The organism is Mesorhizobium sp. 2RAF45, assembly GCF_052115225.1.
In the GTDB taxonomy this organism is placed as follows: domain Bacteria; phylum Pseudomonadota; class Alphaproteobacteria; order Rhizobiales; family Rhizobiaceae; genus Mesorhizobium; species Mesorhizobium jarvisii.
This window is the reverse complement of record NZ_JBFRGG010000016.1, coordinates 57,233-113,950: the sequence shown is the minus strand read 5'-3', so window position 1 is coordinate 113,950 and position 56,718 is coordinate 57,233. Positions and strand designations below refer to the sequence as shown.

The window sequence follows — 56,718 nt, the reverse complement described above, 5'->3', positions numbered from 1 at the left end:
GAAGCTCTTCGATTTGGCTGCCTGACGCATCCCGATGCCAGCCTCGCTGCGGCGATCTCCGGTTATTTCCCCGGCGTCGTCCGAGAGCACAAGGGCGGCGTCTTCGCACGTGGTGGTCAGAAAAAGGGAAGGCAGGCCGTCGGCCTGTCCCCGCTCTCAACTGTTACACCAGAGAGACGACGGATGTGCTCTCCTTCGCCAGTCCTTATTCGGCATTCCGGTCCGAAAACTCTCCCAGGGGACCCTGCCGATCGGTTCACTTATTCGGTAGCGGGTTGAGACACTCCGATTGCTGGCACATCCAGCCCCTCAATTTCCTGCATCACTTTTCCAGCGATGCCCTGCAGGTCACCGTACATGCCGACGGTCGACTCGATGACCCCTTGGATCTGCGCCTCGCGCTTGGCCCACAGACGTGTTGTGGCCTTGCGTTCCTTGGCGAGGTCCTCCTGCATATCCGAGAATTTTTCCACGATCGCCTCGACGCGATGTCGGAACCGCGGACCGGTCAGATAGCCATAGACCTGCTCCATTTTGGTGGCTTGGCCGTCCTGGGCGAGGCGCGAGTTGGCCAGCTCGATCAGGGATTGCCGGAGCAAAATGGCGATCGGGATCGCACATTTTGGGTGGGCGACATAGACTCCGTCCAAAAGATCGAAAGTTTCCACTCCGGGAGGCAACGCTTCCGAGACCATCAACGCAATATCCGCTCTCGCAGCTCGTTGATCGCCTCTGAGCTTACCCAGCCAGCCCTGGCTCCAGTTCTTCGTGCGTTTCGATTCCCACAAAATGGCGCCGCACGGCTGGCCGGCCGGTCCGACCACGCGGTGCAAGACGTCTCCACCGAACTCGCCCTTGGCGACCGGTTCGATGACGTCCATCGGGAAACGGCTGGCAATGAGGGATTCCAGCTCGAGCTCGAGGACCTCGCCTTGCAACTGCTGGGAGCCCTGTTCGGCACGACGCTTCAGCTCCTCGATCTGACGCTGCATGCCGGCAATTTGTTCCTCTTTCTCCGCAACCTTCATTTTGAGGCCATCTTCGGCTTCGGACCTCGCCTTGATGCGAACGGCCTCCAGCCCTTCCTGGATCTTTCTTTCGATGGTGAGCGCCATCTCGCGCTTCTCATCATCGAGCGCACGTTGCTGTTTCAGGAATTCCGCCTGCTGCTGTTGAGCCTCGGCGAGTTTCTCGTCTCGCGCCTTGAGCGTCGCCTCTACCTCGGCAAGCTTCTTGTCCCGGTCTTCGAGATCGACCAAGAGCAGCAGCCTGGCCTTGCGAGCCTCCTCGGCCGCGATAGCCACACGCTCGAGCTTGATTTTTGCGGCCACCTGGTTGTCGATGTCCGCCTGGGCGGCATCAATCGCGGCTTGATTGCGTTGAAGCTCTTCCTCTCGGGCTGCGATGGAGGCGTTGCTCTGCGCCAGACGCCGCTCATAGTCCTCGCGGGTGGCGGCAATCAGGGGAGCCGCAAGCGACTCGTTCAGCTTGATGTCGGCCTTGCAGCTTGGACAGCTGATTGTCGGTTCGTTGAGAATCCTGGGCTGAACTGTCATTCGCAGTGACTCGCTTACGAATCTGGATGAAGGAGGCGCCAGACTATATCTTAGGATCCGCTTTTGGAAAAGAACAAAGAGCGAACAAGGGTAGTTATCCCCCGCGCAAGGGCCGGCGAAACTTCGCTGCATAATTGCAGATTGTTGGAAGCAAAGCGCGCATCCGCCGAGGCGGGGAACTCAGGTGTATTCGGAGCCAGCCGCCACATCTGCTGGCCACCCCGTCAGCCTCGGTCGGCAAACGCTGATCCACCAGCTCATGGATTAATCCGATAGGCTGAAGGCACTCGGGCAGGCTCGAAAGTACCGAAATCTGCAAGCCGAAATTATGGATCCGCTGCGCTGTCCACAGCGCATGACACGATTGCCGCAGTTGCCGGCGCTGGCGCGCGGCCGTGAGAGGCAGAGGGGGGAGGGGAGGGTTCCTGACGGGCTTGGAGGTTCGGGGAGAGGCCCCGGGCCGCCCGTCATGGAGAACCTGACCATGGCAAAGGCCATTCAGAAGATCGCTATGAACCCATCGGAAAACATTCCTTACGACAAGCTCGTGCTGTCGCAGAAGAATGTTCGGAGGGTAAAGGACGGCATTTCCATCGAGCAGCTGGCCGAAGACATCGGACGGCGCATGCTGCTCCAAAGCCTGAACGTCCGTCCCGTCCTCGGCGAAAACGGGGAGGAGACCGGCACGTTCGAAGTGCCCGCCGGCGGCCGCCGCTATGTCGCGCTCGGCATGCTCATCAAGCAGAAGCGGCTGGCAAAGAACGAGCCGATCCCCTGCATCGTCAATCGCAGTACGGCGACATCGGCGGAAGAGGACTCTCTGGCCGAGAACTTCCACCGCGAGGATCTTCATCCTCTCGACCAGTTCCGGGCGTTCAAGACACTGAGCGACCAGGGACTCGATCACGAAGAAATCGCCGCGCGCTTCTTCGTCTCGGCGGCGACCGTCAAGCAGCGCCTGAGGCTCGCAACGGTCTCGCCAAAACTGCTCGATCTCTATGAGAAGGATAAAGTCCGCCTCGAGCAGATCATGGCGTTCTCGATTTCGGACGACCATGCCCGCCAGGAGCAGGTCTGGGAGCGCATCAATAACAACCAGCATATGCAGGAGCCCTACTACATCAGGCGCCTCCTGACGGAGACGACGGTGCGTGCCGACGATCGCCGGGCGGTCTATGTCGGCGCCGAGGCCTATGAGGCCGCCGGCGGCGTCATACTGCGCGACCTGTTTGAGCAGGATTCTGGTGGCTGGTTCCAGGATGCAGCTCTCCTCGAGCAGCTGGTCTTCGACAAACTGAAGGTAGATGCCGAGACCGTTCGCGCCGACGGCTGGAAGTGGGTCGAGGCGGCGATCAGCTTCCCGTACGGCCACACCTCCGGCATGCGGCGGGTTTATGCCGAGCCGGCGGAGTTGAGCACCGAAGAGATCGCCCGGTACGACGCGGTGAAGGCCGAGTATGATGCGCTCGATGCCAAATATGCCGAGATGGAGGACGCCGACCAGGAGATCGAGGACAAGCTCGATCAGCTCGGCGCCGAACTCGACGCGTTCAGCGATCGCCCCCACGTCTATGACCCGGCGCAAAAAGCTATCGCCGGAGCGTTTGTGGCGCTCGGCGCCAACGGCCAACTGCAGATCGAAGCCGGCTTTGTCCGCCCGGAGGACGAACCACGGGTCGAGATGGGCGATGACGATGAAGAAGCCGAGGGCGGGGATCGCGACCCGTCGCAGTCCGACGATGACGGCGCCAATCACGTCGTCGTCAACGGCCGGTCGGTGAACGGCGCATCCGACTCGGCCGAAGAGCCCGAGGATGAAGGAATCAAGCCGCTGCCCGATCGCCTCGTCTTTGATCTCACCGCACAGAAGACGCTTGCGCTGCGCAACGCGTTGGCAAGCAACCTCGACATCGCCTTCGTCACGGTTCTCCATGCACTCGTGCTGCAGGTGTTCTATCGGTTCGCCAAGGACAGCTGCCTCGAAATCAACATGGTGAGCAACAGTTTTGGCCAGGTCCAGGGTCTGGCCGAGACGACTTGGGCGAAGGAGATCGCCGATCGCCACGAGGCCTGGGACAGGGATATGCCCGACAGCAACAATCTCTGGGAGTTCCTGCTTGGTCTCGACGAAGCGAGCCGCAAGGCGCTGTTCGCGCACTGCGCGTCACTCTCGCTCAACGCCGTCGTCGAGCCCTGGAACAGGCGGTCAGGCGCCCTTGCCCATGCCGATGCACTCGCCGCCACGCTTCAGTTCGACATGGTGGAGGCTGGCTGGTCGCCCACGGTGGACAACTATCTCGGCCGCGTCACCAAGGCCCGGATCGTTCAAGCCGTGCGGGAGGGACGCGGCGAGGATTCCGCACAGCTGATCGACCACATGAAGAAGGATTTGATGGCACGCGAGGCTGCTCGCCTTCTCGAAGGGTCGAACTGGCTGCCTGAGCCGCTGCGCCTTGATGGCAACGACGCGGTTGGTGAAGCCGTCACCGACGACGTGACGGACGAGACGGCTCTCGACAGCGATGCCGCCGAGCTTCCGGCCTTCCTCGCCGACGATACCGGCACGTCCTCCGATGAACCGCTGACCGACGCCGGCGAGGAACCCGACCACCTCCAGGCCGCCGAGTAATCGGCCTCCCACCGGGCCCGGCATCTCCGCCGGGCCCTATTTCCGACATGGAGAAAAAACGCATGTCCGCACATACAATTTACGATTGCGCCTCTCTGGGAAGCGTTCTCCGTTATTCCGACGGCACAGCCAGGCCGCCGGCCCGCTTCAGAAAGAAGCTGTCCGCCTGGGAAAGACGGAACGGCACCGGCAGACTTGTCAAGAAGGAGCCGCCGCGAACGCGCGCGACCTATAGCTCGCCAGCCTGTTTCACGTTGCATGAAGGCGATTTCGGCCAAGGGGGCACCGTCGTTACCTCTGTCCGACGCACCTGGTCCGTCGAGAGCGATCTGCGTTTCGAGATCGTCGAGCGCCCGTCGATCGGCATGGTCCGCGTCCTGCAGGACATCGGTGAAAGCCCGGAACTCCTGCATCTTGCCAGGGATCGCGAGGCCGCCGAACGCTGGCTCACCAACAATCCGTACAGCCGGGCCTATCTCGAGGAGGTCTCCGCCGATGAGGTCGGCGCCGACGTCATCGAGGGCGGCACGGCTGCCTGACTTCCTCAACGTATAAACCATTCCACGACCTGCCCGGCGGTCGCGCAATCGATCGCCGGGCATGTTCCGTTTCATGGAGATCGACATGTTCGACTGCAAGCTGCTCCTACAACGAGCAGCAGAAAAGGCGTTTTCACACGACCGCCCGTTCGCGGTTGAAGAAACTTGCCGCCGAGTTGGCGCTGACGCCGGGCAGCTTCGAAATCCGCTCGAACAGGGCGGGCATCGCCGTATCCGGTGAAATCATCCTGCATCATGACCGCGCCTATATCCAGGTCGGCCAGTTTGGGCTGTCGTCGGGCCACGGCATCCTGATCCGCACCTGCAAGAGCCGCAAGGACTATACCGGCGGGGCAAACCACTTCGTCGCACTCGGCATGCTCGACGACATTCCGGCACTCGCCGATGCGGTCCGCGCCATTACGGGCGTCGGACGCGATGCCGCACCCTCCGCGGGTCGCCGCGCGGCCTGAACCAGCCCACCGATCCCGACACCGGCCGACAATCACCCGCCGCGGCGCTGCTGTGGCGGGTGACCGGCTATTTCCGGAGAGCAGCCATGTCCACCCATCCCCCGTTCCGAAAGGTGTTCGACGGCGTCGCCACGCGCGAGGAGATGTTCCGGCTCTTCAACCGGCACAAAGACACTCCGGGTAAGCATCGTCCGTCCCTCCCAAGCAGGGCCACAATCGCGCTGTGACGTGCTTATGGCAAGGACGCCGCTGGCGGGCTTTCCTGCGGCAGGCTAAGTTGGGTGCCTCAACCGGAGGATTTCAGATGACGCGCGCACTGTCGGACATGCTCGCCACGCTCAACGCGGCTTTCGCGGTCCTCGTCACGCTCGGCGGTGGTGTTGCGGGCTGGCGGCATATGCATGAGCAAGGCACTTGGCATGGCATTGTGGGAATCATTCTGGGCCTTCTGCTCGGCTTCGTCATTGCCGCTGCTGTCTGCGGCACGCTGGCGACGCTCATCCTGATCGAGAACCATCTGCGCCATATGGCGGCCGAGGCGGCCGAGACGAGGCGCATCCGAAAGGCATGATCGGCAGATAGGTCGCAACACTTGCGTTAACCAGGCCCGCGCAAGCCTCACCTTCCGATAAAGGAAGGCTTCACTGAAATTAGATGTGGGCTTAGCAGCCCGGTTGATAAGGATGGGGAACGATGGCCAAGGATAAGTTCACCGTCGACGATCTCGAATAGGAGCTGCGGCGCCGTAGCAGAGCGGCGAAAGCCTCACTTCCAAAGAGCGGGCCGACCAAGCGAGATTATCCCAACGCCGATCGCTACGGAGAGAACGGCCGTCACCTTTACAGTGCCTACGACGCCGCCGGATTGACCCGACGACCTGGGCGCCAAGTGTGGGCGAAGCGTATACGGCTCGCCGCGATCGTCGTCGCTATGATCGCGGCCCTGCTAGTTCTCATCGTCATGAGCGTATTACCGAATTAGCCAGCGAAGGGGTGGACGATGGCCAATCCTACGCCGACCCCAAGGCCGGTGGCGAGGCTTTCAGCCAGGCGCAACGCAATCGCGCCGTAGCGGTCCCGCAAACGCGCTGGCGGGGCTCTCAGAGCTTATCTTTCGCCGAGCCTTGTTTTTTGAGACTCGCCACTTTGGACGGTTACGTCGTGTTGATATGTCCGACCAACCAACATCATGACGCAGCCCAATAAGAACGCGAGCGCGCCGGCCGCTTGGACGAGTAACGGGCCGCTGATCTGAGGATATCCGTTCGAAAGTTCATTCATCAGCCAAGCATAACCAAGGCCGCTGGCAATCGGTCCGCATATGAAAAGGAAAGCGCCTACGCGCCCTTCGTATGTGAATTCCTGCTGGCTCTGAATTTGCACATTGGTCATGGCCGTCCCCTCGTTTGCGGGCAAACCATCGCGCAACAGTTGAAGGCACGCAAGCGGGCCCCCGAACTGAGCGGCTTGACGAAGCCGGGCGAGTAAAGCTGCCACGGCGGCGTAGGACAGGGCGAAGAGCGTGCGCTGGCGGGGCTCGCAGGGCGGCAGCGATGTCGTCGAAGCCCCGTTCCATAGATCGGAACGGCGAATCTTCCCCTACGATTTGATGCTGCTTGTAGGCGGCATCTCGCGTGCCAGTAAGGTCAGTTTGTCGACCGTCGCGACGATAGCGCCAAGGTGATCGCTCCGGCGAATTTCTCCCTGGTGGAAAAGCCTGATTGCAAGATTGATTTGATTTGAAGCCGCCTCTTTGCGTGTCATTCGCAAAAGTCTGCCCAAGGATGGGGCGCGATTCTGTGTTTTTTTGGCAGACGACATCTGCTTGTTGCCCCCAACGTTGCCCGAAACGAACCCTCCTCGCAAATGAGGGAAGTGAATATTCAGCCAAGTGCTTGGAAATGCTCCCCGGGCTGAACGAAACTGCGAACTATGTGCTGCCGATCCCCCTCAAAACTGCGCCAGAGCCCTCCGTCAGGATGCGGAAGCGTGATCGCGACCGCGCCGAGCGGATCCGGCTTGCTGGTGGTCCGAAGCTGACATTGAGGGAACGCGCCGTTTCGCTCGCCATCGAGAAGGGCGAAGTCCGGACAAAAGACCTGACCGACATCGGCGTTCCTCGCTGCGGGCTATGGGCGCTACCGTGCGGCAGTTCCCAAAGCGGCTTGATGGCACGATACGAACGGTTCTTGAGGAAGCAAGACGCCGACGAGATTAGGTAGGCTGGCATAGAAGAAGGCGCGGCTTGTGCTCACCAGCTAGGATGGACGCAACGGTGTCGAATGATCGTATCTAACCCAATTGGTGCCGACCACATGGCCTGTCGACTGTTTCCCCAAACTTGATAAATTTCTTCCCAACAATTGGGCAATATTTTCCCAGAAATGACAGCCGTTTTCCCATAAGGGTTGATTGCATTCCTTCCCATAATTGTCAGTTTGTCAGCATTCAACTTGTGGCACTGGCATATCGGCCGCTGCCGCTTTCAAAGGGGAAAGCCAATGACCAAGCTTTCAGCTCATGCGCAGCGGCGAAGCCGGCAGCGCGGCATAAGGACCGATAGACTTTATGCCGTCCTGGAAAATGCCGATGTGGAACGGCCGCTCGGCGGCAACTGCTGGCTGCTGAAGGTCAGCAGCCGCACCGCAAGAACGATCCGCGGGTACGACGGCCTCGCCAAACACGCCGTGATTTACAGTGACAGCACGGGCGAGGTCGTGTCGATATTGCATGCCGCCTCTTCCCGTCGCGGACGTCGCTACCGCAGGGGTAGATGAGGGGAATCCAATGACTGACGTCGACAACGTAGTGCCGTTTCGGAAGCTGCTGGCAACGAAGGTGCCAGTAAGCCCTGCCGACAGAATCGAGCAGGAAATCAGTCGGGAGGAGACGCGATCCGAAACCGTCAGAAATATTCGAGGAGCGGCGGAAAACCCCAACGCTCCGTTCAGTGGTCGGGACGATGAGATTTGGCCGGCGCAGGCGGTGGACCGCTTGCTGGCACAAGCAAAATCCCGAGGAATCACTCAACGCCGTATCCAGGAACGCCTGGCGGAGAAAGAGAGGCCGCAGCGTCATCTCGAACGGCTCCGCGCCGACCATACCGTTGCGCCGGCCGAGGCGAAGAAAAAAGCAGGTGCCCAGAACCTGATACGGAAGATAGAGCCCTACGTGGCCGTCCTCGACGTGCTCGCGGAGGCGCTCAATCTGACGCCGGACGAGGTCGTCCTCGATGCCTTCCGGGGGACAGCTTTCTGGCAGTCCGTCACGTTCGCAATCGACGACCCGGCGGTGCGCCTGAACTGGCGGCTCCATCAGATGGTCGACTGGATCATCCGGTCCACGCGCCTGCATTCTTATTTCGAGGAAGTCCGGCGCCTCCGTGCGGGCTATGACCCAATTACTGACGAAATCGTGTTCCGAGGGGCTGGCCCTGATCCGCGTCCAACTCGTGAAGGGCTTGGGAGCGCCGATTTTCGGCCGGGCGACCTGGGGTACGAAGATTACCTAGATGTCTCCGTGCCCCCTTATCCCGCTATCCCGGTAATCCCGCTGCTGCGTGTTTGGCGCGTTACGCTCCGCGGGCCGATTGAGGTCGAAAAGGCGGCCCTCGCACCGAACGAATGTCCGCGCTCCGAGGTCGCCGCCCTATGCGCATTAAGGGATCGAAGAGGGGCCGACCGGATGGGGTCGACCGAAACGCTTCCTGCGCGACTGGATGTCTTCACCGACATTTGCCTGGGGATCGGACCGAGGACCCGCAGGGACGACCTTGGGCCGATGTTCGAAATCCGCTCCCATGTCGAACTTTCGGTCCAGGAACAGGCCTGCCAAACCACCACGTTTGATTGGTCTTCCATGCCGTTCTGCGCGCGGGACGACGTTCCGAGCGGTGACGACGGGCCGTATGCAGAAATCGCAGAGTTCGCGGGTACAGTTGCCGCTCAGATGCCTGACGGGTGGCGGCGCGTCGGCCGCTTCGGAAAATATGGCTTGAAGACCTCAGGCAACCATTACGGCATTGATTCCCTATTCGGTTTCTCGTTCGACGGTGGGATCCAGTTCGAGCCGCTGATGGGTGAATGTTCTATCGAAGCCGCCTTCTGGTTGCTCCCGGTGAATTCAGGGACAGTAGAGCGGTTCGCGAGCGTGCTTTCAGGGCTTCGTGCGAAATCGCCGTGGGCGAGCCTGCCCGGCAGCCCTGAAAAATCGCGGTGGCTATGCCGCCTGGAGGGGCCGCACGGAAAACCTGCGGAGTTCCACTTCGCCAGTCCGGCCTGCCAGGAGTTCGAAACGGCGCTCTATTCCGGCGCTATCGAAGAGGCGCTCGCAGCGGAATGCCATCGACTCCAAAGGAAATTAGACGAATGCAAAGACAGAACGGAAGCGGCACTCAGACGCCAAGATGATGTCCTGATGGCCCGCTGGCGGGAAACGCAATGAACCAATCCGGCCGGAAATCTGGGAAGGAGACGACCAAAATGAAGAACTCGTGCGACATTTCGTGGTTTATCGAGCGGGACATCGACATCTGGCTTAGTGAGGAACTGCGCGTAAATCCAGCCTTTGCCCGCTGGTTTGCCGCACGCGCGGGGCTTCCGGAGCAGGCGCTTTTTCCGGCGACCCGAACCCAGCCGTCTGTTGTGGACGAAACTGGCGAAACCGATGTCGAGGCGATTTTCGGTTCGCAGGGCAACGCGACCTTCGCGCTCCTGGTCGAGAACAAGATCACTGCGGGCTTTCAGCGGGACCAAATCGCGCGATACATCCGCCGTGGCGAGATTGGCGTTGAACGCGGGAAATGGACCGAATTCGCCGTCACCGTATTCGCTCCAAGACAATACGCAACGACGGGTCTGCCAGAGAACGTGCGGGCTATCTCATTCGAGGATGCCGCGGAATTCCTCAGGACAAAGGGCGGCGATCTCCGGACCGTGTACAGAGCAGATTTCCTCGAGCGCGCGGCCCGCGGCAAGATATTTGCCGTGGAGGACTACGATCCATTTCGCATTGAGTGGTGGAATGCGGTCGATGACATGGTGAGGCGCGAGTTCGGCGACTTCTTCCTGATCGCTCGCCGCGACTTTCCCAAATCGACGTACATCAATCCCAAATGCCCCGGCATGCCGTCCTATTTGCGGGTGGACCTGAAGGGACACCTTGGTCATGTGGATCTGTCCTTCAGGAACGTGCCACTCGATGCGCTGGCTTCCGCGGTCGCTGATACAGAGGGGCCGGAATTCAAGCTGATTGAAAACAGCAAATCGTCCGCAGTCCGCATCGCTGGTCTTCAGCCGTTTCTCGTCGGTGATGGCCTCGGGATCATCGAAAGTCGGGTTCGAAGCGCCTACGAGGCGGCATTCAAGCTACTCGGCTTCTGGAAGGCCAACCGGGACATCTTTGATCGGCTGGCCTCGGAGGCAAATCGCGTACTCGCCCCAGGTGCCTCGCAGTAGGCCGATACAACCTTCGAGACCTACAACTCCCGAGCGTCTGCCAAAGTATCGATAAGCGGCTTGGCCTGCTGCCGGTTTTTCGGACACGAGGTTAAGCTAACATAGCTTGTTCCTCGAACTCCACGGGGCTCAGATGGCCAAGCGTCGAGTGCCTCCGCCGAGGGTTGTAGAAGCGCTCGATGTACTCGAACACATCCGCCCTGGCGGCATCTCTGGTCCTGTAGACCTTGCGGGCTGTGCGTTCGGTTTTCAACGACGAGAAGAAGCTCTCCATCGCAGCATTGTCCCAGACGTTGCCCGACCGGCTCATCGAACACGTGATGCCGTGGTCGGTCATCAGGCGCTGGAACTGCTCGCTCGTGTATTGCGATCCCCCGTCGGAATGATGCAGCAGGCCGTCGGGCTTGCCTCGGCGCCAGATCGCCATGATCAAGGCGTCGGTGACGAGCTGGGCTGTCATCTCGGCCTTCATCGCTCAGCCGACGACCCGCCGGGAGAACAGGTCGACCACGGCGGCAACGTAGAGCCATCCTTCTGCGGCCCAGATATACGTGAAGTCGGCGATCCATTTCTGGTTCGGGGCCGATGCCTCGAAGGCGCGGTCGAGGGAGGTTGCCCGACACTGCCGCTCGCTCGCCCGTATCCTTCGGCAGTCGGCGGCGCCGAGGCCGGGCCCGCAACCGTTCTCCCGCATCAGACGTTCGATACGATGCAGGCCGCAGGAAAGCCCCCTCGGCCAGCACGTCGTGCCACACGCGACGAGAACCATAGGTGCGGTCGCTGCTCTTGAAGCTGCGGTCGATCCTGGAAACGAGGATCTCGTCATGGCGGGAGCGCTGGGGCTGCGGTTGAGCCAGGCATGGAAGCCTGAGCGGGACACATCCAGCGCACTGCACAGCCATGCCACCGCCCAGATATTCCGGCGCGTCGCGATGAAAGCGAACCTCATGTCACTTCCCTCGCGAAGTAGGCTGCGGCCTTTTTTAGGATGTCGCGCTCCGCCTTCAGCTTCGCCACTTCCTTGCGCAGCCGGTCAATCTCCTGCTGCTCCGGCTTCATCTGCCCATGACCGGGAAACGCATGCTGCGGATCGGTCGACAGCTCGCGCACCCATTTGCGCAGCATATTCTCGTGGAGATCGAGGTCGCGGGCAGCCTGGGCCACCGCAACGCCTCGATCCTTGATCAATCTCACCGCCTCAAGCTTGAACTCGCGCTGAATTTCCTTCTCTGCATTCCCACTCTCCGGTTCCGTTAAACACCTTATCTCGGTGTCCACGAAACCGGCAGCAGGCCAGAGTTCCACAGCGTCTGCTGAGAAAACCAAAGCCTCGGGCTTGATGGCTTGCGCCTCATCAACGGTGTTTGGCAACCTTCTTAGAAAAGCGTCTTCCGGCAACATGGTCGTTGCTCCCATTGCCAACGCGTGGCTATAACGCCGGAGTGGTGCCGGCGGGATACACCGTGCGTGCTAGAGTGCAGTGCCGCGCCGGCACGGAGGTTGAGGCGTCTAGGTTTCTCAATTCAATCGGGATCGTCGGGGAACCATGCTTCACTCTCATCGGGAGGCGGGGTTAGCTCATCTCTAGACTGTGGACCATCTCTGTAAAAATCTTCCAGTAACAAAAACGCCTTTCCGAGTTCATTGACAGTCATCTCAAATTTGTGAAGGTCAATTTCGCCTGCAACGTTTTCGACAGCATCCGAATACGAAACGTCACCCCATGGAAAAATGAAATCCAGAGCATCCTCGATCGATGCTCTCGCCATGTAAAAGGGGATTCGATACTCCGCTTCTGCATATGGATCGTCGAAAGAGATCTCGGCGCCGCGAATGTTCAGGCTTTTGTTTATCCACTCCTCAATGGTGAGAAAGGCAACCTCACCACCACCGGCAACGCGACGAATAAGATCTACGTCGAGGGCCATCCTTTGGCGTCTAGTGTTCTCGGGATCAGACTTAGGCAAATTCTCCAAAATGCTCTGAGCAGAATTCTCCGTTAACCTGGAATAGGAGGAGATTTCAATCGTCCATGATCCGTCGGGTAAGATTGTGGCCTTGTGCCTTTCCACCTTTGTCCAAACGGTTTCATTCGTTTCCGGATTGTGCAGCACCAAGAGCAGCGGGATCGACAGCCGTTCCCAATAGGCGAGGTGGCGCGCAGTCCCACGATAGACGTAGCTGCTACCCCTTTTCCTGGTGAAGTAAGATGGTCCAGATTTGATCTGGATGCCGATGATCTGCCCTGTTGCCTCGCCATCGACTACTGGCTCGGCTTGTGCGTCGACCCCGATGTCACTTTCGAGCTGTCGTCGAAAGTACCAGTTCATAGAGAGAATAATTCTCTCTGTCTCATTTACTCCAATCTGAGCTGTGTTTTCGGTATTCCCCATGGCGCGCTCTCGTCGGGCAGAAAAGGTTCACGGCTTCAGCCGATTTCTTCGAAGTTGCCTCCTCTGCAACGGCGTCTTGATTGAGCGCGCGTGTTTGCTTAGTCGCTTGCGTTTGACGACAGCCTTCGCAACTTCCTTGTCGAGTTCGTCATCGATGGTGCTTTCCATTGGAACGACTGAAAATGTCTTCCATGCCAGCCGAGATCGGAAAACGGCGACCCCAGGACGAAGTGATGAAACCAGCTGCCGGATACCTGCGAGCGGCAACTGGCAAAGCGGTCCTAGGATTACTTCCTTGAGTGTCAGGTCGTCGCCGAATGGTTTGAAATAGAGATTGCCTTCCTTCTGCGATTTTGCCAGAGGAAATATGATTCTGGCCTCGCTTTCATATTCCCAGTGCGTGGATTTCGTGCGGGAGAGCTTTTTCCTCAGAGCAATTGAAACGTCGTCGATCTCAGGGAGATCCTGCAGGCTATCAGGAACTCTATCGTTTTCATAAACGACGTTTAGAACTGTTGAGCGCGACAGGTCGAAACCGAGACAAATGCCTCGGTGCGTCGCCGCGTAGTGACTCCACATTGGCGGCGACATCCAATCCTTGCAAAAGCAAATCAAGCCGCTTTCTTTGTCGTACTTCTCGCGAAGCACTTGGCTGAGATCACGGGCCTTCGATCTGTTCGATTTCAGGGCTAGCAATTCAAATGGGTCATTGAGATCGGAAAATCTGGAAACTTTCAACCGACCAAGAGCGATGTTGCTGATCGCGTATTCGGCCGACGTGAAATAGTATGCTCGAAACTTACCGGCTGGTGGAGGTGTAACGACCGCGGCGCTGCCCGCGGTATCTGTGTAGCCGGCGCCTTTCCAAAGTTGGCGATATTCCTTGTGCAACGGCAATGGATGCCCCTTCCTAATTAGCCCTCTGATTTGTCGGCCGGAATATCCGTGTCGTCGAATTCCTTGAACTCGATCTTTGCCGTGATTTCAGTCATTGCGTAGTGGACAAACTGCGTTCCGAGATCCGTTAATTCATAGGGATCTGTCTCATCGAAAGCCGACTTTGCGGTTCGAGACGCTTGGCCAGGCGCTGAGCGCTTCGCGGTTGGCTTGCGGAGGAAGTTGCCGGCGTAGTCCGTCTGTCGGTGCTGGCGGATAACGCTTCCAAGCGTCAAGTCGCGAACCAGCATCTTGAAGAGGTCAGCATCGGCCGAATCCTCTGTGACCTGCGGCCTTCCTAAATTGTCCCAAATTCCCCCGCGGCTAATGCCGCGATTTCTATAGATCTCGCCTATAACCTCGAAGTGAAAATCGGAATACAGGTTGATCCATTCGATAAAAAGTCTGACGACATCGTCGGATGCGGTCTTGGCGGCTGCGGCATTCGTCAGGATATTGCGGATGCGTTGGCGCTTATATTCTGTATCGATCGACGACCAATTGCGAAAAGCCTTCTTCAGGAGGCTCTGGTATTCTGGAGATTCGATACGTTCCTTCAGTTCCTCGTCCCCCATGTCGAGCCGGGCGACGATCTCGGCGATTGTTTTTCCCTTCTCCCTTAATTCGTCCTCGAGCATTTGAAGCCATTGCCTGAGGACGTTCGTAACTTCCTCCTGCTCCTTTTCTGACCAATATCCGGCTCCGGCTGATATCAGCCCGCCAACGAAAGGGATTGCGCCGGCTACCGCATTAATTGCAGCCCGAGCTGCCCGCTTCTTGGCATCGGGCTCAAGCTCATCCTTGTCGATCTTGTCTATTTCCATCTGAGTTGACCGGCATGTTCCACCGATCAACCGCGGCTCAAGGAGATGCTTCCGGTCGGGCTGGTGTACCGCTTCAGTGCCGAATATGCGAAGGTGTCGCGCTGGGGCTTCCCGCTCGGGTCCGTCCATTCGCAGAGCGCCTCGCCGAATTGGCTCTCGCCGATGTAGATCATCATGATCTTCCCAGTCTTATGCTGGACTTCGTCGCCTTCCTTGAGATCATGATCAGCCATTTCTCGCCTCCCAAGATGATTGTTGTTGCTACTTCGCGGCCAGCGATTGCATCGTCCGAACGACGATCGTCGCCACAAGGGAAATTGCCGCAATGTAAAGGGCTAGCACGCCAATCCATGACGTGATTATCTCGCCTTTCGGCCACACGGTGTCTGTAGCGCCAGTGTAATCGGCAATCAAAAGGCTGCATGTTATTTGAGGATTTTTGGCGACGTAGTCGGCCGCCTGAGGCAGATAGGTCCAGCCAACAGACATGCGGCCATCTACAAAGGGGCAACTGAATTGTGCTGCGGCTATAAAGTAGCCAACGATTACAATAATGCCCACGGCGATAAGGCCAAACGTAGGTCGCGCTACAGGCTTCCCAGCCATCGTGCTACAGAAACCTGCAGCAACGACGAGCGTCGCGACATAGGAAAGAAATACGGGCTGAGATCCCGCGTCACGCCATAGGGTAGGAGGACTGGTGACCAATTGTGAAATCACCCCAACCACAATGACTGTCACCGCTGACACCGCAGCCCACACCGCCTTGAATTTAACGCTGACCTCTTCGGCTGTCATCTTAGGGCACCAGGCAAACTATTTCAGGTCCCTGACCCAGAATGCCAATACTAACTTCCTGACGTTGAACGACTTGTCCATTCAACATTGCCGTCATTTCGTAGCGGCCAGGAGGAAGCTTGCCTACGCTTGGGCTAGTGGGATTGTTGAACCTAAACAGGGAGTCGCTACCAGCCAAATGGCGCGGGCTAAATCCAATGAGGTACCCATTTACTTCTGTGCTGCCATGAACCGTCCTAATTGAGATGTCCACTTCGCTGTAAGCTGCAGCAGTGGCGCCCGCGATGGTCGTGCTTACATCCATGATATGTTCAGCTTTTGCCGATAGATCCTCCGCAACGTCTCCCACGACCGTTGCGGAGACCGGGTCGTCGGGCATCTCTCCAGCCGTGGCCAGCAGCGCTTGATTCTGCGCCATGCTCCGTTGATAGTCCTCAGTAGGAACGCCAACTTTCTCGAAATTATCTGTGATGAAACTCCAGTCGTGGGAAATTTGGTCGATTGATTTCGCAATTGTCGGAAGATGGCTTTTTCTTAAGCTGGCAATTGCCTCTTCGGGATAACTCATGGATTGCAAGTCTTGAGAGTTGGATTTGCCCGCGAGCAGACTGCAAACGATGAGTGTCAAGCTGATAGCTAAGCGCCGCATTGAATTACCCCCCAACAGAGTTGGACGCTATCGCGAAGGGAACTGGAAAACCACGAAAAATTTTGTCGAGCTCGACTCTGCGCAAGCCGGGAGTGGTTTCTGGCGGACGGCCACGCTCAGGGTATGCTCCGGATGCTGTGCCCGGTCGTGATGTGACCGTGCCCAGATATGGACTGCTTCGCGGTCACAGTTTTCGACTCGCTTTGTGACGCATGTGGGTAGCTAGACCCTATGGTCAACGTGTCCCGCAGAGTCAGCTCGGTTGCGGTGAAATAGAGTGTCCATTCCCACGGTACTTGATCGAGGCCAATCTTTTTGCCGTCTGCATCGACCTCTTGGAGGGACCACTCGAAGAGGTTCTTGTTTTCGCTTTCCGGACAAAGAATGATCCGCCGATCGATATGGTTTTCCAAGGAAGCCTCCTTCCGCTGGTGCGAAGAACAGGCTACGACCTCCTCGTTTCGGGAAAGCTAATGCAACGGCATCGGACCCAGGGCAAGCCTTATAGACTGTGCACAGCGCCTTCACGGGACGCACGACGGCGGCTCCGGGGATCAGGCTTGAAATCCAGATGCCCGCGTCAGTGCAGTAGCAGCCCTTGCCGTGTCTGTGATCCGCAGGCTCGGCCGCAAGAGCAAGACGAGCTTTAAGTTCAGCAAAACGTGATTTTCGATGCATGGCCAAAGTCCTCTATCGGTCTGGCCATGGCGTCGAGGCCGCTGCGGGGTCTCAATAGCGAAGCTGGTTGTCGCGGCGGCAGCTGTACCGCGGCAGCTTTGCTGAGCTCGGGGGAGGTGGACATGGCGGGGTTTTTCAAGGGACTGTTTGGTGGCAAGCCCAAGGTCGATCCACCTGCGGCCATAACCTTCGAACAAATCGAACATGCCAGCCTCGCGGAATTGTCGCCGCTGCTGAACAGCCTGCCGAGCAGCGTTACGCTGTCCAGCCTATCGGCGATCGTCCGGCGCCTCTACCATATCGCGCTTTTCAACCATCACGTTGACCAGGATGCCCGGAACAAAGCGTTTGCGCTGGCTGAAGCTCTTTTCAACGACTGCCAGGGGGCATTCCAAGCGGACAAGCCTCAAATACAAGCCCTTCAGAATGCCCGGTCGGCGACTCTAGAAATGGCACGGCAAGGTGGGGTCGGCTCGCTGATCTGGAAACTGCAAGAGTTTGCCATTTCAGCGGCGGATACCATCCCTTATGTGATGAAGCCGGAGCATCGGCATCTTGTGCCGGACATGCTTTCGACTATGCCGCCGGAAAAGCTCCAGCAGGGTCGGCACCATTACATCCGCCAAATGGTGGTCCAGAACGACTACGGCGTTCAGAACGCGGTCCTCATCCTTCATGGCCTTACAGCAAAGGCCGATCCTGCCGCCAAAGTCCTGTTTTCCGTTTCTGAACACTTGGCCTTATTGGACGTTCCGAAGGACTACAACGCCGGCAGGCATGTGCTTGTCGCGCTCGGATTGCTTCCGCAGGCAAGCACTGCCAGGCCCTTCGAGGCTCCTGCACGGGCGAAGGAATTCATAGCCACGATGTTCCTCGAGAGAGAGCGCAAGGCTGTCGAGAATCCCCGCCTGAAGAGCCTGAATGAACACGAGCGGCTGGCTCTGTTGGTCAGCCTCTCGTTTTTGCGTTTCAGCCTGGCATACAGCCAGCTTCGGCAGATTTTCGGCCCGGAAGCCGGGGATGACGTGTTCAACATTGTCAGGACCGAGATCATTCAGGACCATCTTGATTGGTACGAGCGTCTGGAGAGCGTTGTCGCCGAAGAGACGACCAAGCAGGGGCGCCGAATTCCGATCGATTTGGCGTTGCTGGATTGCGTCCAGCAACTGGACGGTCAACATCCTCAATCGGAAGAAGGCTGGAACAAGAGCCAACCCTACCGCGAGATGGCCGTAACCTGGCTCAATTCCGAGAGAGTGCAATTCCAAAGCCACTTGCGCTCGAGGCTGCGGGCTCAGGCGTCCGAAGGATGGCGAGCCGAACATTGGCTGGAGCAGGAGGATTGGCTAGCTGAACTAGCCTGATTCCCCCCGAACGGGACGAATGTGTCGCGATCTTGGATGTGCGGTGCGTGCGCAGCAAGACTTACACAACCAACATGTCAGCGATCTGCGCCCACTACGCCTACGGCCGCGACCGCACACCGTCACTGATCGGGGGATCTGGCGGCTCTGGATCTGCCGAGAACCAGCCCCTCCGTAAATCAACACGTTCCAATGGCCATGCCGCGAAAAGGCATCCATTGCTGTCCTGCGGAGACACGACGGTGTAAGCGTTATTTGGCCCGCCTGCCCAGGTGGTCGAGCTTCTACTTTTTCTGGACTAAGAGCGAGGAAAGGAAATCATCCGGCAGGTTCAGATTCGAAGGCCGCCGCTGCAACTTGTTGACACGCGTCTCATCCACCTGAAGCAGCAACTCGAGCGCCTCGCTGGCTAGCTTGTGGGCGGTTGCACCTCTCCATCGGTGGCGGCCAAATTTGCGAGATCTCGAATTAGATCGCTAAGCTTGTCGGCCATTGGCGATAGTCGATCTGCTCCGAGGCGTATAGGCGGTTTCACCTTTTTCATCTGTTGCTCCCCATGTCGCCCGGATCCACCAATTGTCGCAGGAAAGGTTTGGCGCAGCAATTGGCTGGGGCTTCGATGTTTCGGCCTTTGTCCTTAACCAACCAGTGCGCGTCCAACCGCTATTCCAATTTCGATGGCAACGCCGGTCGCTAACTAAGCTACCGGCGAGTTGAAGCGCCCAAGCCGTAGCGGCGGCCCGAAATTCCATCCGGTCTGCCTGTCGTTGCAGGCCCGATCAGCTCGTCAAAAGCGGGTTCCATGGCGATTTCTCTCCTTCGGGCTATTCCCGTGTAGATCGGCGCCAAGCGAAGTCGAGTTGTGTAGATATGCTGTAGATCAGCCGTTTTTCGACCGACTTGGGAAACTCTGGATGCCTTGGAATTGTTGGCTCCCCGGGCCGGATTCGAAGCAGCGACCAACCGATTTACAGCCGGGGAGCGACGAACCCGCCCTTCAAAGGACGATCAGGTCACCTCGCGCAGCACTTTTGGCAACCGTCTTTTCCAGCGCTGGCCTCTTGGCAGTTTCGGCTCGTCGGCTCGCCTGATACGCCTTCGATCCGGCCGCAACGGTTTCTTGACCTCATTTTCAATGTCGGCTTTCGCACCGTTGTGCCCGCCCTCAGATCCACCGACATCGTCAACGATCTCGGCTCTTTCAACCACAGCCTCTGGACTTCCAGTGCTTATGGGATCCGGTGTCTCCGATGACATCCGATCGGAAGCAAGGGTGTTCGATTGACTGAGTTGCGCAGGCTCCCTCATCGGCTCGTCAGCCACAGCCGAAAAAACGATGTCTCCCCAGATCGAACGCGGCTTTGAAATGGTGCCGCGCTTCTTTTTCACTTCCACGACAAACGGTCGGACCGGCCGCTTCATGCAGACCTCGTTGTTGCTGAGGATCGGTTTGAAGAATCAGCCAACGGTTTAGTGCCGTCAGGCCCTCCCGTCCATCCTCCTGATTCAACCCCATTCAACCCGGCCTTGTTCTGAAGGGGACATCTCCAGGCGCAAGAATCGCGCGGTGCGCCGCCATCGGCGGCAAAGGCTGGAGGCAGAGCGGGGCCAGAAGGAGGTGGTCAGGCCTGGGCAGAGAGAGCGTGCCGGGCCGGCTCGGCTCCTTCCGCTCTCGACAGGATTTTCCATGAACATCATCACGACCGCGCTGGCGGCCTCCAGGGCCGCCGCGTCCAATGCCACTCCTTCTCGGACCGATTCCGCTGAAGCGATCTTTCGTGCCGCGGGCTTCCTTCTCGCCTCCCTCGAAAATGGTGAGGCCATCACCACCAGGGCGCTCGGCACAGTCATGACGGAATGCTTTGGCGGAACGGATGCCGAAGGCTTCTGGGTTTGGAAGGACGCCTATGAGGCGCTTGAATCTGCCCAGGTCCTGTTCATCCGCAGATTCGGACCGGCGATCTTGTCCCGGTCGGCCTCGCCCGAGGCAACGCTGGCGATGATGAGGCGGATCGCCGATCTCGTTCCCACCCACACACGGCGCTCCGACGAGAGCCAGGCCATGCAGCAGCTGTCGACGCCGCTGCCGCTCGCCTTCGTCACCGCTCAAGCGGCCGCGATCTCCTCTTCGGATGTCGTTCTCGAGCCTTCGGCCGGCACCGGCCTGCTCGCAGTCCATGCCGAGATTGCCCGAGCCTCGCTCGCCCTCAACGAGCTTGCCATGACCCGCGCGGATCTGCTCGGCCTGCTGTTCCCGCGCGCTCCCGTTTCCCGGCACGACGCCGCCCATATCGACGATCATCTCGACGCGGCTATGAAGCCGTCTGTCGTGCTTATGAATCCACCCTTCAGCGTCGGCGCCTATGTCGACGGCCATGTCTCCGATGCGGCATGGCGGCACCTGTCCTCCGCATTCGCCCGGCTGCGCGCCGGCGGGCGACTTGTCGCCATCACCGGCACCGGGCTTTCCCCTGAAAACCCCAAATGGCGAGCCGCCTTTGAACGGTTGCAGCGGCAGGGCACCATCGTCTTCACTGCGGCAATCGACGGCCGGGTCTATTCCCGCCACGGCACGACCGCCGAAACCCGCCTCACGATCATCGACAAGGTGCAGGCAGCCGATCCGTCGCGTTTCGTCGCATCGCCGGGCAAGGCTTTGGACGTCGAAACGCTGCTCGCCTGGATATCCGACCTGCCGCCCCGCACGCCGGGCGGCTTCCCGGACTCGATCGGCGCCCTCTCGAACCAGACCCTGCGCAATGCCGCGGCTCAAATGGCCGCGCGAAATGCGACGAAAGCCGCACCCATCGCAGCATCTGCAGCTGCCGCGAAGACTATCCGCCAAACCCACCCGGCTGCCCGGATGAAGCCCATCCTCCCGGTCGTGACAGGCACCACGCCTGCCGTTCCCCTGGCCTACGAGCTGCGCGACTGGATGCCGGAGGAGGGCGGCAGGCTGACAGACACGATCTACGAGCCTTACGCGCTCCAGTCGATCCACGTTCCCCGCGCCAAGCCGCATCCGACGCCTCTGGTCCAGTCGGCCGCAATGGCCGCCGTCGCGCCGCCGAAGCCTTCCTATCGGCCTCCCCTGCCGGATGCGATCATCGACGAAGGCCTGCTGTCCGACGCCCAGATCGAAAGTGTGATCTATGCCGGTGAGGCACATTCCGGCCATCTCGCCGGCGCCTGGACGGTCGACGAAACCTGCGATGTCGTCTCCGCCGCCTCCGGAGGCGCCGAGACTGCGTTCCGCTTCCGCCGCGGATGGTTCCTGGGTGACGGGACCGGTTGCGGCAAGGGCCGGCAGGTCGCCGGCATCATCCTGGACAACTGGCTGCAGGGTCGACGGCGCGCGATCTGGATCTCGAGATCCGACAAACTGCTTGAAGACGCCCAGCGCGACTGGGCAGCGCTCGGCCAGGAAAAATTGCTCGTCCAGCCTCTTTCCCGCTTCCGACAAGGCACGCCAATCCGCCTTGCCGAAGGCATCCTCTTTACGACATACGCCACCCTGCGCTCCCAGGAGCGCGAGGGCAGGAAGTCGCGCATCGCCCAGATCGTCGAATGGGTCGGAAAGGATTTTGATGGCGTCATCGTGTTTGACGAAGCCCACGCGATGGCCAATGCCGCCGGTGGCAAAGGCGAGCGCGGTGACGTCGCGCCTTCGCAGCAGGGCAGGGCGGGGCTGCGTCTGCAGCACGCGCTGCCCGACGCCCGTATCGTCTATGTTTCGGCCACCGGGGCGACGGCGGTCGAGCACCTCGCCTATGCACAGCGCCTCGGCATCTGGGGCAGCGAGGATTTTCCGTTCGCCAACCGGGCCGAGTTCGTCGCGGCCATCGAGGATGGCGGCGTCGCGGCCATGGAAGTGCTCGCCCGCGATCTCAGGTCGCTCGGCCTCTATACGGCGCGTTCGCTCTCCTATGACGGTGTCGAATACGACCTGCTCGAGCACGCGCTGACCGAGGAGCAGATACGCATCTACAACGCCTATGCCGATGCGTTCCAGGTCATCCACAACAACCTGACAGCCGCGCTTGAGGCGGCCAACATCACCAGCGACGCCGGGACGCTGAACCGCAACGCCAAGGCGGCAGCGCGCTCGGCGTTCGAGAGCACCAAACAGCGCTTCTTCAGTCATCTCATCACATCGATGATGACGCCGACCCTGATCAGCGCCATCAGGCAGGACCTCGCCGACGGCCACGCGGCCGTCGTGCAGATCGTCTCGACCGGCGAGGCGCTGATGGAACGCCGGCTTGCAGAGATCCCGACGGAGGAATGGTCGGATCTGCATGTCGACGTGACGCCGCGCGAGTATGTCGGTGGGTATTTGATGCATTCCTTCCCGACCCAGCTGTTCGAGGAATATTCGGACGCCGAGGGCAACGTCTATTCGCGCCCTGTGCATGACGTGGACGGCAACCCTGTTCAGTGCCGGGAAGCGGTTCGAAGGCGCGACGAGATCATGGAAAGGCTGGCCTCGCTGCCGTCGGTCGGCAGCGCCCTCGACCAGATCATCCACCACTTCGGCACAGACACAGTCGCCGAGGTGACCGGCCGCTCGCGCCGCATCGTGAAGAAGAGCGGCCGCGATGGCATCGACCGGCTGGCCGTCGAAAACCGTCCGGGCTCGGCCAACCTCGCCGAGACCCAGAGTTTCATGGATGACGACAAGCGCGTCCTGATCTTTTCGGACGCCGGCGGCACCGGTCGCTCCTACCACGCCGATCTCGGGGCGCGAAACCAGAGGCTGCGCAAGCACTATCTGCTCGAAGCCGGCTGGCGCGCCGACAACGCCATCCAGGGTCTCGGACGGACCCACCGCACAAATCAGAAGCAACCACCGTTGTTCCGGCCGATGGCCGCCAATGTGAAGGCGGGCAAAAGGTTCCTGTCGACGATTGCACGCCGGCTCGACACACTCGGCGCGATCACGCGCGGCCAGCGGCAGACTGGCGGTGCAGGGCTGTTCCGGTCCGAGGACAATCTGGAAAGCTCCTATGCCCGCGCCGCCCTGCGGCAATTCTACATGCTGCTGCACCAGGGCAAGATCGAAGGTTGTTCGCTCACGACCTTCGAGACCGTGACCGGGCTGTCGCTGACGACGGATGAAGGTGGTTTGCGGGACGAGCTGCCGCCAATCACGACCTGGCTCAATCGCCTGCTGGCGTTGCGCATCGAAACCCAGGACCTGTTGTTCGAGGTGTTCGAGCAGCTGATGGCGGCCAAGATCGAAGGCGCGATCGCTGCCGGCTCCTATGACAAGGGCCTGGAGACCATCACGGCGGAGAGCATTGTTATTACCGATCGCCGCACGGTCTACACTCATCCGGTCTCGGGCGCGCAGTCGCATGTGCTCACCGTTGCTCGCAAGGATCGCATCCGGCCGCTCGGTCTGGTCGATGCGCTGGCCATCGCCCGCGCCGAACCGCAATCGGTCCTGCTGGTGAACGCCCGTTCCAGCCGTGCGGCGATCCGGCTGCCAACGGCGAGCCTGATGCTCGACGACGGGACAGTCGAGCACCGAGTGCGCTTGCTGCGGCCGACCGACGAGGTGCGCTTGGGTCTCGACGCCCTTGCCGAAACCCACTGGCAGCCCGCCGACCGAAAACTGTTCTGCGACCTGTGGCAGGCAGAAGTCGCCGCCGTTCCGGAGTTCACCACCAGCACTTTCCACATCGTCACCGGCCTGCTGTTGCCGATCTGGCGTCGGCTGCCGGACCATGATTGTCAGGTCTACCGTATCCAGACCGATGCCGGCGAACGCATCATCGGGCGTTACATCGCGCCGACCCTTGTCACGGCCATGTTCCGCAATCTGGGTCTCGATCATCTGCCGACGCTCTCACCGGAAGGTGCCTGGACCGGGCTTGTCGACGGACGGATCGGACTGCAACTCGCCGATGGCCTGATTCTGCGCCGCAGCCGGGTCATGAACGACTACCGTGTCGAGCTAATCGGCTTCACGGACGCGATGGTCCCCCGGCTGAAGGCGCTGGGGCTGATATCCGAGATCATCTCCTGGAAGCTCCGGCTGTTCATCCCCACGTCCGCGCACGGGTCGGCAATCCTCGCCGCGCTCCTCGACCGCCATACCCTGGTCGGGGTCACCGACCGTACGTCGGCGGCTTGAGGGGAGGCGATCATGACCGGCTCGGCCTCCGAGCTGGCGCGCCGTCTCGGCGAGCATGCCGAGGAGGTGTGCCGCGAATATCTCTCCAACGGCCATCGCTCCGGCAACCACTGGATCGTCGGCGATGTCCGCAACACGCGCGGCCGCTCCATGCACGTGCGGCTGAAAGCAAATGCCAAAGGACCGGCAGGCAAGTGGGTCGATGAGGCGTCGTCCGAATTCGGCGATCTGCTCGATGTGATCCGCGAAAGCTGCGGCCTCGTCGAATTCCGCGATGTCGCCGATGAAGCGCGTCGGTTCCTCGCCATGCCGCGACCGCAGTGGTCGACCTCCAACGCGCAGCGTCAGCCTGCGGCGATACGCGGCTCTCCCGACGCGGCGCGTCGCCTGTTCGTCATGTCGCAGCCAATCGCCGGTACGTTGGCCGATCGTTATCTCGCCAGCCGCGGCATTCTCTTGAGCGCGCGCGAGCGCGCCCTGCGCTTCCATCCCGGCTGCTATTACCGGAATCTCGTGACGGGCGAGACGCAGACCCTGCCCGCATTGATCGCTGCCGTGACCAGTCTCGACGGCCGCATCACGGGTCTCCAGCGTACCTGGCTGGACCCCGCAGGCAGCGGCAAGGCCCAACTTGGCGATCCGCGCCGCTCGCTCGGGAATCTTCTAGGCAACGGCATCTGGCTCGGCCTGGAGCCTGGCGCACCCATTCCGGTCATGGCCGCCGGCGAGGGCTTCGAGACGATGGCCTCGCTGCGCACAGTGATGCCGGCACTGCCGGTCGCCGCCGCCACCTCGGCCAATCACCTCGCCGGCCTGACCTTCCCGCCTGGCTGCCGTCGCCTCTACATCGCCGCCGATGCGGACGCCGCTGGGCGGCATGGCATCGAGCGTCTCAGCCGGCGCGCAGGTGAGGTCGGTATTCTCTCCATGGTGCTTCGCCCGCAGCTTGGCGACTTCAATGACGATCTACTTCATCTCGGCCCGGCCCATCTCGCGGCATGGCTCAGCGATCAGCTCCTCCCGGAGGATGCCCGTCTGTTCCTGCCGCCCGGATGACCGGGTCGGGCCGGCAGGCGGGGCCGGCGCGACGTCGCCGGATAGCCTGCAGGCATGGCGGCGGTCCGCCGGAGAGGCCGCGCCCGCGGCCTGCCCGAGAGGCGACCCCTGCCACCCCCCATTCACGGCCGCAACGGCTGCGCCGTCCTCCGCTCGCGCTCCGGCCTTCGGTGCGGCCGCGCCCGGGGCGCGGCCGGGATGCGCTGTCAGGCCGCGATAGGCGCGGTCACAACCGACGGAGACCCGCCATGACCTACGACCTTCCTTTCGACGACGCCCACGAGCCCTACCACGCCTCTTCGCCGACCGACCGTGTCATCCTCGAACTGCAGATGTACGGCCATCGCCCTCATCAGGACGAACCTGATCCTCGGCCACTTCCCGACGACGAGGTGATCCGGGCCGGCCTCGCCGGAATCGTCGAGACCTTCGCCGGCATGCTTGGCGACACCAGGCTCGAACCCGATCTCGACGACCTGCTCTGGTCCTTCGCAAACGTCTTCCACCGTGCCGCCGAGCGCGTCGCCCGCAGCCTCGATCGCAATGAGGAGGCCCAGCGTTCTAGCCAGCAGGAGCAGGACGGTTCCGAGGTGAAGTCGGTCGAGCTGGAACGGCTCACTGCCGAGGGCATCACCTATATCGAGCGCCGCAACGTGCTCGAAATCATGCGCGACGAGGCCGCCGACCTCTACGAGGCACAAACAGGATCGGCATGGCGGCCGCGCACCGGCTCCAAGGTCTCCCACCAGGCAATGACCGCAGCCATGATCGACTCCAGAGACTTCCTCGCCGCCCGCCGCCACGCCGAAACCGAGGTGCTCGTCCCGGCCGGCACCAAGATTGCCTTCGCCGGTGGTCTCGACTGCAACGATCACGACCGGATCTGGGACGCGCTCGACAAGGCCCACGAGAAGCATCCCGACATGGTCCTGCTCCACGGCGGCAGCCCGCGCGGCGCCGAACGTATCGCCGCCTGCTGGGCCGAGAACCGGAAGGTCACCCAGATCGCCTTCAAGCCGGATTGGAGCCGGCACGCCAAGGCAGCTCCGTTCCGCCGCAACGACCAGCTTCTCTCGGTGGTCCCCTACGGACTGATCGTCTTTCCCGGCTCCGGGATCACCGACAACCTTGCCGACAAGGCCCGTCGGCTGGGCATCCCCGTCTGGCGGTTCGCGGAGGGCGGCGCGTGAAGCGCCGCTTTCCTCGCAACCGCACTATCCAACCCGACCGAGCGCGGTCGGGTTCAGGTCCGCGCGAAGCGCACCAAAGCCGCGCGCGAAGCACGGCACGCTGCGCTTCCAAAGATCGTATCGACGCGGTGGAGCGTTCCGCCAGGCAACGTGTATTGCGCTCCGCGTTACATAGACGTATATACGTCCGCAGCACAGGAGCGCGCCATGGCCACCACAGCGACGAGGAAGGAAACACCCGTCTCAATGCGGTTTCGCGACGATGATCTCACCATCATCGACCGCGGCGCGGAGCTGCTCGGCCTGTCGCGCACGGAGTTCATGCGACGCGCAGCACTCCACGAGGCGCAGGCGGCCATCCTCAACGAAACCGTCATCCGCGTGTCCCCGGAAGCCTATGACGCCTTCATGCAGGCGATCTCAGCCCCCGCCGCCGCGCCCCCGCCGAAGGCGGCCGAGCGACTGCGTCGGTCCCCGCCCTGGGACCGTTAGGTGGCGCTTTCAGGCATCGAACTCCTCGACGACGCGCACCGCCTCGACAGCTTCGATTGCGGCAAGCCGGCGCTCAACGCTTGGCTGGCCGGCTTCGCGCGAACGAACCAGGCCCGCGGGTTCACCCGCGTCCTGATCGTTCACGACGAGGGGACAGTCGTCGGCTATTACGGCCTCGCGCCGGGCGTGATCCAGCCAAACAGCGCGCCGCGCGCCATCCGCACCGGACGCCCGCCCGACCCGATCCCCTGCCTGCTGATCGGACAACTCGCCGTCGACCACCGCTATGCCGGACAAGGCATCGGCAGCGGCCTGGTCAAGGACGCGCTGCATCGCTGCGTCGCCGGCGCCGACATCGTCGGCGGCCGCGCGGTGGTTGTGCGGGCGATCGACGGCGAGGCCGAGCGGTACTGGCAGAGCTGGGGCTTCATTCCCGCGCGGGACAATCCGTCGGTGCTCATGCGCTCGATCCAGGACGTGAGCCTCTGGCTGGCCGACCAAGGCCACTAGCTCCACGCGCGTAGCGCCTCCGGCAGCGGCAGGGTCCGGGCGCGCCGGCCTGCGGCCGGCCGGGCTCTAGTCGCGGCGTCCCGCCGCTCCCCGCGCCGGCTTCGCCGTCTCGGCCTTCGGGTGACGATCCCTCGCGCAGGGCCAGAGGGAGAGGGCGGCCGGTGCTGGGCGGGGGACGCTGGAGAGAAAGGAAAGTCACGATGTCGATGATATTCATAGGTGGATCACGCGAGATATTCGAGCTGCCGGAACCTGCCATCACTCGCATCGGCGCAATCGTTGCTGCCGAGCACGGCGTGCTGATTGGCGACGCGTCGGGAGCCGATGCCGAGGCGCAGGGCCTGCTCGCGGGCTACAAGTACGAGCATGTCGGCGTGTTCCATGCCGGCAAGGAACCCCGCAACAATCTGGGCGACTGGGCCGCCTACCATGTTCCTTCTCCCGAGGGCGCCGAAGGATACTGGGTCCACGCCGCCAAAGACCGGGAGATGGCGCGGCGCGCCGACTTTGGCATGATGGTCTGGGACGGCGCATCACCCGGCACGGCCGTCAACGTGCTTCGGCTCGCCATCGCCAACAAGCCGTGCGTCATTTACGATCTGGCTAGGGGCAGCATGGCGACTACCTACAATGTGGAAGACTGGTGCGCCATGCTCCGCCATGCCGGTCCGGACATTCGCCAGCAAGCCGAAGCCCGCATGATGCCGGACGAGCGTCTGGCCTTGCCAGGATGATGCACGCGCGGTCCCGCCGACAGCCCGGCGGGTCCCATCCGATATGCTTGATCCGGCCCCGCGTCCCCACCTCCACGTGTATGAACGGCCGCAGCCGGCCCTTTCGAACCCGGCCCACGCGCAGAGCCCCAGGGCGTTGTGCGGATGATCATCTCGACACCCTCTCGCCTCTGAAGCGGGTGCAAGCGTGCCGAACCTGGCTTGCGCGGTCATCCATCCTGGCCGCGAGGCATCGCCACCGAGGGGTGTGAAGTTCGCTGCCAGCCGGCTCCGATCTCGAAACCGCTGTGTCGCCATACCGAACGCGCAAGGCGGTTCACGCGCCATGCTGCTGAGGTATTGACGACGCAGGCGACATGACCCGAGAGGCTGGCGGGGTAAGGCTGTTCCTGCGATCCGGCAGCGTTGCGTAGGCGGTCAAGCGATGGCGGCCTGAGTTCTTTCCATCTGCCGCATCCGGGGCAATTCCCGTTTCATGTCGCCTTTGTAGACGACCGCCTGCTTTGTGCGGTCAACCCCCGTTGGGGGTACACTCGGCGAATATTCAGGAAAATTCGATTTCTGTTTTTGTCTGCGGACAGGCGAAGGGCCTGCCCGCTGTTTTTCGGCAAATAGAATTTTCCAGAATTTTCGCCGAGATGACCGCAGCAGGACGGCCCTCTCCTTTGGCGCCATCGGGAATGGTCCCGATGCAACCGAAGGAGAACTACCATGGCCACCACGATCGCAAACCTCACCACCAAGGCCGACGGCTCGATGGAAGGCGTCTTCGCCACGCTCCGGGTCAACGCCCCGATCACCCTGATCCCGAACACCAACAAGTCGCGCGAGGACGCGCCCGACTACCGGATCGTCAACAAGCGCACGGGTTTCGAGATCGGAGCCGGCTGGCACCGCATCTCCCAGCGTTCGGGCGAGGAATACCTCTCGGTCAAGCTGGAAGCCCCCGAGATCGGCGTGATCTTCGGAAATCTCGCTCCCGCCCCCGGCGGCGAGGAAAACAAGAAGGTCATCCTCTGGAACAACCCCCAGTGAGGCATCGGTGGCCGGCCCCGTAAGGGGCCGGCTCCCCACCGGCAAAAGGAGGTTGCAATGAGCCGCTACACCATCACTGTCACTGGCACCGTCACCGGACAGGGCCGCTCGGACCCAGACGCTGTCATCGGCTACGACCCGCCACTTCGAACCTACTTCCTGCAAGCGTTCCCGCACGAAGAAACCGACGAGCCCGGTCTTTGGCTCGGCACCCACGATCGCGCGTTCGAAACGCTTGAGGATCTTCACCGCGCAGCCATCTCACACGGCTACGACTTCAAGCCGCTGTCGCCCAAACTGGCCGCAAAGCTGGTCGACGACAAGGCGGCAGCCAGCGGGCGTCCGGAGCGCGACGGCATCCTCGGGGAACTGCTGAAACACCTCAACCAACCCAAGTAGGCAAACACATCTCAGGGCCCGCGACGGAGCAGTCCGTCGCGGGCCTCTTTTTTGCGCGGCGCAAAAGAGCGACGAACATCACCCATCGCAACATGCGATAGCGATTCCAGACCGCCAATTATTCCTTCGGCAGTTTGTGCTTATGAATGCGGATATAATCCTGCACGGCCTTTCGCAGCAATTCGGTCATGCTGTGCCCGTTGCTGATCGCCAACAACTTGAACTGGCGCTGCTCCACGGCTGTCAGGTAGTAGCCGCAGCGAACCATCTCCTCCTCGCGAATCTTCTTTCCGGCGATGGGGTCCTTTTTCTGACCCTGCCGCAGCAGCTTGCGAAAATCGGGTCCGACTGCCGGGGGCGGCTTTGTCGGTACCTGCACCTGTGGCGAAGCTTGCTCCTTGGTCCCTGACGTCTCGACCTTCGGTGTGATGAACATGCTCGGCAGCGCCGGCGGCTGCGTGGAAATCGCCTTCATCATGCGGGCTTTCTTGTCGTCACCGGGTTTCGGCGCGGTTTCTTCACTCATGCCGCATTCCTTGTGGCTTCGATGAAAGTTTGCAGAAGGTCGTCGAAGACCCCTTCGCTCTCGGCAACCGCCTTCGCATCGGGCACCGCGGGGCTGTAAAGGGTCTGCCCGGTCTGTAGGTCGCGATAGGCGACGCGATTATGCAGGACGTGTTCTGCAATCGGCGTGCCGTTGGCCTGGATGATGGCGCGCAGTTCGCCCAGGGCTCGCGCCCTGCCATCGATGATGGTCTGCTTGGTCAGCACGAATATCGCAGGCAGCGGTCTACCCCGGCTCTCGACCGCCAGCGGAATGTAGTGGTCGGTGATCTGGATGGCGGCGGTCACATCGTCGAGGGCAAAATAGACCGGCACGATGACAATATCGGCCGCGAAGAGCCCTGCCATGAGGTTGTCATTCGTGGTGCCTTCCGTATCGATCAAGACGACGGAGCGCTCACCGTTGTGAGTGGCTGCGGCGTCGAGGATTTCCTGCGGGGTCATCGCGCTTACCAGCTGGAGCCTGTCAGGACGATTGCCAGCTTCGCCCAGCATCTGGAACCAGCGGTTCATGTTCTGCCGCCGGTCGCCGTCGATAAGAGTGACCGAATAGCCGCGATGCAGGGCGACGGATGCGAGGGTGCGCAGCAGCGTCGATTTGCCAGTGCCCCCCTTTGGGATCGCAGCGGAGATGATCATGGGGGCCTCCTTCCGGCGTTGGCTCATTGTTTCCATGTTAACATGGAAACAAGTCATCATGGACACATGGAACAATGTCACGGTCGAAACATGGTGACATAGTCAACGGGGCAGGGCGGTTTGGCAACCCAGGCGCGCACCAATAAAGGCTCGATCGCAAGCGCAAAGATTACGGAAGGCTATCTTCAGTTAGGAACGGATCCGGTGGACAATCCGGCCTGCGAACCGCTCGGTTGTTTCCTTGTTAACATGGAAACAAGTCCTCAACGCTCCATGGACACATCACAACAAATCACCAGGGAAACATCTCGACGGTGTGCCGCGGTCTGGAGTTGAACTGGGCTAGGCTGCGAGAGAGGAACGTCCGCTTTTTTTTTGCGGGGCTCCTTCCTTTGGCTTATATTGGCGGGGCTCCTTCCTTTGGCTTATATTGGCAGGATAGCCTATTTTGTGATACACACAAAATAGGCGGCGCGGCCCTAGCGGGCCTTAGCGCCCGCAAGCGGGCTTGAGAGATGGATGCAGACGCCCAGAGAGCAGCGGTGAAGAGCGCGTCACGACGCTATGGCGAGGTGACGCACATCCGGTTTTCGGCTGACGAACTGGCCAGCCTCAAAGCCATTGCGGAGCGGGACAGCGTTACCGTCAGCGAGGTCGTCCGGCGTCTCGTGCGGGCAGAGGTCGGGCATCTGCCTATCGCGTCAGAGGCGTTGCGGCCGGCGATCGTGGACATGACTGATCAGCTGCGGCGCGTCGGCATCATTTTCAATCAGGCCGTGCGCGCCATGAACGACGGCCGTGTTGCCCAGGATGAGGATCTTGAGCAGGCGTTGATCGCCGTTGGCGACCTGGTGCGGCAGTTCCGCGACGAACTGAAGGCGATGACTGGCGGGTCCCGCAAAGCGAGGGAGGCCAGGCCATGAGCGGTCGTCTTGCTGGCTACGCGGCCGAAATCGAACGCTATCTGCGGGGCCAGTCCGGCGTGAAGCGCGAGGACCTGGACGCCGACAAGTCACTGACAGGCGCCCGGCGCGAGGCCGGTGAATTCCAGGCGATGAAGAGTTATGAGCGGACCGGTGGCGGCGGACGCCTGGGGCACGGACAAGCCGGATCGACGCTAGGTGGCGGCAGAAACGCCGCTCGTTCTTCGCCGGGAGGGACCGGAGTGGCGGGGAGCTCCGGCTCCGGCAAGACTCCGAAGTCCGCGGTGGCTGCGACCTCCCCCAATGCCGCTAGCGCGCCGATCATGGTCTATGGCGCTACGCTCGCCGGTTTCCGGCCGGAAGAGGAGGAGGACGACTGGAAGCGGCGCGGCGGCGGCGGCCGTGGCGCGGGTCGCGCGAGCGGTACAGGCCGAGCGGCGCGGGTCGCCTATCAGGCGCGGGCCGTGGCGGCACGGGCAGGCTATGCGGCGGGTGCGCAGCCTGCTGTGTTCAAGGTCATGCACAATCCGCCATCGACCAAGGAAGCCGCCGCTCGGCTGCTCAATTACATCGGGAAGCGCGAGGACGAAAAGGGCGAGAAACACGACATCGAGATTTTCGACGAGAATGGGCAGGTCCTTGCGACAGGCGCGGCACGAAAGGCGTTCCTGGAGACGTTTTGCGAAACGTTCAAACCGCCCTTGGAAAATACCAATTTTATCGAGGTTCGTTTCGAGCTCGCCGGCGAGGTCACCGATGCCGCCTTGAGCGAGGCCTTGAACAAGGCCTTCGGTGCAAAACCGTTCATCTATGCGCAGGACGGACAGACAGTGCAGGTTTACGCACACACCGATGAGCGGGCCGGACCGCTTGCGAGAGTCCTGGCCGGCGGTCGGGAAAATTCGCGCAGCAAGGCGCTCCACAAGATCGAGGCGCGTTTGTCTGAAGCTATGGGCGCGGCGGGGGTGGTCGCCAAGGCAGAGGTAACCGCGGCCGTGAGCCGTGAACCCAAGGCGAAATATTTTCTGCAGAAGTTCATCCGCACCCACAACCAGGTCCGCAACGCAAATGGCGAGCCTGTGCCTGGGGCGAAGAATGCCACCAAGGCGGCGGCTTCTGTCTATGAACAATGGCGCCCGCAGTTTTCGGGGCGTGAGCGCCGCAATGCCTATCACCTGCTTTTCTCGGCAAGAGCCGGCACCGATGCAAACGCCGTGATGGCCGCGGCGCGCGCCGTGCTTGAGGAGCGAGCGCCAGGATACAAGTTCGTCCTGGCGCATCACAAGGACACCAAGCACGTCCATATCCATGCGATGGTGCAGGCGCGGTCGGCCGACGGCGAGCGCCTGAAATTCTACAAGCCAGATCTGGTCGCCTGGCGCGAGACTTTTGCAGAGAAGGCACGGGAGAACGGCATTGCGATGGTGGCGACGCGGCGCATGGATCATGCGATGACGCGGCCATTCACGAAGGAGCATGCCGGAGCCTACAGCCGCGCCCAGAGCGATCCGCGTTATCAGGTTAGCGCCAGGACGGTCGAGCGAGTGGAGGCCAAGCGGCAACGCCGTTTGGATGGACAATCCCTTGTCGTGAACGGCGATGCAATCGCTGCCGCATGGCAAAAGACTGTGTCGACAATGCGTACCGCGGGCGTAGTCGGTCAGGCTCTCACGGCAGCGGAGTCGATCGGAAACAATTTTCTGCAGTTCCGTCGCGATCGAGCAGGGGAGGGGCAGGCAGGTCCTGCCGCGGGTCGCGGAGCTGATCAATTGGGGCAGAAGTCTTTCCTGTCTCACCCCGGTATGAGAGAATTGAACGCACTGATAGGAGATTTGGACATGGCGCAAACCCCCTTGGAAATGCGGCGTCAGATGGCCCGCGTCAATCAGGCTCTCGACAACATGCGCGAGACGCTCCCGCCGGCGCATCAAGGACAGTTCGAAGAGTATCGTGAAGAGGTGAACGACAAGATGCACGATCGTCTCGCGCGGCTGCAATTCGAGCGGCAGCAGCAGCGTCGTGGTGGTGGAGGTGGCGAGCCGACCCCCGAGCGCGAGGCGCGAGGGCGAGACCTTCCAACTCGGGACGATCCCCGCCAGCCGGAGCAGCCGCGCACCGGCACCGAGCAGAGAGCCAAGCAGAAGGATGCCAAAAAGCAGAAGGCTCAGCAGGCTGAAGAGCAGGACCGTAAAACCCAGCGCTCAAACGATAACGATTACGAGCGCTGAGCAAGGGCCAACCTAGCGTCCTCGCGCGGTGAGCTATCAAAACGACACATTCGTCACAGAATGATCAGGCTGTACGGCAGTAATGCGCCGGTGGGTTCAACCGGTCGTCGCAACACCTTTAATCTGAGAGGATGGGAGGTGTCGCATGGTGACGTCGCGGATCTGGTTTACGTCAGAACAGAAGGCCGAGCTCTGGGATCGATGGAAGCAAGGCCAGAGCATTTCGTCTATCTCGCGCGCACTTGAGCGCCGGAACAAGGGTGGCGTTCAGCGGATCGTATCCTTACACGGCGGCATTGCTCCGTCAGCAAGGCGTAGAGCGGCCTCGGCGCTCGAGCTGGGGGAGCGCGAAGAGATCTCTCGCGGGATTGCGGCAGGTCTTGCCATCCGCGTTATTGCACGGAGTCTGGGGCGATCCCCATCAACGATATGTCGGGAGATCTCTCGCAACGGCGGTGCACAAACGTATCGTGCAACTCGGGCCGACAAGCAGGCTTGGCAGCGAGCGCTTCGACCGAAGCAGTGTCGCCTGGCATGCTCTGGGCGGCTACGGTGGCGGGTGGCGCAAAAGCTGGCGCTGCAATGGTCGCCGGAGCAGATAGCGGGCTGGCTGAGGCGAGCGTACCCAGGCGATCCAAGCATGCGGATATCTCATGAAGCGATCTATCGCAGCCTGTTCATCCAGTCGCGAGGGGTGCTCAAGAAGGAGCTGACAGCGCATCTGCGCACCAAACGACAGATGCGCCTCGCCAAAGGCGCGCTTACCCGGACGGGGCAAGGACAAATCCTCGATATGGTCTCCATCCGCGAGCGCCCCGCCGAGGCTGAGGATCGTGCCATTCCAGGTCATTGGGAGGGTGATCTGCTCACCGGTGCTAACGACACGAACATCGCCACCCTCGTCGAGCGACACAGCCGGTTCACGATGCTTGTAAAGTTGGCCAGGAGGGACTCGGCGACCGTCGTGGCGGCCCTCGCCGAGAAGATCGGCACGTTGCCCGAAGAGTTGCGGCGCTCGTTGACATGGGACCAGGGCAAGGAGATGGCTCGTCACAAGAGCTTCACCGTGGCAACCGACCTACAGGTCTACTTCTGCGACCCGCGCAGTCCCTGGCAACGCGGCAGCAACGAAAACACCAACGGCCTGCTCAGGCAGTACTTCCCGAGAGCAACAAACTTCTCCCATGTCTCGCAGGCCCAACTCGACGACGTCGCCCTACGGCTCAATCAACGGCCCCGAAAAACCTTGGACTTCGAAACGCCGGCCGATAGGCTGCAGAAAGTGTTGCAATGACCGGTTGAACCCACCGCCCAATATCGGCCGTTGAACAGTCCATAGCCACTGCCTTAAAGCGAACGTCGTCGATGCTAAGCGGCTCATATTCATCGTCAGCTTAGAATTTTCGCCTTGAGCCAGATCGCCGATGGGCCGCTGCAATATTGTCGCGCCGCCTGGAAACCATCCCCGTTAGCCAGGTCTTGTCCAGCATGGAAAATGGCCTTGGCTTCGCCGGCAGAACTCTCTGAACTGGAGACGCCCGCCAGGCCTATCATTCCGGCTTGGTGTGGCTGAAGGAGATGAGCGGTTAGCTCGGCTTCATGCACAACAGTATTCGGACGTAAGATCCAGCCGGAATGTACCAAGCCCTGCAGAAGAGCTGATGCTCATCCTTGATGTTCCGCCAATCGGCATCCAACGAAGGGCATCACCTATCAAAATCGTCAAAATTGATCGGCATGGAGAATCCGACCTTCACGCGGTCCATGATGACCATCGTCTTGAAGCCCTTAATGTCCGGGTTCTCGTAGAAGAATTTCCGCGTGAAGGCCTCGTAGTCTTCCATGCTTCGGGATGTCACTATGAGGACGAAATCCGATTCCCCGGTCACATAGTAGCCGTTCATCACTTCAGGCGTCTGGCGTATGGATTGCTTGAAACGGTCGACAATGTCAGCCCGTTCGCGCTCGAGCGAAACCAGCACGAACATCGCAACAGGGCGGCCGACCATTTTAGGTTTGATGATCGAGACGTCAGCTTCGATCACACCCCCGTCACGAAGCCGCTTGAGACGACGCTGGACGGCAGTCGCCGAGAGACCGATCATTTGCCCAAGCTCTTCCGTGCTGGAGCGGTTGTGGGTTTGCAGGATGTTCAGCAAGCGAGAATCCAGCCGATCAAGCTTGAGAGATGTTCGCATGTTTTCCTCGCATTGACTTCAAACAAGCAGCATTTCTGCGAATTTTGGATTGAATAAGCCGAAAATCTTTGTCTCATGTCAATAGCCTTTGCTTATGAAGGCAATCGTCGGGAACGGAAAACGAAATACGGCAACAAAGGCGCAGCCAGGGCTCGCCCGGTTCAATGTCCGAGGCTTCTGCGCTCGCACTTGTTCATCGGCGCAGTCTGGAAGAATGCACCCGAAAAAATGGGGAACGTCGATCCGGCGATGGAACGGGAAATCTCCCGGGACGCGATCAGTAACGGATTTGACCTGGACGCCGCAGTCGCTGCGGCCAAGCGGCGAAAGGGTTTCAACACCCTTGGCATTTCATGGACCTGAAGGCCGCTTGAGGATCCGAGGATGACAACTACTGCCGATATCGCTGAAATGGACCGCCGTTCGGTTCTGCATCCCTTCACTTATTTGAAAGATTTTGCTTCGGGCACCAATGAGCCGACGATCATGGAAACCGGCAAAGGGGTCCGCATCCGGGACGCCAGCGGGCGGGAATATATCGATGGCTTTGCGGGACTGTATTGCGTGAACATCGGCTACGGCCGTACCGAAGTCGCGGAAGCGATTGCACGCCAGGCCTATAAGCTGGCTTACTATCATTCTTATGCTGCACACACGACTGAAGAACTCGCCCGCCTGTCGGATCGGCTTGTCAGAATGGCGCCGGGCAAGATGTCGAAAGTCTTCTACGGGCTTTCTGGCTCCGACGCCAACGAGACACAGGCCAAGATCGTTTGGTATTTCAACAATCTGCGCGGTAGGCCGAAGAAGAAGAAGATCATAGCCCGCGAGCGCGGCTATCACGGCTGCTCGGTGGTGTCCGGCTCGATGACGGGAATGAGTTTTTATCACGATCATATGGATCTGCCTGTTTCCGGCATCCTCCGCACGGGTGTGCCGCATTTCTATCGCGGCGCCCTCCCGGGCGAAACGGAGGAAGCGTTCTCGCAGCGCCGCGCGGATGAGTTGGAGGCGCTGATCGTTGCCGAAGGGCCCGACACCGTTGCCGCTTTCATAGCCGAGCCGGTGCTCGGGACTGGCGGGCTCACGCCCCCACCGGCGGGCTATTGGGCCAAGATACAGGTCGTATTGAAGAAATACGACGTGCTTCTGATCGCCGACGAGGTGATTTGCGGTTTTGGCCGAACCGGGGCCATGTTCGGCTCGGACCTCTACGGGATGGAACCGGATCTGGTTACCGTCGCCAAGGGGCTGACTTCCGCCTACGCGCCGCTGTCGGCGTCGATCATCTCCGAGGAAATCTACCAAGTCATGGAGGAGGCGACGCCCAGGGTCGGCCCCTTCTCGCATGGCTATACCTATTCGGGGCATCCGATCGGGGCGGCGGCGGCGAATGCCGTACTCGACATTGTCGAGCGTGAGGATCTCCCCGGGCAGGCCGCAAGCAGGGGCGCCTACCTTCTCAAGAGCCTTAAGGCGGCTTTCGAGCAGAATCCGATTGTTGGGGAAGTGCGCGGCGTCGGCATGATGGCCGCTGTCGAGTTCGTCGCGGACCGCGAGACCAAAGAGGCATTCGACCCAGCCCTGAAGGTCGGGGCCCGCATCTCTCAGGCCGCGCGCGACCGCAATCTCATTGCCCGTGCCATGCCGCATGGAGACATTCTAGGGTTTGCGCCGCCCCTTGTTATGACGGAATCCGAAATCGATGAGATGGTCTCGATCGCCAGGGCGGCCGTGAACGAGATCGCCCAAACGATCGAAGGTTGAAGCGGCGGAGCAACGGTGGAGTGGATGGAAACGGCGTGGCCCCTGTTCTGAAAGTTCACGAACTTCGCAAAGCCTTCGGCTCAACCAGCGTTCTAAACGGGGTGAGCTTCCAGATGCGGCAGGGCGAGGTCATTTCCCTCGTTGGCTCTTCCGGCTCGGGAAAGAGCACCGCGCTCCGATGCATTAATTTCCTTGAAACCCCGAGCTCGGGCGAGATCGAGGTGATGGGCGACGCGATTTCAGTCGTCCAGAACGAACGCGAGACGGAAATCGTCAACGCGGCCAATATCAGGGTTTTTCGCCGCCGCATCGGCATGGTGTTTCAGAGCTTCAATTTGTGGCCGCATCGGACCGTGCTCGGGAATGTGACCGAAGCACTGATCTACGTGCTGCGGAAGGACAAGCGGGAAGCGGAAGAAACAGCGCTCTCCGCGCTCTCGAAGGTAGGCATGGCCGACTTCCGCCAGCGATACCCAAGCCAGCTTTCCGGCGGCCAGCAGCAGCGTGTGGCAATCGCGCGTGTCCTGGCGATGCGGCCCAAACTGATGCTTTTTGATGAACCAACCTCCGCGCTTGATCCCGAGCTGGTCGGCGAGGTCTTGAAGGTCATCAGAACGCTCGCCAGCGAGGGGGCGACCATTCTCCTCGTCACGCATGAAATGAGGTTCGCCCGGGAGGTGTCGAACCGAATGATATTCCTGCACAAAGGTACCGTTGAGCAGGATGCCGTGCCGGAAGAACTGTTTTGCAGTCCCGCATCAGAGGCGGTGAAGCGGTTTCTTTCCAGCGTTATTTCAACCGCCGCTTGATAGCGGCAACCAAAAAGCAAAAAAAGGGGAAATTACATGCTCGCAAAGAACCTATTTAGCTCGGTCTTCGCATCCTGCCTTATCCTGACGACTACAATGGGAATCGCACGGTCCGAGGACGGCGTTTTGCGTGTCGGCACCGAGGGCGATGCACCGCAATTCAGCATGGCAGATGCCAACGGCAACGTCACCGGGTTCGACGCCGATATCGCCAACGGCATCTGCGCCGAACTTAAGGTCAAGTGCAAATTCGTGGTGCAGACGTTCAGTTCGCTGGTGCCGTCGATGGACAAGGATCGCTTCGACGTCATCATCTCGGGTCTCGGCATCACCGACGAGAGAATGAAGAAGATCGACTACTCCATTCCATACGCAACCACGCCCCAGTATTTTGTGGTTCCCAAGGACTCTCCTCTCGTGGGGCTGAAGAGCCTTGCGGACATCGAAAAGGCGCTGGCCGGAAAGACCATAGGTGTAGTGAACGGCACCACCTATGCACAGTTCATCAAGAAACATATTCCGACGGCAGACTTGAAGACCTACGATGCCACGACCCAGCAGAATTCCGATCTGGCGACAGGCCGGCTCGACGCCGCCTTTGGCGATTCCCCGACCTGGGTCGACTTTCTCGGCTCGCCGGACGGAGCCAACTTTGCCCGCATCGACGTCAAGGTCACCGGAGCGGACGATCACGAAACGCTGGGTTATGGCATGGGCGTCGGCCTGCGCAAGGGCAACACCGAGCTTAAAGCCAAGCTGGACGCTGCGCTCTGTGACATGATCAACAACGGCGCGGTAAAGGCGACCTCGGAAAACTGGTTCAAGGACGACTACACCATCCCGTGCAAGAAGTGATCGTCCGCCAATCAACAGACCGTCGCGGCTTTGCCGCGACGGTTTCGGGATGTTTTTCATGTTGAACGAGATTTGGGTGCTGATGGTGGACAAGGGCTGGGCCCTTGCACTGCTGCGCGGCGCCGGCACTACGATTCTGATTGGTTTTCTCGGCGTGGTCCTGGGGCTGGCGGCGGCAATACCGCTTGCCATCCTCCGTTGGCGCCGGCTGCCAGTCCTGTCTCAAGTTGTCGACGCCTACAGCATCGTGATTCGCGGCGTTCCCGGACTGCTTGTCATCTATCTCCTGTTTTTCGGCTCGGTCGATTGGGTACAGAAAATAGCCTCCGCGTTCGGCTATGCGAACAGTGCCGAAAACGCCTATCCGCTCATTGTCGGTATCATCGCAATCGCCGCCATCTCATGCGCCTACTCGATTGAAGTCATACGAGGCGCACTGCAGGCCGTACCCGTTGGCCTGCTGGAAGCGGCTCGATCGCTTTCGTTGACGCCACGCTTGACCTTTTTTCGCGTGACGCTGCCGCTAGCCCTCAGACTTGCTCTGGGCGGGATTAACAACGTATGGCAGATGACCATCAAGGATACGTCGCTCGTATCCGTCGTCGGCATGCAGGAGCTGATGCGCACAGCAGCGGTCGCCGCCGGCATCACCCGTTCGCCGCTTCTGTTCTATTGCCTTGCGGCCGCGATGTTTTTTGCCATGACCGCGGTGAGCCAGGTTCTGTTCAACCGCGCCGAAAAATACTTCAATCGCGGCTTCGATAGAGGGTAAAATGGATCTCGGTATCATCACCTATGCGGTTCCATTTCTCCTCGTTGGCGCCAAGACAACTCTGCTGATTGCAATTTTCGGGATCGGCATTGGGTTGCCGTTCGGCATTCTCTTGGCAACAGCCCGTACATCTCAAGTCGGCACGATCCGGAGATGCGCCGATTTCTATTGCGCGGTCTTCAGGGGCACGCCGATGCTCGTGCAGATATTCGTCATTTACTACGGCCTCGCCCAGATCGGTTTCATACGCCACAATACGATCATCTGGTGGCTGATCGGCGACAGTCTGCATGCCGCCATCCTCGCTGTCATTCTCAACACGGGTGCCTACACGGCGGAAATTTTCCGCACCGCCCTCCTCTCGCTGCCGCGTGGGCTGATCGAAGCGGCGGAGGCCTGCGGCATGTCCCCGTGGGTGATCTTCCAGCGCATCAAATTCCCCCTGGCGCTGCGGCAGGCCTTGCCTTCCTACAGCACTGAGGTCGCCGTTATCGTCAAGGAATCGAGCCTTGCTTCCACCATAACGGTCCTTGAAATCACCGGCTATGCAAAGCGGCTGATGAGCGAGACATTCGCTATCATGGAAATCTTCGTCATCACCGCCGTCTTTTATCTCGTGATCAACGTCGTCTGTCTGACTGCGCTGAATGTCATCGAAAGGCGCCTGTCTTTCGAGACGCGCTCCGCACGCTGAAAGGTGCCCCATGTCAAAGCTTACCTTCGTCGACCATAACAATCTCCCCGAACCCAGGAGAGGGGAACCGCTGCAGGAACGACGCGTGGAAGGCGATCCGCGTTTTCTGACTTGGGATATCGCGCAAACCGCCGATGGTCAGGTGCAGGCCGGCGTATGCCCGTCAAGGGCGAGACCTTCGAGTTCTGCTACATCCTTTCGGGGGTCTCGGAACTCATCGAGGACGGGTTCGAGCCACGTCGAATCGCGGCGGGCGACGCCTTCGTGATGCATCCCGGGTTCACGGGGGTCTGGCGGGTGATCGAAACGACACGGAAGCTATGGGTCTCCCGCGATTGAGCGGAACACCTGTGAGCTGATTGGATCAAGATGCACGCCATGGATATCGAAGATTCCACACGCCCCTTCAAGTCCGTGCCGTATTGGTGGGACGATTGCACTTTTTCTCCCCTGCCGGTGCGGCCGGTAGTCCCTCGATGCGACGTTGCCATCGTCGGCGGCGGTTATGCTGGGCTGGCGGCGGCCATTGAACTTGCAAGGGCCGGCCGCAGCGTTCAGCTTTTCGACCGGCAACCGATAGGGCAAGCCGCATCCAGCCGCAACGGCGGTATGGCGAGCGGAAGCATAAGGCCGAACCGCAGACAGTTGATTAGGCGGTTTGGAGAAGATCGCGCCAACGGCATCTTGATGGAGGGAAAGTCCGCGCGAGATGATCTTCGGGCTTTTCTTGAAGAGGAGAAGGTGGAGTGCGAATTTTTCCTGTCGGGCCTTTTCGATGGAGCGATAAATCAACACGATTGCGATGAATTGAGCCGCTACGCCGAGCTATTGCAACGTTTTCTCGGGATTGAGGCATATTCAGTCGCCCGCGCGGACGTATCGCGTTACATCGGAACTGACTTCTACGCCGGTGGCTTCGTGCGCATGGATATTGGCGGGCTTCACCCCGCCAAGCTGCTTTCCGGCATACTGCGAGTCGCCCAGGCGACAGATGCGGTCATCCATGAGAACACCGCGGTTCTGGGGACGAGTGCGGAGGTGGGTGGCGTGCGCGTGGCCACATCGCGCGGCGAGGTGTTTGCGAAGAAGGTGCTGGTGTGCACCAATGCCTATACTGATGGCTTCGATCCCTGGCTTCGCCGTCGACTCGTGCCGGTACGAAGCCGCATCGTCGCCACTGAGCCCCTGGGTGACGGCGTTATGGAGCGCCTGATGCCGAAGCGGATGATGTACGGCGACACGAGGCAGCTCAGCTATTACTACCGTCCATCGCCAGACGGCTCACGCATTCTCTTTGGCGGGCGCGACGGCACGACGGAAGGGGACCCGCTCGCCCCCACCACACACCTGCGCTCCGAACTTGGCCGCATATTCGCCGAACTGGCGGGTGTTGGTCTTACGCATAGTTGGTTCGGCCAGGTCGCAATGAACCGTGACATGGTTCCACGCATGTTTACCGTGGGAGACACCGTTTACGCCACCGGCTTCTGCGGCTCAGGCGTGGTTTGGGCGCGCTGGCTCGGTAAGAAAGCAGCCTTCAAACTTCTTGGCGAGACGGAGAAGGCCCGATCGGCTTTTGACTTCGATCCGCCGCCGAAGGCAGTGCCATTCTACCGAGGCAAGCCATGGTTCATTCCGTTCGTCTATTCACTCTACGAATGGAAGGACAAACGCGCCATGTTCCGACGGAATGGAAGGCAAGGGCGGATATGACCGTTCTTTACCCTGTGATCACACGAGCGGGGATTTTCGGCCTGATTTCGACACAAGCCGGGTTACCCAGACCGACACTGAGCACCCGAAGACGAGGCATTCGCCACTCCCGCAACACGATCTGAATTAGATCGGGCTTGCTCGCGGAGGGCAGCTTCTGCAAAGAAGCTACCCTATAAGATGCCAGTCCGCTTGCGGCCAAAAGCTGGCTGTCTGGAAGGCGCCCTCATGCCGAGCATTCGAATTCCGTCTTGATGTTCCCAAAACCACCCGTCTCGAAGCACGAACTGCCGGCTGAAATGGCCGCGACGGTGGCCGACCGCATAACAGCTTCGGATTTGCCTAGGACCACGCGGCGATTTTTGGATACCCAAGCGCCACCACCGCTCAGCATAACGCTCAGGCGTCAAAATGAACGATTTCGCGCGCTAAAGCTAACCTGCGAGATCGCCGCGTCGGTATCGGCAGCTTTAAGGGACCAGCAGGATACGCCCCTTGAGCCCCCCTTGTTCGAGCGCGGCATGGGCACGGGAAGCATCAGAGAGTGGCATCGTTGTCCATTTGGGCGTCTGCATAGCGTGTTGGGCAGTGAGGCGTGCCAGCGTTGCGACGGCAACTTCAAGTGCCGTGCCGTCAAGGCTCTCTGATGAATAACCAGTCAGCGATACCGGCCGGATCAGGTTCCAGAGATCGAACCGGACATCACCACCCCCTACCGCGCCAACAAGGGACAACGTCCCGCCAGGTTTCAGGGCGAAGAGCGATGTTTCAAAGACGGCAGCTCCCACCGTATCGAAAACGCCGTCAACGCTTTCCGGCTCGACCTGAGACAGTTCCCCGGCTCTTGAAGCCAGGACGCGTCCTGCCCCCAGCGAGCGAACATAATCAGCCTGCTCTGGCCGTGACACGATGCCCAGAACATGTGCGCCCAGTGCACTGGCAAGTGAAACCGCCGCCGAGCCCACGCCGCCGGCCGCGCCAGTGACCATGACTTGCCGTCCCTTGAGAGGTACAAGAGGGCGCAAACCCTCGTGCGCGGTGACGCCGGCCAGCCCAATCGCTGCCATAGCCATGGGATCCGTGCCAACGGGCAGTTGAGAAGCCGCGCTGGCTTCGACGGTCACGAACTCGGCATAGCCCCCGGGCCGATCGCCCCGGACCCCGCCGAGGCCCTGCATCATCGTGATCACCTTTTGGCCGATAAGTGCGCGTGCCACCGCGCCTCCGGTCTCAACGACCTCGCCGACGACTTCAACGCCCGGCACGTATGGAAAGGGGGCTGGCTTGCGGATAGGCCAATTGCCCGCCCTTACCTCGAGGTCGGTGTGGTTGACCGCGGCGGCGATGGTCCTGATCCTGATCTCCGACGCGCCTAGCGCAAGGACCGGAACGGCCTTCCACTCAAGGACGTCCGGACCGCCGTAGCGGCTGACGACGATCGATCGCATTTCGCTCTGCATGGGGTGGTTCTCAGGTTTAGGCTTCGTCCAGCCAGGCATCGAAGTATTCGTGTTCCTGCGTTGGATGGACCCGGACACCCTTGAGGGCGGGGACCCAGTGCTTGTAGAGTTTTCGCCAGTAGGGCTGGATCAGAATTCCAGCATCCTGCAGCATGGCCTCGATTTCTTTCATCGAAACTTTGCGCTTCTCGGCATCCGGAATGGCCAATGCGGCGTTGAGCTTGGTGTCGAATTCAGGATTTGACCATGCACTCTCGTTCCACGCCTCGCCCGTCCGGTACGCAACGGCAAGGACCTGGACGCCGAGTGGCCGCATGTTCCAAGTCGTCATTGAAAATGGGTACTTCGTCCAATCGTTCCAGAAGGTTGAACCCGGCAGGACGGTCCGCTTGATCTTGATCTTCGCTTCACGCAGCTGGGCCGCGATAGCGTCGCCCGTGTTGCGGTGGAAGTCCTCGTCGGCCGTGATCAGCTCGAACTCAAAGTCCGTGCGACCGGCCTCCTGAAGCAAGCGGGCGGCCTTGTCGATGTCACGGCTGACTGCGGGCAGTTCGACATACTCGGGATGAATCGGCGAGACATGGTGGTTGTGGGCCACGTCGCCGGCGCCGCTGTAACCAAGATCGAGCACGGCCTTGTTGTCGACGGCCAACTGGAGCGCATTGCGCACCCGCTGATCGTCAAAAGGTTTATTGGTGACGTTCATTCGAGCCAGCAGAGTCCCCGCGGTTGCCGCCTCACCTTTTACCAGCCCAAGTCCATCCAAGCCTGCCAGCTGGTCTACCGGAGACTCATAATTCGTGTGGATCTCGTGCGCTTCGAACGCCCCAAAGGTTGCGTTCGGGTCCGTCCCATAATCGATGAACTCGATGCCATCGAGGTGAGGCTCCCCACCCCACCAGTTTCCATGTGTACGACGTTTCAAGACAACGCGAACGCCAACGTCGTAGGAAATCAACTCAAACGGCCCGGTTCCGATCGGGCATCCGCTGAAGGTTGCCCCTTTTTCGTCGAAGCTCTTGTGAACCAGCAGTGCCGGGTAATCGGCCAGATTGGGAATGAACGTAATATCCGGCCGCTGAAGCGTAATGCGCAGGGTCATGTGATCGACGCGTTCGATCGCTGTTTCGCGCAACTTGCCGGTCGACTGGTCGATGAGCGTGCCCATCCGCCCGGCCATTGAGTTGCCTGCAGCATCCCGCTCGCACCAACGCTGCAAATTGAAGATAACGTCATCGACCGTGAACGGGTCGCCATTGTTCCAGGTCGCGCCGCGCCGGCAATGCAACACAAACTGCGTCGCATCGGCGTTGACCTCCCACGATTCGAGCAGGCGGCCTTCAAACGTGTAGTCGGCAGTGTATTTGACGAGCGGCTCGAGCGTCTGGCGCTGTGCATTGGCAATCTCCGACCAGTCCGCGGTCCGCGGGTCCTTCGGATCCTTTACGAACATCGCGACCTTTAAGGTGCCACCGCGTTTGGGCTCCCCCGCCAGTGCCGGCGTCAGCGACGCACCGATAAGCCCGTAAGCCATAGGCGCCGATGCGCCGAATGCACTAGCCAGTGCCAGGAATTCGCGACGATCCAGTTGGCCATTCAGACAAGATGCCGCCGAGGCGTAGACGTGTTCGGGAACCTTGTCGGAATTGCTCGCAAACATTGGCATTTTTGCTTCCCTAAGGCCACAGTTCCCCGCGCGACCAGTGACGCGGGCTTTCAGACCGAACCGGTCGCAACACTTCCATATGAAACGTATTCGAGATAAGTGGGCGTGAGAGAGCAACACTTGAAACGAATTGTTGTTAAAATGGACCGCTTCGCCAGCATGACCGTCTTCGTGAAGGCTGTGGAGCTCGGCTCCTTTTCAGCCGCAGCGGAAGCCATGTCGACCTCGCCGCAGCTCGTCGGAAAATACGTTCGCGCGTTGGAAGACCATCTTGGTGTCCGGCTTCTGAACCGAACCACACGTCGGCAAAGCCTAACGGACTTCGGCCGCGGCTATTATGAGCGAGCCAAGCATATCCTCGCCGAAGTTGAGATGGCTGAGGGATTGGCCGAGGAGACGAAGTCGGTTCCAACCGGCAGGCTGAGGATAAACGCTCCGGTCAGCTTCGGCATACGCAGCCTTAGTCCTAGTCTGCCGGAATACCTGGAGGCCCATCCGCAGATTTCGGTGGAATTGACGCTTTCCAATCGAGCGGTCGATGTAATCGACGAGGGATATGATGCGGTCTTCCGAACCGGCGAACTCGTCGATAGCGGCCTCATCGCCAGACCTTTGGCTCCCTACCGACTGGTTCTGTGCGCCTCGCCTGCATACCTCAAGTCACATCCAGCCATCGAGCACCCTCTCGATCTTCAACGGCATGAGTGTCTTGGCTTCTCCTTCACGGAGTTGAGGACGCACTGGACGTTCGACGGACCGGATGGAAGGGTTGTGGTTCCGGTATCTGGCCGTGTGATGGCCGATCACGGCGAGCCCCTGCTATGCGCGGCCGTGGCAGGGATAGGCGTCTTGCTGCAGCCGAGCGAAATCGTGAGCGAGGCCATGGCAAGCGGCGAACTGGTCGGGATTTTGCCGGACCATCGCCCGCCGTCGCGGCCGCTCAATGTGATCTACGCTCCCGATCGCCGCATAACCGCCAAGCTTCGGAGCTTTCTGGATTTCGCCGTAGCCAAATTTGGACGGTAGCTCCGCGATTGCCAGACCTACAAGGCCGCGCCGCGGGTCGAATTCGAGCGAATTTGTTGTAGGTCAGCAACCATTGGCGAGATATATCCCGGCCTGCTTCGACGGTATATCCGTCAATATCGTCACTACGACGCAGCCAAATTGGGATATTTGTTATGAGCAGCACCGCCACCTCTTTCATGGCCCGGTTCGTCGAATTCATCAACTCGGCGGATGAAAAGCTGGCGCACGAGCTCGTCTCGCCGAATGCCATCTTCCATGTCCCCGGTAGATCAGAGCCGATGACGGGACCTGCCGGCTACATGGCGATCGTTGCAATGATGCGAGGAGGCTTTTCCGACATCCAATGGACTTTGGAAGAGGCGATCGCCGAGGAGAACAAGATCGCGGCTCGCTTCACGATGAACGGCACCCATACCGGACCATTCATGGGTGTGCCGCCAACTCAGAAGACGATCCACGTCCAGGCTCTGAACATTTATCACATTGAGAATGGCAAGATCGTCAAGGAATACGGTCAGCCCGACCTCCTTGGCCTTTTGATGCAGCTAGGCGCATTTCCCTCGTAGGAGCATCACCACGGCCATTGCACTTCTGAGATTGCGTCGGTTGCGAAATGTCAGCTTACCCAACTCCCCGGCCGGAACCGGACAGTCGGTTGACGGCCCCAAAGCCGACACGCAGCAACGCACCGTGAGATAGACTCTGCCCCTCCCTTCCTGTTAGCCGAAACTACAATCGGGCCGCTAAAAGAAGCCCGGTTGGCCTCCACCGATAGAGCCGACTTTCCTCAGCTTTTCGCCAGCGACGGATCCTTTGCTAACCGCGCATTTGGAGCCTATGCTTGCGCATCGGCCGCCAGCGCTTCGGATGCCGCCGACAGTAAGAGGGTACCTGCTCTTGCCCGTTTGGGAGAGAGTCATGCCCCAATCGCTTCTTCGCAACCAGGTATTGAAATCTCTGTCGCCAGAGGATTTCGCGCTTTTGCAACCGTCAATGAGTCACATCGAACTGGGCATTAAAGCGCAGCTCGAGATCGCATACCAGCCGATCGAGCGTGTGTATTTTCCAGAGGCTGGCATCGCTTCGGTGGTCGCCACCATGACCGGAGGGCGGCAAAGCGAAGTCGGCCTCATCGGCTACGACGGCATGACAGGGGTAGCGGTCATACTCGGCCAGGACGCGTCCTCCAATGAAACTTATATCCAGGTCGCCGGAAATGGCTGGATCCTGCCGGTTGGCAATCTTCGCTCCGGGATTGCAGAAAGCCTGTCTCTTCGTGAGTCACTGCTTCGCTATGCCCACGCGTTCCTTGTTCAGTCATCGCGGACGGCACTGGTCAACGGCCATTCGAAAATCGAGGAACGCCTCGCCCGCTGGTTGCTGATGGTCCACGATCGCGGTGAAGGAGACAAAATCTACCTGACGCATGAATTTCTGGCGACCATGCTTGGCGCTCGGCGCCCTGGTGTTACCGTTGCTCTCCAAATGCTTGAATATCGGGGGCTGGTTCACGCCAATCGCGGCGAGATCACGATCGTCGACCGCACCGGGATGATAAAACTTACACATGGTGCCTATGGCGAGGAGGAGCAGCGCCATTTCGGCCTGGTCTCGGCCTGATTGTCTGGTATCGGACGAAAGCTTGAACGGCGCCGAATTTCTGCTCTAAATCCTACCGATCAGGGTTTCAGGGAGGAAATTCTCGATGGCCAGCACCTTTCATACAATCACGCTCGAAAAAGCCGCCGAAGCCTATGTCCTCTCCAGGGGCAAAGCCCACTTCCTCTCCATCGCACAGGCGATCCGCGCCATCCGAACGCTCATGCCGGCATGCAAAGCTACCGATCGCGACCTGGAGGAGTTACTGGCGGCAGCATCCATTGTTCACGGTGTGCCCGTGGCGTTCGACTTAAAAACAGCCGTGGCCGCACAACCACGGCTCCATTCATAGGGCCGGAGATTGCCCGCGCTCGCGCAGACGCCTACCTTATCGGACGTTCGCCAGGCGATTGTCCGTCATCTGATCGACAACGTCGGCAGCCCGATCATTTCGATATCCGAGGTTAGCCACTCCGTGAGGAGAATGCTTCCCCTTTGCGAACTCACGGACTGGGAACTTGGCGATCTCATTGCGCGAAGCGCGGTCGACGCGGGATTTGCGCTTGAACTCGATTGAGACCTCGGCACTGCCCGAAACGCGCCAATGTCGTCCGCCGCCATGACGTGTGCGGTGATCTCTCTGCCGCATCGGAATGCTAGCCTACCCGTCGACTAGATCAGGCAAAGCATCTTCGACGATGCCGAGATTTCGATCGAAAGCCTCGATATCGGACGCGTTGGAGCGCAGAGACCGCACCTTGTTCAGGATCGCCGCAACCGCCGCTTCTTTGTCGGGCGCTATGCGTGTTGTCATCGCTTTGGCCGCCAAAGCGGAAAAATCTATGGCGGCATAAGCGGGCACGGCTGCAGCGTCTGTAGCTTTCAGCCGTTTTTTTACGATTGCGCGCCGGCCCGGCGGCGGAGCCATAGCGCCAGCTTTTGCGGCGAATGTCGCGCCGCGCCGCAGGCGAGTCTGCAAGGGGCCCGAGCGGTACGCCGGTGCTGTCGGCACAATCGTCGGGAGCGCAGGAGATGGAACCGCCGCGGAAGCGTCCAACGCAGGTTTTTTCGTGCGCGAAGCGTCGGCAAAGGCGGGCAGGGGCATGAACGCGCGTTTGGCGAGCTGGCCGTCGGCGAAATAGAAATTGCGGGTGCCGAGGATTGGCAGTTCGCCACGCGGCAATATGATGACCTTGTTCTTGTCCAGCGTACGGATTTCATCTGGCCGCATCAGGGGCCGCCGCACTTGCTTGCGGTGCTCCGAGCGCGTGTAATAAGTGTCGAACAACGTTGACTTGGTGCGCGTCACGTCCTTTTGCACGTCCGACGTTTCTCCTAGCTGCTCGGAAACGTAGCGCAGATCGTCCGCGTCCTGCGCGCCGAAAAAGATCTGCACGCGAGCAGCGTTGATAAGCGTCTTGCGCCCCTCCTGGCGATAGATCTCGTCCACAGCCTTCAGCGACTGCACGAAAAACCACATGGAAACGCCGTTGCCGCCGAGCACGCTCGCCATTTCGGTCACGTTCTCGAGCTTGCCGAGGTTCTGGAACTCGTCGAGTAGCACAAGCACGGGATGCTCGTCCGGACGCGGCATGGTTTCCGACATGAAGTTCATCATTTGCGTAATCAGGACGTTGAACAACGGTCCAAGCGAGGTGATCTGCTCGCGTCGCACGTCGAGGTAAAGAGAGATTCGGTCGCGCTTCAGATTGCGAATATCGAACGTGCTGCGCGAGGTAGCTCGCATCAGGCGCTCGTTGAGAAAGGGGGCCATGCCGGTTCGGACGCCGGCGTAGATTCCGGAAAACTGCCGCTCAGACATTTCGAAATATGGCAACAGGGTTTGCAGCGTGAAGTGCGAGCATTCGCGGCGGCGTTCCTCGCGCAGCGAGCCGATGAATTCGAGGAGCGGCTGCTCGGCGCCGTTCATGATCTCGAGGATTGTGGCAAAGGTCTTCTTCTCGTTCGGGATCGCAGGCGATTCCATGACGAAGGACGCGATGCCGGTAAAAAGGAGGCGGGCATCGTTAACCCAGTAGGGATCCGCGTTCGAAGGGGGGCGCGGAAACAATGCCGCGGCGATGTTGCGAAGGTCGATGTCGCGCTGTGCTGAGTCCAGCGAGATGAAGTCCATCGGATTATAGCATGCGGTATTGCCGCCCGGATCGGCCGGCGCGAAACGCACCACGCTGCTGATGGTTGAACGGTAACCAGCGGTCGCCGCATAGGTCTCGCCCCGCAGGTCGAGAACCACGAGCGAATGCGGCCAGGTCAAGGCGTTCGGGATGATGAGAGACGTGCCCTTACCGGAGCGCGGCGGCCCTATGACGAAGCCGCCGACATCATCGCCATCAATCCACAATTTCTTGCCACCGATCAACTTGCGCTGCGTCAGGCGGATCTTGCCGGAACGCTGATCGCGGCTGGGCGACAATATTTCGGCAAGCCTGCCGCCAGCTCGACCGACGAAGACGCCGCCAACTTTCGCCAGGCCGGTTTTCGATATGTCGCTCATAGTCATGAAGCGAGAGTCATTGCGCTTTCTCGGGCGCATCAGAAACAGGCTGACCAGTGGCAAGAGAAACCCTAGCGCTCCTGCCGCAACGGCGTATTGCACCCGGTCAAAATTTCTAGCGGTCATGTCAGCCCAGGCCAGACGAACAACCGGCCAGGGATTGGCGTTCAGCTGATCGAGCAGGACGTGGGAGCCGGTCCGGTACCAATCAGTCGCGGCATAGGCGACCGTGAAGAGCAGGGCGCCCATGGCCATCGCCACAAGCATCATGAAAATTGCTGTTGCGATTTTCTGCATGGATGGGCCTCGCTAGATCGTCTCCGCCTTGGTGAACTTGATCTCGCTGATGCCGCGCCGGCCGCCTTCGGTGCGGACCATCTGGACGACCACCGGAATGACCTCGCGCAGATAGTCGAGGATTTCACTCCGTGAGAGCCCCGTACTGCCCTGCATGACCATGAGCGCCAGCCGCTCGTAGGCGGACCGGGCCGAATTGGCATGAACGGTGGTGAGCGAACCCGGGTGGCCGGTGTTGATCGCCTGGAGAAAAGCGAAGGTTTCAGCGCCGCGTAACTCGCCCAACAACAGACGGTCGGGTCGCATGCGAAGCGAGGCTTCGAGAAGCTGTTGCGCGGAGACTTTGGCAAGGCCCTGGTCGCCCTTCGAGGCTATCAGGGTGACGTTGTTAGGAGCCGGCAGCCGCAGTTCGCGGGTGTCTTCGATCGTGATGACCCGTTCATGGGCCGGGACCTCCTTCAAGAGCGCATTCAAAAACGTCGTCTTGCCAGTCGACGTACCGCCTGAAACGACGATGGAGACACGGTTGCGAACCGCATATTGCAGGAAGTCCATCGGCGATGTGTCGTGCAGCATTTCGACAAGTCGCTTTTCTTCGGTTGAAAGCGCCAGGCCGCTGCCCATCGCTGTGTTCTCGAATGCGCCAAGATCCTTGTATGCATCAAGGCTCATATCCATGATGACCTGTTTGCGGATTGAGATCGCCCCGCCTTCGGGAGCGGCCGGCGGCAAGATGCATTGGATGCGCTCGCCTGAGGGTAGTGCTGCCGACAGGACCGGTTTTTCTTCGTTGATGACCTGATTTGTCGCCGAGGCGACACCCGTCGAGATGTTGCGGATCCAGCCGGGCGTGACCTCGCGCTTGACGACGTGCTCCATTTCCTTGGCGCCGAGGCGTTCGATGAACAATTCACCTGGCCTATTGATCGCAATCTCGGAAACGGAGTCTTCGTTCAAATAGGACCATATTGGCTCCAGATGCGCGCGCAGGACCGGGGCTCTTGCCCAAGGGTCGGGGAGGGGATGCAGGGCGTTCATTCCACCGGGCTCCCATAGCCGCGATAAAAATGATCCTTTGGCGTCGCGTAAAGAGGCGTCGGATCGATCGCGGTCTTCGGCCGCCCACCTGCCTTCATTCGTGCAACTTCTTCGTGAACCGGATCGGCGTACAAATCCGAGAAATCGAGATCTCGCCGCACCAGCACGACAATGGACGTGCCCTGGTCTACGTAGACTGTCGGGCCAATGTTCTGCGTGTCGCGAAACGCCTCTTGCGCGAGTTGCTGCAAGGCGGTCGACGACTTGTCGAACGCGATACCGCGGGCGTCGCGCTGCGAGCCATTGCCACCATACGTTACAGTTGTGGTCTCACCTGTCACGGGATCGGTCGTCGACACCTGACGCTGTTGTCCATCCTGGCTGCTGTCGCCAAGCGAGGACAGATATTCAGAGACGCCGCCAACGACGGAAAGCATGATGGCGTTGCCGTACCGTTCAACCCAGTGCGTATCGACACGACCGCCCATGCCACCGCGACCGAGCGCGTCTGCACCGGGTGACTTGATATCGACGGAAATGCCGTCTGAGCGGATGACCCTGTTCCAGACGATGAAAACACGCTTCTGACCGCGCGCAAGTCCCGAGCGGTATTCCCCGGTCAGGCGCGAGCCCTTCGGAATGAGGATCCGCCTGCCGTCGAGCGAGAAGACATCCTCACGCACGACAGCGCGCACGGCACCAGGAAGGTCGGTGTTAACAGCGGTTTCCAAATAGCCGCGAAGGATCGTTCCTTCAGGGATCAACGCGTCGGTACGCCGGAAGACCCTTGCCTTGACGATGCCGGAAGAACTTGCCTCTGACTGTGCCAGGAAGGCCTTGTTGGGATCGCTGTCGGCGCCGGGGACCGGGACGATCTGACCGTCGGGCGCGATTTCGACCTGTGCTGGCTGGGCGCCGGTATCCGTCGAGCCGGTTTCACCATTCGTCACCATCTGGTTCGATCGCAGGCGTTCCCACACGGCTTTTTCGTGCTCTGCGGCCTCAGCCTTGCGGCGAGCCTCTTCGTCAGCCGCGGCCTTCTGGCGAGCTTCTTCCGCCTCGGCCTTGCGGCGAGCTTCCTCGGCCGCCATTTGCGCCTCCAGCGCACGCCGCTGCGCATCGAGATCCGCGCCCTCCTGCACTGTCTGATCGACGTTCTCGGCTTGTTGCGTGGCCTTCTGGTCGTCAGCCGGTGGCGGCACCACGATCTGGTCGATCGTGCCGTCGGCAGGTTGAGGCGGCTCGTTCAACGCCGGCGGGCGAAACTCCGGCGGATTGAAGTTTTCCTCGCCATCGCTGCGAAGATCGTGCGATACCGGCTCCCGAGGCCAGTTCAGCCATATCAGCGCGCCCACCAGCACCACGCCGAGGCCGACCAGGGCGATTTTGGTACCCACACCCGCACCGCGGCGCGCGACTGTCGGGCTGCCATCCAGTCGGTTATAGTCGATCTGCGTCATCAGCGCCCTCCGCTGGATCCGAACAGGGTGGAACCACCTGTCAGTTTCGTTGGACCGTAGACCTGCTCGACTGGATCGATAGCGTTGGGTCGAGCCCGGTTGTAAAGGCAGAGTGTCTTGCCATCGGCTCGCAGGGTGAATTGCCGTGCCACCTTGTCGATGACGGTGTATTTGCCCTGAGTGCGAACGTTGACCAGCGACTCATGGCGCTTGTCGTCGACCACGAAAATCGCAGGAATGTCACCCTTGAACTCCAGAAACACCTTGGTGCCGTCGTCGAATACGGTCCGTGGCTTCAGGCTGTCATCGCCCTTGTAGGCATAGTCGTAGTTGAGGTCGGCATAATTCAGATCTTTCAAGTCCGGATCGGCGGCGCTCTCCTTGGCCTGTGAGAGCAGGCGCGTGTTGATATCCTCGTCCGGGTATTTGAACCGGACCTGGAAGGATGCCCGGTCACGGCTATCGTCAGTTGCCTGCAGCAGCAGGGAATAGACGCGCCGGTTGGTGACCACGTTGACGTTGGTCCAAGCATCGCGCTCCAGCGGCTTGACGAAGAGGAATCGCGATCCGCGTTTGGGGATGATCGACCAGCCTTTCGTGTCGCCGGCGGAGACGGTTTCGATGACTTCGGTCGGACTGAGCTCGACCATCGTGGAAATGCCAAGAGCTGCACGCACCGACGTCACATCGTCGTTGTTGAAGGTGACATATCGGATGCGGCCGTCGCGTGCGGCCGCGGCGTGAATCGGGCCGAGCAGAAGGGCAGCCGACAAAACGAGGCTCACACGCCATCTCATTGCAGGCTTCCCGCGGCTGGCGCCGATTCCTGGTCGCGGCGATAATCCGTAATCTGAAATCCCAACGGGTTGTCGAAACGCCATTCGTTCTTGAGCGGTGTTGAGGTGTAGCGGAATTTTATCACCGCCACCCAATTGTCGACGGTGGATGAATTGTCCCGCCGCGTCGTCGTGGCAAAGCGCACCGAGGCTGTGTTGCGATTGAGCAGGGAAACGGACTTGATCTCGACCGAGACAGTGACATTGCGGCCAAAAATCTTGTCCAGCGATTGTGGATTTGCAGGCGTATAAAGCCATGTCAAATCCTTGGACGCGGCGTCGGTAGAGTAGAGCTGCGCCAGGTCGTAATTCTGTTTCAGTTCACGGGAATCGTAGGTTTCGCGGGCCCTGATGTAGCGCACAAGATTGGCCGCCGTGACGGCCTCGTTCTGCGATAAATCGCCAGGCTTGAGCGCGCGCATGATCTCGAGGTAGCCCGTCGATTTGTCGACCTCTACAACGTACGGTTCGAACTGCCGGAGTGGCAGGATCAGCACGAGCGCCAGCAGCGACAGCACCGCAACCAGTCCCGAAATGCCGCTGACGACCCACGCCAATGTACGCGATCGGCGCATTGACCTGTGCGTGTCGTCTTCCCAGGTCGCGCCTGCCCTGTAATAGCGCTTGTCGACGAGTTCGCGGCTGCTGTTAGCAGGTGTTTCTATTGAGATTGACACTTTAGTATTGCCTCGTTTGCGCGACGATCCCGATCCCGATCGAGGGCCGCGATCGGTGATCATTCTTGTGTTCTAGGCCAGAGGCCTGGAGTTATCGTGCGCACCTTGCTGGATGGCGGTCCGTGTTGCGGCATCGGCCCTGGCTGCTCGCGGAGATCGAAAACTGTTTGTCGCGAGCTGCCGGGCGCCCCGAGCGGCGCGGCCTGCGGCCCATCGTGCGCCGGAATAGCGCACGGCATTCCTGCCGAACGTCCCATATGAGTAGCGAGCGCCCATGGTGCTGAGATACCCGCCACCATTCAGGATCGAAGCAATCGAGGGTATCTGCATGAGAACGTAGATGCCGATGATCGTCACCAGCACCAGGGGCAGCACCAGCGACATCTTGCTGTCCATGGTCGCTCCACCTGATGTGGCGGTGTTCAACGCCGCATTGACGAGCGAGAAGTAGAAACCGAGAAACCCGTAGATCAGGATTTGCTGGATCATCAGGAAGGTGGTGAGCGAAAGAAAGCCTTCGCTCATGCGCGAGGACCATCGGTAAAGCCAAAGGATGATCCATATCGGCGCCAGGGCCAGCGTGATGAACAACATCACCTTGGCGGCGATGATCGCGGCAATGGCAAGCGCTGCGAAGATGATGGCAGACAGCAGGACGAGCAGCGACAAGAGCGCACCAAAAATGTCATAGAAGGATCCGCTGTAGACCTGGTTAGCGACGTCCTGCGCCCCTTGATAGAGGTTGTCGATAAGCGCTGGAATTGCCGCCTGATCGCTAAGTTGATTGCCGGTGGCTCGCGACACGGCGCCGACAATGACCTTGCCGACCTCATCTGGGATGCTTTGGACAAGCTGGTAGATCGTCGTGGAGAATGTGCCCCATCCAGTCAGCAGCAGATAGATGATGACGGCGCGGCCGAGGCGATAGGCCGCTTCGAGCGGCGAGATCGACTCTCGCCCGCTCAGGATCGAATAGCCCCACCAAACGATATAGAGGGTCAGCATGAGGGTGAAGACGTTGCCCATGGCATTGCCCAACTGCATATAGACGGTGCGGACGAAGTCCTCACCGATGTTGTCAATGCCACCCAGAATGCTTGCGGCGAGACCGTTCATGGATCCTCGTTAAT

Annotated in this window: 53 protein-coding genes and 2 pseudogenes (1 of these 55 running past the window's edge); 33 read left to right on the top strand and 22 right to left on the bottom strand. The window is 60.3% G+C overall.

The features are described 5' to 3' along the window. Positions 1-25, top strand: partial view of a DUF932 domain-containing protein gene (locus AB4Z43_RS29050; protein ID WP_441940102.1) — the final stretch only. 1,172 nt of this gene lie to the left of the window's left edge; only the last 25 of its 1,197 coding nucleotides appear in the window; the start codon falls outside the window, past its left edge; it ends in the stop codon at positions 23-25. Between the two features lie 235 nt (positions 26-260). On the opposite strand, the gene AB4Z43_RS29045 is transcribed toward AB4Z43_RS29050, so the two are convergent. After that, entirely contained in the window at positions 261-1,556 is a 1,296-nt protein-coding gene (locus AB4Z43_RS29045) for a DUF2130 domain-containing protein (protein ID WP_441940101.1), read from the bottom strand. 484 nt (positions 1,557-2,040) lie between these two features. Here AB4Z43_RS29045 and AB4Z43_RS29040 point away from each other — a divergent pair, with 484 nt between their 5' ends. From AB4Z43_RS29040 to AB4Z43_RS29020, 5 genes are all read left to right on the top strand, one after another. Then, on the top strand, positions 2,041-4,185 hold the full coding sequence (locus tag AB4Z43_RS29040) for a ParB/RepB/Spo0J family partition protein (RefSeq protein ID WP_441940099.1): 2,145 nt from the start codon (positions 2,041-2,043) through the stop codon (positions 4,183-4,185). Positions 4,186-4,247: 62 nt separating this feature from the next. Continuing rightward, a complete protein-coding gene (locus AB4Z43_RS29035) occupies positions 4,248-4,724 on the top strand; it encodes a hypothetical protein (RefSeq protein ID WP_441940097.1) in 477 nt (158 codons plus the stop codon). 155 nt (positions 4,725-4,879) lie between these two features. Next, positions 4,880-5,197, top strand: a complete 318-nt coding sequence (locus AB4Z43_RS29030; RefSeq protein WP_441940095.1) for a hypothetical protein — start codon at positions 4,880-4,882, stop codon at positions 5,195-5,197. 86 nt (positions 5,198-5,283) lie between these two features. Then, complete coding sequence (locus tag AB4Z43_RS29025) at positions 5,284-5,424, top strand: DUF1419 domain-containing protein (RefSeq protein ID WP_441940093.1); 141 nt, start codon at positions 5,284-5,286, stop codon at positions 5,422-5,424. A 77-nt stretch (positions 5,425-5,501) separates the two neighbouring features. After that, on the top strand, positions 5,502-5,768 hold the full coding sequence (locus AB4Z43_RS29020; RefSeq protein ID WP_441940091.1) for a hypothetical protein: 267 nt from the start codon (positions 5,502-5,504) through the stop codon (positions 5,766-5,768). Between the two features lie 535 nt (positions 5,769-6,303). Here AB4Z43_RS29020 and AB4Z43_RS29015 read toward each other — a convergent pair. Further along, positions 6,304-6,588 (bottom strand): hypothetical protein, encoded by a 285-nt coding sequence (locus tag AB4Z43_RS29015; protein ID WP_441940089.1) that lies wholly within the window; start codon positions 6,586-6,588, stop codon positions 6,304-6,306. A gap of 1,109 nt (positions 6,589-7,697) precedes the next feature. Between AB4Z43_RS29015 and AB4Z43_RS29010 the strand changes: the two genes are divergently transcribed. The 3 genes from AB4Z43_RS29010 to AB4Z43_RS29000 are packed head-to-tail and all read left to right on the top strand — an operon-like array spanning position 7,698 to position 10,652. Further along, on the top strand, positions 7,698-7,973 hold the full coding sequence (locus tag AB4Z43_RS29010; RefSeq protein ID WP_441940088.1) for a DUF4258 domain-containing protein: 276 nt from the start codon (positions 7,698-7,700) through the stop codon (positions 7,971-7,973). A gap of 10 nt (positions 7,974-7,983) precedes the next feature. Then, positions 7,984-9,639: a hypothetical protein gene (locus AB4Z43_RS29005; RefSeq protein ID WP_441940086.1), complete on the top strand. Its 1,656-nt coding sequence runs from the start codon at positions 7,984-7,986 to the stop codon at positions 9,637-9,639. Next, on the top strand, positions 9,636-10,652 hold the full coding sequence (locus AB4Z43_RS29000) for a hypothetical protein (protein ID WP_441940084.1): 1,017 nt from the start codon (positions 9,636-9,638) through the stop codon (positions 10,650-10,652). The genes AB4Z43_RS29005 and AB4Z43_RS29000 overlap by 4 nt, the downstream gene beginning before the upstream one ends. A 91-nt stretch (positions 10,653-10,743) precedes the next feature. Here the strand turns inward: AB4Z43_RS29000 and AB4Z43_RS28995 are convergent. The 8 genes and pseudogenes from AB4Z43_RS28995 to AB4Z43_RS28960 form a co-directional block, all read right to left on the bottom strand. Next, positions 10,744-11,887 (bottom strand): annotated as a pseudogene (locus tag AB4Z43_RS28995) (IS3 family transposase). A gap of 288 nt (positions 11,888-12,175) precedes the next feature. Next, positions 12,176-13,045 (bottom strand): DUF4365 domain-containing protein, encoded by an 870-nt coding sequence (locus tag AB4Z43_RS28990; RefSeq protein ID WP_441940083.1) that lies wholly within the window; start codon positions 13,043-13,045, stop codon positions 12,176-12,178. Positions 13,046-13,072: 27 nt separating this feature from the next. Then, complete coding sequence (locus AB4Z43_RS28985) at positions 13,073-13,942, bottom strand: DUF2971 domain-containing protein (RefSeq protein ID WP_441940081.1); 870 nt, start codon at positions 13,940-13,942, stop codon at positions 13,073-13,075. Positions 13,943-13,959: 17 nt separating this feature from the next. Beyond that, on the bottom strand, positions 13,960-14,805 hold the full coding sequence (locus AB4Z43_RS28980; protein WP_441940079.1) for a hypothetical protein: 846 nt from the start codon (positions 14,803-14,805) through the stop codon (positions 13,960-13,962). Between the two features lie 26 nt (positions 14,806-14,831). Continuing rightward, a complete protein-coding gene (locus AB4Z43_RS28975; RefSeq protein WP_441940078.1) occupies positions 14,832-15,038 on the bottom strand; it encodes a hypothetical protein in 207 nt (68 codons plus the stop codon). 28 nt (positions 15,039-15,066) lie between these two features. Beyond that, complete coding sequence (locus AB4Z43_RS28970) at positions 15,067-15,603, bottom strand: hypothetical protein (protein ID WP_441940076.1); 537 nt, start codon at positions 15,601-15,603, stop codon at positions 15,067-15,069. A gap of 1 nt (position 15,604) precedes the next feature. Next, entirely contained in the window at positions 15,605-16,171 is a 567-nt protein-coding gene (locus tag AB4Z43_RS28965; protein WP_441940074.1) for a hypothetical protein, read from the bottom strand. Between the two features lie 197 nt (positions 16,172-16,368). Then, positions 16,369-16,665 (bottom strand): hypothetical protein, encoded by a 297-nt coding sequence (locus tag AB4Z43_RS28960; protein WP_441940072.1) that lies wholly within the window; start codon positions 16,663-16,665, stop codon positions 16,369-16,371. 387 nt (positions 16,666-17,052) lie between these two features. On the opposite strand from AB4Z43_RS28960, the gene AB4Z43_RS28955 reads away from it, so the two are divergent. Then, a complete protein-coding gene (locus tag AB4Z43_RS28955) occupies positions 17,053-18,294 on the top strand; it encodes a hypothetical protein (RefSeq protein ID WP_441940070.1) in 1,242 nt (413 codons plus the stop codon). A 1,008-nt stretch (positions 18,295-19,302) separates the two neighbouring features. Here AB4Z43_RS28955 and AB4Z43_RS28950 read toward each other — a convergent pair. Beyond that, a complete protein-coding gene (locus tag AB4Z43_RS28950; RefSeq protein ID WP_441940068.1) occupies positions 19,303-19,716 on the bottom strand; it encodes a hypothetical protein in 414 nt (137 codons plus the stop codon). A 265-nt stretch (positions 19,717-19,981) separates the two neighbouring features. On the opposite strand from AB4Z43_RS28950, the gene AB4Z43_RS28945 reads away from it, so the two are divergent. The 8 genes from AB4Z43_RS28945 to AB4Z43_RS28910 all read left to right on the top strand — a co-directional run bounded on the left by AB4Z43_RS28945 (position 19,982) and on the right by AB4Z43_RS28910 (position 29,849). After that, the gene (locus tag AB4Z43_RS28945) at positions 19,982-24,433 is read left to right on the top strand and encodes a strawberry notch-like NTP hydrolase domain-containing protein (RefSeq protein WP_441940067.1); all 4,452 of its coding nucleotides are present in this window, start codon (positions 19,982-19,984) and stop codon (positions 24,431-24,433) included. 12 nt (positions 24,434-24,445) lie between these two features. Beyond that, positions 24,446-25,489 (top strand): DUF7146 domain-containing protein, encoded by a 1,044-nt coding sequence (locus AB4Z43_RS28940; RefSeq protein WP_441940065.1) that lies wholly within the window; start codon positions 24,446-24,448, stop codon positions 25,487-25,489. Positions 25,490-25,737: 248 nt separating this feature from the next. Next, complete coding sequence (locus AB4Z43_RS28935; protein ID WP_441940063.1) at positions 25,738-26,679, top strand: DUF2493 domain-containing protein; 942 nt, start codon at positions 25,738-25,740, stop codon at positions 26,677-26,679. 207 nt (positions 26,680-26,886) lie between these two features. Beyond that, positions 26,887-27,171 (top strand): type II toxin-antitoxin system TacA family antitoxin, encoded by a 285-nt coding sequence (locus AB4Z43_RS28930; RefSeq protein WP_031255614.1) that lies wholly within the window; start codon positions 26,887-26,889, stop codon positions 27,169-27,171. Next, positions 27,172-27,681 (top strand): GNAT family N-acetyltransferase, encoded by a 510-nt coding sequence (locus tag AB4Z43_RS28925; protein ID WP_441940061.1) that lies wholly within the window; start codon positions 27,172-27,174, stop codon positions 27,679-27,681. A 200-nt stretch (positions 27,682-27,881) separates the two neighbouring features. Beyond that, positions 27,882-28,415 carry a hypothetical protein gene (locus tag AB4Z43_RS28920; RefSeq protein WP_441940059.1) on the top strand — a complete coding sequence of 178 codons (534 nt, stop codon included), beginning with the start codon at positions 27,882-27,884 and terminating at the stop codon, positions 28,413-28,415. Positions 28,416-29,126: 711 nt separating this feature from the next. Next, on the top strand, positions 29,127-29,450 hold the full coding sequence (locus tag AB4Z43_RS28915; RefSeq protein WP_006205585.1) for a DUF736 domain-containing protein: 324 nt from the start codon (positions 29,127-29,129) through the stop codon (positions 29,448-29,450). Positions 29,451-29,507: 57 nt separating this feature from the next. Further along, positions 29,508-29,849, top strand: coding sequence for a hypothetical protein (locus tag AB4Z43_RS28910; protein WP_441940056.1), 342 nt, complete (start codon positions 29,508-29,510; stop codon positions 29,847-29,849). Between the two features lie 118 nt (positions 29,850-29,967). Here the strand turns inward: AB4Z43_RS28910 and AB4Z43_RS28905 are convergent, their stop codons facing one another. Both AB4Z43_RS28905 and AB4Z43_RS28900 read right to left on the bottom strand, forming a co-directional pair. After that, a complete protein-coding gene (locus AB4Z43_RS28905) occupies positions 29,968-30,375 on the bottom strand; it encodes a hypothetical protein (protein ID WP_441940054.1) in 408 nt (135 codons plus the stop codon). Further along, positions 30,372-31,052, bottom strand: a complete 681-nt coding sequence (locus tag AB4Z43_RS28900; protein ID WP_441940052.1) for a nucleotide-binding protein — start codon at positions 31,050-31,052, stop codon at positions 30,372-30,374. Before AB4Z43_RS28900 ends, AB4Z43_RS28905 begins: the two co-directional genes overlap by 4 nt. Positions 31,053-31,567: 515 nt before the next feature. Between AB4Z43_RS28900 and AB4Z43_RS28895 the strand changes: the two genes are divergently transcribed. The 3 genes from AB4Z43_RS28895 to AB4Z43_RS28885 all read left to right on the top strand — a co-directional run bounded on the left by AB4Z43_RS28895 (position 31,568) and on the right by AB4Z43_RS28885 (position 35,497). Beyond that, positions 31,568-31,975: a hypothetical protein gene (locus AB4Z43_RS28895; protein ID WP_441940050.1), complete on the top strand. Its 408-nt coding sequence runs from the start codon at positions 31,568-31,570 to the stop codon at positions 31,973-31,975. Beyond that, positions 31,972-34,203 carry a relaxase/mobilization nuclease domain-containing protein gene (locus tag AB4Z43_RS28890; RefSeq protein ID WP_441940048.1) on the top strand — a complete coding sequence of 744 codons (2,232 nt, stop codon included), beginning with the start codon at positions 31,972-31,974 and terminating at the stop codon, positions 34,201-34,203. Before AB4Z43_RS28895 ends, AB4Z43_RS28890 begins: the two co-directional genes overlap by 4 nt. 145 nt (positions 34,204-34,348) lie before the next feature. After that, positions 34,349-35,497 (top strand): IS30 family transposase, encoded by a 1,149-nt coding sequence (locus tag AB4Z43_RS28885; RefSeq protein WP_441940046.1) that lies wholly within the window; start codon positions 34,349-34,351, stop codon positions 35,495-35,497. 412 nt (positions 35,498-35,909) lie between these two features. Here the strand turns inward: AB4Z43_RS28885 and AB4Z43_RS28880 are convergent, their stop codons facing one another. Then, positions 35,910-36,401 carry an Lrp/AsnC family transcriptional regulator gene (locus tag AB4Z43_RS28880; protein WP_441940044.1) on the bottom strand — a complete coding sequence of 164 codons (492 nt, stop codon included), beginning with the start codon at positions 36,399-36,401 and terminating at the stop codon, positions 35,910-35,912. Between the two features lie 75 nt (positions 36,402-36,476). On the opposite strand from AB4Z43_RS28880, the gene AB4Z43_RS28875 reads away from it, so the two are divergent. The 8 genes and pseudogenes from AB4Z43_RS28875 (at position 36,477) to AB4Z43_RS28840 (ending at position 43,011) form a co-directional block, all read left to right on the top strand. Then, positions 36,477-36,764 carry a hypothetical protein gene (locus AB4Z43_RS28875; protein ID WP_441940042.1) on the top strand — a complete coding sequence of 96 codons (288 nt, stop codon included), beginning with the start codon at positions 36,477-36,479 and terminating at the stop codon, positions 36,762-36,764. A 21-nt stretch (positions 36,765-36,785) separates the two neighbouring features. Continuing rightward, positions 36,786-38,168 carry an aspartate aminotransferase family protein gene (locus tag AB4Z43_RS28870; RefSeq protein ID WP_441940040.1) on the top strand — a complete coding sequence of 461 codons (1,383 nt, stop codon included), beginning with the start codon at positions 36,786-36,788 and terminating at the stop codon, positions 38,166-38,168. Positions 38,169-38,203: 35 nt separating this feature from the next. Beyond that, positions 38,204-38,977: an amino acid ABC transporter ATP-binding protein gene (locus AB4Z43_RS28865; protein WP_441940038.1), complete on the top strand. Its 774-nt coding sequence runs from the start codon at positions 38,204-38,206 to the stop codon at positions 38,975-38,977. Positions 38,978-39,013: 36 nt separating this feature from the next. Further along, on the top strand, positions 39,014-39,832 hold the full coding sequence (locus AB4Z43_RS28860) for a transporter substrate-binding domain-containing protein (RefSeq protein ID WP_441940036.1): 819 nt from the start codon (positions 39,014-39,016) through the stop codon (positions 39,830-39,832). Between the two features lie 58 nt (positions 39,833-39,890). After that, on the top strand, positions 39,891-40,604 hold the full coding sequence (locus tag AB4Z43_RS28855; protein WP_441940035.1) for an ABC transporter permease subunit: 714 nt from the start codon (positions 39,891-39,893) through the stop codon (positions 40,602-40,604). Position 40,605: 1 nt separating this feature from the next. Then, complete coding sequence (locus tag AB4Z43_RS28850; RefSeq protein WP_352643413.1) at positions 40,606-41,298, top strand: ABC transporter permease; 693 nt, start codon at positions 40,606-40,608, stop codon at positions 41,296-41,298. A 10-nt stretch (positions 41,299-41,308) separates the two neighbouring features. Then, positions 41,309-41,637, top strand: a pseudogene (locus AB4Z43_RS28845) (cupin domain-containing protein). A gap of 39 nt (positions 41,638-41,676) precedes the next feature. Further along, positions 41,677-43,011: an NAD(P)/FAD-dependent oxidoreductase gene (locus tag AB4Z43_RS28840; protein ID WP_441940032.1), complete on the top strand. Its 1,335-nt coding sequence runs from the start codon at positions 41,677-41,679 to the stop codon at positions 43,009-43,011. Between the two features lie 470 nt (positions 43,012-43,481). Here AB4Z43_RS28840 and AB4Z43_RS28835 read toward each other — a convergent pair whose 3' ends face one another. Beyond that, positions 43,482-44,471 (bottom strand): quinone oxidoreductase family protein, encoded by a 990-nt coding sequence (locus AB4Z43_RS28835; RefSeq protein ID WP_441940030.1) that lies wholly within the window; start codon positions 44,469-44,471, stop codon positions 43,482-43,484. A gap of 16 nt (positions 44,472-44,487) precedes the next feature. Continuing rightward, positions 44,488-46,137 carry an ABC transporter substrate-binding protein gene (locus AB4Z43_RS28830; RefSeq protein WP_441940028.1) on the bottom strand — a complete coding sequence of 550 codons (1,650 nt, stop codon included), beginning with the start codon at positions 46,135-46,137 and terminating at the stop codon, positions 44,488-44,490. A gap of 120 nt (positions 46,138-46,257) precedes the next feature. On the opposite strand from AB4Z43_RS28830, the gene AB4Z43_RS28825 reads away from it, so the two are divergent. The 4 genes from AB4Z43_RS28825 (at position 46,258) to AB4Z43_RS28810 (ending at position 49,117) form a co-directional block, all read left to right on the top strand. Then, a complete protein-coding gene (locus AB4Z43_RS28825; protein WP_441940026.1) occupies positions 46,258-47,163 on the top strand; it encodes a LysR family transcriptional regulator in 906 nt (301 codons plus the stop codon). 155 nt (positions 47,164-47,318) lie between these two features. After that, positions 47,319-47,732, top strand: a complete 414-nt coding sequence (locus AB4Z43_RS28820; RefSeq protein ID WP_441940024.1) for an ester cyclase — start codon at positions 47,319-47,321, stop codon at positions 47,730-47,732. Between the two features lie 352 nt (positions 47,733-48,084). Next, positions 48,085-48,786 (top strand): Crp/Fnr family transcriptional regulator, encoded by a 702-nt coding sequence (locus AB4Z43_RS28815; RefSeq protein WP_441940022.1) that lies wholly within the window; start codon positions 48,085-48,087, stop codon positions 48,784-48,786. 85 nt (positions 48,787-48,871) lie between these two features. Further along, a complete protein-coding gene (locus AB4Z43_RS28810) occupies positions 48,872-49,117 on the top strand; it encodes a hypothetical protein (protein ID WP_441940020.1) in 246 nt (81 codons plus the stop codon). A gap of 309 nt (positions 49,118-49,426) precedes the next feature. On the opposite strand, the gene AB4Z43_RS28805 is transcribed toward AB4Z43_RS28810, so the two are convergent. The 6 genes from AB4Z43_RS28805 to AB4Z43_RS28780 are packed head-to-tail and all read right to left on the bottom strand — an operon-like array spanning position 49,427 to position 56,704. Next, positions 49,427-51,577, bottom strand: coding sequence for a type IV secretory system conjugative DNA transfer family protein (locus AB4Z43_RS28805; RefSeq protein ID WP_441940018.1), 2,151 nt, complete (start codon positions 51,575-51,577; stop codon positions 49,427-49,429). Positions 51,578-51,589: 12 nt separating this feature from the next. Continuing rightward, positions 51,590-52,615 (bottom strand): P-type DNA transfer ATPase VirB11, encoded by a 1,026-nt coding sequence (gene virB11, locus AB4Z43_RS28800; RefSeq protein ID WP_441940016.1) that lies wholly within the window; start codon positions 52,613-52,615, stop codon positions 51,590-51,592. Continuing rightward, positions 52,612-54,075, bottom strand: coding sequence for a type IV secretion system protein VirB10 (gene virB10 / locus AB4Z43_RS28795; protein WP_441940014.1), 1,464 nt, complete (start codon positions 54,073-54,075; stop codon positions 52,612-52,614). Before virB10 ends, virB11 begins: the two co-directional genes overlap by 4 nt. Next, entirely contained in the window at positions 54,075-54,872 is a 798-nt protein-coding gene (locus tag AB4Z43_RS28790; RefSeq protein ID WP_441940012.1) for a TrbG/VirB9 family P-type conjugative transfer protein, read from the bottom strand. Before AB4Z43_RS28790 ends, virB10 begins: the two co-directional genes overlap by 1 nt. Beyond that, complete coding sequence (locus tag AB4Z43_RS28785) at positions 54,869-55,651, bottom strand: virB8 family protein (RefSeq protein WP_441940010.1); 783 nt, start codon at positions 55,649-55,651, stop codon at positions 54,869-54,871. The genes AB4Z43_RS28790 and AB4Z43_RS28785 overlap by 4 nt, the downstream gene beginning before the upstream one ends. A 9-nt stretch (positions 55,652-55,660) precedes the next feature. Further along, positions 55,661-56,704, bottom strand: a complete 1,044-nt coding sequence (locus tag AB4Z43_RS28780; protein ID WP_441940009.1) for a type IV secretion system protein — start codon at positions 56,702-56,704, stop codon at positions 55,661-55,663. Positions 56,705-56,718: the final 14 nt, after the last annotated feature.

Coding starts and splice junctions, on each gene's coding strand:
- AB4Z43_RS29045 (WP_441940101.1), bottom strand. CDS start 1,556: ATGACAGTTCAGCCCAGGATTCTCAACGAACCGACAATCAGCTGTCCA.
- AB4Z43_RS29040 (WP_441940099.1), top strand. CDS start 2,041: ATGGCAAAGGCCATTCAGAAGATCGCTATGAACCCATCGGAAAACATT.
- AB4Z43_RS29035 (WP_441940097.1), top strand. CDS start 4,248: ATGTCCGCACATACAATTTACGATTGCGCCTCTCTGGGAAGCGTTCTC.
- AB4Z43_RS29025 (WP_441940093.1), top strand. CDS start 5,284: ATGTCCACCCATCCCCCGTTCCGAAAGGTGTTCGACGGCGTCGCCACG.
- AB4Z43_RS29020 (WP_441940091.1), top strand. CDS start 5,502: ATGACGCGCGCACTGTCGGACATGCTCGCCACGCTCAACGCGGCTTTC.
- AB4Z43_RS29015 (WP_441940089.1), bottom strand. CDS start 6,588: ATGACCAATGTGCAAATTCAGAGCCAGCAGGAATTCACATACGAAGGG.
- AB4Z43_RS29010 (WP_441940088.1), top strand. CDS start 7,698: ATGACCAAGCTTTCAGCTCATGCGCAGCGGCGAAGCCGGCAGCGCGGC.
- AB4Z43_RS29005 (WP_441940086.1), top strand. CDS start 7,984: ATGACTGACGTCGACAACGTAGTGCCGTTTCGGAAGCTGCTGGCAACG.
- AB4Z43_RS29000 (WP_441940084.1), top strand. CDS start 9,636: ATGAACCAATCCGGCCGGAAATCTGGGAAGGAGACGACCAAAATGAAG.
- AB4Z43_RS28990 (WP_441940083.1), bottom strand. CDS start 13,045: ATGGGGAATACCGAAAACACAGCTCAGATTGGAGTAAATGAGACAGAG.
- AB4Z43_RS28980 (WP_441940079.1), bottom strand. CDS start 14,805: ATGGAAATAGACAAGATCGACAAGGATGAGCTTGAGCCCGATGCCAAG.
- AB4Z43_RS28975 (WP_441940078.1), bottom strand. CDS start 15,038: ATGGCTGATCATGATCTCAAGGAAGGCGACGAAGTCCAGCATAAGACT.
- AB4Z43_RS28970 (WP_441940076.1), bottom strand. CDS start 15,603: ATGACAGCCGAAGAGGTCAGCGTTAAATTCAAGGCGGTGTGGGCTGCG.
- AB4Z43_RS28965 (WP_441940074.1), bottom strand. CDS start 16,171: ATGAGTTATCCCGAAGAGGCAATTGCCAGCTTAAGAAAAAGCCATCTT.
- AB4Z43_RS28955 (WP_441940070.1), top strand. CDS start 17,053: ATGGCGGGGTTTTTCAAGGGACTGTTTGGTGGCAAGCCCAAGGTCGAT.
- AB4Z43_RS28950 (WP_441940068.1), bottom strand. CDS start 19,716: ATGAAGCGGCCGGTCCGACCGTTTGTCGTGGAAGTGAAAAAGAAGCGC.
- AB4Z43_RS28945 (WP_441940067.1), top strand. CDS start 19,982: ATGAACATCATCACGACCGCGCTGGCGGCCTCCAGGGCCGCCGCGTCC.
- AB4Z43_RS28940 (WP_441940065.1), top strand. CDS start 24,446: ATGACCGGCTCGGCCTCCGAGCTGGCGCGCCGTCTCGGCGAGCATGCC.
- AB4Z43_RS28935 (WP_441940063.1), top strand. CDS start 25,738: ATGACCTACGACCTTCCTTTCGACGACGCCCACGAGCCCTACCACGCC.
- AB4Z43_RS28930 (WP_031255614.1), top strand. CDS start 26,887: ATGGCCACCACAGCGACGAGGAAGGAAACACCCGTCTCAATGCGGTTT.
- AB4Z43_RS28920 (WP_441940059.1), top strand. CDS start 27,882: ATGTCGATGATATTCATAGGTGGATCACGCGAGATATTCGAGCTGCCG.
- AB4Z43_RS28915 (WP_006205585.1), top strand. CDS start 29,127: ATGGCCACCACGATCGCAAACCTCACCACCAAGGCCGACGGCTCGATG.
- AB4Z43_RS28910 (WP_441940056.1), top strand. CDS start 29,508: ATGAGCCGCTACACCATCACTGTCACTGGCACCGTCACCGGACAGGGC.
- AB4Z43_RS28905 (WP_441940054.1), bottom strand. CDS start 30,375: ATGAGTGAAGAAACCGCGCCGAAACCCGGTGACGACAAGAAAGCCCGC.
- AB4Z43_RS28900 (WP_441940052.1), bottom strand. CDS start 31,052: ATGATCATCTCCGCTGCGATCCCAAAGGGGGGCACTGGCAAATCGACG.
- AB4Z43_RS28895 (WP_441940050.1), top strand. CDS start 31,568: ATGGATGCAGACGCCCAGAGAGCAGCGGTGAAGAGCGCGTCACGACGC.
- AB4Z43_RS28890 (WP_441940048.1), top strand. CDS start 31,972: ATGAGCGGTCGTCTTGCTGGCTACGCGGCCGAAATCGAACGCTATCTG.
- AB4Z43_RS28885 (WP_441940046.1), top strand. CDS start 34,349: ATGGTGACGTCGCGGATCTGGTTTACGTCAGAACAGAAGGCCGAGCTC.
- AB4Z43_RS28880 (WP_441940044.1), bottom strand. CDS start 36,401: ATGCGAACATCTCTCAAGCTTGATCGGCTGGATTCTCGCTTGCTGAAC.
- AB4Z43_RS28875 (WP_441940042.1), top strand. CDS start 36,477: ATGTCAATAGCCTTTGCTTATGAAGGCAATCGTCGGGAACGGAAAACG.
- AB4Z43_RS28870 (WP_441940040.1), top strand. CDS start 36,786: ATGACAACTACTGCCGATATCGCTGAAATGGACCGCCGTTCGGTTCTG.
- AB4Z43_RS28860 (WP_441940036.1), top strand. CDS start 39,014: ATGCTCGCAAAGAACCTATTTAGCTCGGTCTTCGCATCCTGCCTTATC.
- AB4Z43_RS28855 (WP_441940035.1), top strand. CDS start 39,891: ATGTTGAACGAGATTTGGGTGCTGATGGTGGACAAGGGCTGGGCCCTT.
- AB4Z43_RS28850 (WP_352643413.1), top strand. CDS start 40,606: ATGGATCTCGGTATCATCACCTATGCGGTTCCATTTCTCCTCGTTGGC.
- AB4Z43_RS28840 (WP_441940032.1), top strand. CDS start 41,677: ATGGATATCGAAGATTCCACACGCCCCTTCAAGTCCGTGCCGTATTGG.
- AB4Z43_RS28835 (WP_441940030.1), bottom strand. CDS start 44,471: ATGCAGAGCGAAATGCGATCGATCGTCGTCAGCCGCTACGGCGGTCCG.
- AB4Z43_RS28830 (WP_441940028.1), bottom strand. CDS start 46,137: ATGCCAATGTTTGCGAGCAATTCCGACAAGGTTCCCGAACACGTCTAC.
- AB4Z43_RS28820 (WP_441940024.1), top strand. CDS start 47,319: ATGAGCAGCACCGCCACCTCTTTCATGGCCCGGTTCGTCGAATTCATC.
- AB4Z43_RS28815 (WP_441940022.1), top strand. CDS start 48,085: ATGCCCCAATCGCTTCTTCGCAACCAGGTATTGAAATCTCTGTCGCCA.
- AB4Z43_RS28810 (WP_441940020.1), top strand. CDS start 48,872: ATGGCCAGCACCTTTCATACAATCACGCTCGAAAAAGCCGCCGAAGCC.
- AB4Z43_RS28805 (WP_441940018.1), bottom strand. CDS start 51,577: ATGCAGAAAATCGCAACAGCAATTTTCATGATGCTTGTGGCGATGGCC.
- virB11 (WP_441940016.1), bottom strand. CDS start 52,615: ATGAACGCCCTGCATCCCCTCCCCGACCCTTGGGCAAGAGCCCCGGTC.
- virB10 (WP_441940014.1), bottom strand. CDS start 54,075: ATGACGCAGATCGACTATAACCGACTGGATGGCAGCCCGACAGTCGCG.
- AB4Z43_RS28790 (WP_441940012.1), bottom strand. CDS start 54,872: ATGAGATGGCGTGTGAGCCTCGTTTTGTCGGCTGCCCTTCTGCTCGGC.
- AB4Z43_RS28785 (WP_441940010.1), bottom strand. CDS start 55,651: ATGATCACCGATCGCGGCCCTCGATCGGGATCGGGATCGTCGCGCAAA.
- AB4Z43_RS28780 (WP_441940009.1), bottom strand. CDS start 56,704: ATGAACGGTCTCGCCGCAAGCATTCTGGGTGGCATTGACAACATCGGT.